Below are 57,414 nucleotides of genomic sequence, written 5' to 3' on the forward strand. Positions count from 1 at the left end.
CGGCGAATTGCTGCATGTTCCGCCCGAGCTTCTCCACTTTCTGCACATTTCAGATTGTCTGCCGGGCATTGCCGATACCCGGGAAGGCATGATCCAGCTGGCGCGCGATGCGCGGCTTTACCCCGGCGAGGGGTGGATCGATTTCACCGGCATTATCGAGCGCATTCCTCCAGTCGACTATTCCATCGAACTGCCCAATCAGAGCCGCCTGGCGGAACTCGGTTTCGAGGAGCATGCGCGCCGTTGCCTGAACCACGCCAAGAAAACATTCGGATCCGTCCGATCGAAACGACGCGAGATCAGCCAGATCGCGGCTTGATCACAACATTCAATTGAGGAAAAGCATGGCCAGAGAACTGACTGAGGAAGAACGCCAATTTGCCGCCGATATGCTGACACGCGCCCGCGCTGCAATGGCGGAAATCGAGGACTGGAGCCAGGAGAACCTGGACCGGCTGGCGCAGGCCATCGGCTGGTATGCCGGCAACGAAGCAACCTTCACCAGGCTGGCACAGATGGGTGTCGACGAAAGCGGAATTGGTGACCGGGAGGGCCGGCCAGCAAAGCGATTCAAGATTTACGGCGTGCTCCGGGACGCGCTGCGCCAGAAATCGACTGGCATCGTCGAGGTGAACGAGAACAAGGGCATCGTCAAATATGCCAAGCCGGCGGGCGTCATTGCTTCGCTGATCCCGATGACCAATCCGGCGCTGACGCCGCCGGTCACCGGAATCTATGCCGCCAAGGCCCGCGACGCCGTAATCTTTTCGCCGCATCCGCGTTCCGCGGCCACCACTTTCGAGATGGTTGAAGTCATGCGCGCGGCCTGCCGCGCCGTTGGAGCGCCTGAAGACCTGTTCCAGGCTGTCCGCAAACCGTCCATTCCTCTGACCCAGCATCTCATGGCAATCTGCGACCTGACGCTGGCCACCGGTGGCAAGCCGATGGTAAAGGCGGCCTATTCGTCTGGCCGGCCCGCCTATGGTGTCGGCGCCGGCAATTCCTCCATCGTCATTGACGAAACGGCCGACATCGAGATCGCCGCGGCCAACTCGCGCATGTCGAAGACGTCCGATTTCGGTTCGGGCTGTTCGGCGGACGGCAACATTATCATCCAGAAATCCGTGTACGATCAGATGGTGGCGGCGCTGCAAGCCGAGGGCGGCTATCTCTGCAGTGCTGAAGAAAAAGAGATGCTCAAGAACGCCATGTGGGACGAAAAGGGTAACCGGACCTTTCCAACCATCGCCTGTCGTCCCCAACAAACGGCCGAAGTTGCCGGATTCTCTATTCCCGATGATCGCAAGTTTCTGATGGTCGACAACCAGGGTCAGATCGGCCCCGAGCACCAGTTCTGCAAGGAAAAGCTGACGACACTGATGGCGCTTTATCACTTCGAGACTTTTGACGAGGCTCTCGACACGGTGCGGGCCATTTACAGTGTCGGCGGCAAGGGACACTCCTGCGGCATCTACAGCCACAATGACGATCACATCGATGCCCTCGCACGTGTCGCCCCGGTCAGCCGCATGATGGTGCGCCAGCCGCAATCGAAAGCCAATGCCGGCAGCTTCACCAACGGCATGCCCATGACATCCTCCCTGGGCTGCGGGATCTGGGGCGGCAACATCACCAACGAAAACGTCAATCTCAAGCATTTCATGAACTACACATGGGTCAGCAGGCCGATTCCCGAAGACCGGCCTTCCGATGAAGAACTCTTCGGCGAATTCTTCGGGCGGGAGGTTGCGTAATGAAGGACACAGCTGACAGGACCGTTGCCGAACACCTGGTCGATTATCTCGAACAGCGCGGTGTTGAGCACGTCTTCGGGCTTTGCGGCCACACCAACATTGCCGTTCTGGCGGCCATGGCAGACAGCCCGATCGACTTCGTGACGGTCCGTCACGAGCAGATCGCCAGCCACGCGGCAGATGCCTATGCACGCGTGCAGGGCAGGGCATCCGTCGTGCTGTCGCACCTGTCGCCAGGCCTTACGAACTGCGCCACGGGCGTTGCCAATGCCGCACTCGACTGTATCCCGATGGTGGTGATTGCCGGCGACATCCCTTCCCATTATTACGGCAAGCACCCGCATCAGGAGGTTAACCTGCATGCGGACGCCGCGCAGTGGGAGATTTATCGTCCCTTTGTCAAGCGCGCCTGGCGCGTGGACCGGGCCGATCTGATGGCGGAAATCCTCGAAAAGGCATTCCAGCTCGCCGAAAGCGGTCAGCCGGGACCGGTGTTGGTGAACGTTCCGATGGATATTTTTTCCGCGCGCATCCCGTCGGACAGTTTCGACCGGGTCGCCACCAACACGCGGGCACTGGTCAAGCCGTCGATCGATGATGAAACCGCAAGAAAGATCGTCACAGCGCTTGCCGAAGCCGAGCACCCGGTGGTCTACGCCGGCGGTGGCGTTCTGCTTGCCCGGGCGTCCGAGGAATTGCGTGCGTTCGCAGAACATATGGGATTACCGGTTGCCCATTCGCTCATGGGCAAGGGCTGTCTGCGCGACGACCATCCGCTGGTCCTCGGCATGACCGGTTTCTGGGGCACGGATCTCGTCAATCAAAGCTGTCTCGAAGCCGACTGGCTGTTTGCCGTCGGCACCCGTTTCAAGGAAGCGGACTGCTCGAGCTGGTATCCGGGCTACACCTTCAACATTCCCGGTACGAAGGTCATTCACCTCGACATCGAGCCGTCGGAAATCGGCCGCAACTATCCCACCGAGATCGGTGTTGTTGCCGACCTGAAGTCGGCCTTGCAGGTTCTGAATCGGGTGGCAAGGGAAGTTTACCCCGATGGGTTTCGGAAGCCGGCGCTGGAACAGAAGATTGCCGCCTTCCGTGAAGAGTTCAAATCAGGCAACCGCGAGATGGCGACATCTTCGGCCTTTCCGATGATGCCGGAACGCATTCTTGCCGATACCCGCAAGGCACTGCCGGATGACGCGATCATCACGACCGATGTCGGATGGAACAAGAATGGCGTCGGACAACAATTCGATGTCCTGACGCCGGGTTCGATCCTGACGCCGGGCGGATTTGCCACCATGGGTTTCGGCCCTCCGGGTGCGATCGGTGCCAAACTCGCAGCCCCTGACCGCGTTGTCATCAGCCTCGTCGGCGACGGCGGCTTCGGTCAGAATCCTTCGATGCTGGCAACCGCAGTGGAGCGCGGCCTCGCCATCGTCTGGCTGGTCATGAACAACAACGCGTTCGGGACGATCGCCGGCCTGCAGAAGGCCCATTACGGTCTTACCTACGGCACCACGTTTCCAGGTTCACCCGACGCGCCGACAAATGGTCCCGGCTATGCCGAGATAGCCCACGCCTACGGTGCCGAAGGCATCCGAATATCGTCCGCCGATGAGCTGCTGCCGGCCTTGCAGGCGGCGATCGCCGGCGGCAAGCCGACCGTGCTCGATGTGCCGATGATCAACAATCCGACACCGACCACCGGCCACTGGAATATTCTGGACATCTATTCACCGGACCGGGATGTATCGCATGTGTCTACCTGAAGCAGGCAAGGTGTGAGGAACAGGTAAGACCGGAATCGATGCTCAAGAAAAAAACTGCTTCATCTCCGGCCGAACGTCTGTTGGCGCACCTCGAAATTCAATCCTTCACAGGCAATAGGACTGGATTGCCAAAATGAGAGTGGCAAACGCCTTGTTCGGTTTGTTTGCGTGCCGAGTATCCTGATCCGGTGGTTGATCACTATTTTCTCAAATCGCTGATATTGTTGATTATTCAACGGCATTTCATTCATCGCTGTCCGTAACTGTTGTCCAGCAATCACAATTGACGGTACATTTTGATATGGCGAAACTGTCTGATGGATCAGGGTTTCACCTATTTTTTGTTTTCAAAAGACAAATATGCAAAATTCACCGTTTACCCGGCAACGATGCAGTACTGACGGTGCGCTGAGTGTCGAACGCAGGAAGATCGACGCATTGTTTCAGAGCAATCTGGCCTGAGTTAGCGCCCACCGTGGCCGGCAGAACCCGTAACATCCAAGCTGTGCGTGTAAATATATGTTCCCGGCAAATCGAACGGTTTCGAGGAATGCGTGCCTATCCGCTGCCATTTCCCAAGTCCACCGAACTACCAGTCAGGAAAAACGCGGCTAAATGCGCGGGGCAGGGAAAACGTTGCCACCTTGCAAAGCCAGGATTTGATCCGGATCTGCAGATTGAGTGAAGGGGAACCGCCGTCTTCCGGTTCAAATCCGATCAGCTGTTTTGTTTCGGAAATGTCCCACCGCATGCCGCGGTTGTTGGACATCAGATTCACGGCGGCGAAGTTGACGTCCCGGGCCGTGATGGCCGCCAGAACGCCTTTGAGGTAATCCCGGTCGCTCAACCACATTTCCTGGCCCCATTGACCCATCGCCATGTGGGGACCCGGTTGGTTGTCGTGCGTCCATTGTGTCCAGCCGATGCGCAGGCAAATGACCGAAAGGCCTCTGCATTTCGCAAAATATTCGCCGGTTCTTTCGCAAAACAGTTTTGACATTCCGTAGGCATTAACCGGCCCGGGCGGCGTTTGGCCGTTCAGTTGATCGTCGGTGAACCTTTTATCGCCATGAATCCAGTTCGAGCTCGCCAGTACGACGCGCGAAACGCCTCTTGCCGCTGCATGATGGTAGAGGGCAAGCGTGGCGTCCATGTTGTTCCGGATGCTTGACTCCCATGAGGCTGCGGGCTCCCGGTCTCCTGCGAGATGAACGATGACGTCAACATCCTCAAAATGCTCTGCCCAGGCGGGGGCGCCGCCAAAGTCGGCCATGTGAATTTGCGGGTGATCGACCGGGCGGATGTCCAGTCCGCTGACCGTGAATTCCGGCCGGGTTTCCAGAAAATCGAAAAGTTTTCGGCCGAGGTGCCCGCCTGCGCCGGTGACTAGGACATGCATCTCAGCAGCTCCTGTTCCGCGGGTGTAAAATCTTCTCCAGGGCGCCCATCTGATCCCGACCAGATTTTAAAGTTCTGCATGAATCCGGTGCTTTCACCGGGCTTCAGATCCTTCGCCGGCGCATGCCATTCGGCTTCGCAATAGAAATAATCACCGGAGTTGAAGACTTCGAATTCGTGACCATGTGCAAATCTATCACCTTTGGCGGGAGCCGGAGTTGTACACACGATCCAGGCCGGGTTTTCTGTGTGCGCGAGTGCCATGAACACTCTGCCGGCGGAATTGTTCATACCCACTTTGAACTCTTTTGCCTCGTTGCAGTTGAAGATCGCAAAGGGTGCGCGCTTTTTGCTGAATCCGTCAGCGTTCCCGAACACGGATCTGATGTCTGCATTCTGGCCGATTTCTAGACCAATCCGTGTCGGGTGGTTGAGCATCAGCACCGACCAAATTCCCGTCAGGCGCTCGGCGGTCCCGCAGTTGCGCACTTCGTGTTGCAGGTTCCAATTGGTTGAAGAGTTCAGGGTGATGCGTCTTTCGATCTCGAGCCCTGTCAGCGGGCAGACCTCACTTTGCATGGTCACTTGCCGCCCGTCTCTGGCGGTTATTCTGTAGGGGGCTGAATCCAGGACTGGAAAGGGCGCGCCATTGACCCATGCGCTGTCCGGCGCGATCCAGGTTTTCTCTCCGCCCCAGAGCGGGAACTTGAACTGCGGTGATTTCGTCGGCAGATCGGTCAGGCGTTTCAGTTTTGGGATCTGTTCGGCAAGATCCGGATTCTGGAATAGCAGTGAGCGACCGGAATAAACAACGTCCCAAAGCCTGCCGCCGATACCGGGCAAGACCACCAGTTTCAGATCGCCTAAGGACAGTTCAATGGTCTGCCAGATATCGTTCATGGGCATTTACAGCTTTCGCCCGGTGCGCGTTGCGGCGCACCGGGACAGCCAGATCAGTGTTTGAACTGAGAGACATTCGCCTGTGTGATCGGCATAACGCCGGTTTCAACGCGTTCAGGCAACGGATTGATGCCGGCTGCACGCCAGTCGGGAAGAACTTTCAGGCCGTCGGTGTTCTGCCAGTGCATCATGTGGAACGCCAGGAAGATCTCGAGATAAGATTTTTGGGCAACCGCACCGGTGATCGTTCCGTCCTCGATATAGGGCAGCATATCATCGTTTCGGTCCATTGCGACGATCTTGATATCACCGGCCCGGCCCGCCTCATGAACAGCGATTGCGGCACCCTTGCCACTATCCCCGTCCGTACCCCCAATGCCTACGACCTCTGGGTTTGCCTGAATGGCCTGAAGATAGGCAGTCGGTGCATAGGATGGATCCGCCTTGTCATTCACGACGTCGACCACTTCGATTTCGGGGTACTTTTCGGCAAATATCTGTTTGTAGCCTTCGACGCGTTCCAAAGTCGATGGAGCGGGGAAGGTGCCCAAAATGACCTTGCCTTTGCCGCCGATGGCCTGCGCCAGCATTTCTCCGCCAACACGACCCGCCTGAACGCCATTGATGCCCAGGAAACTGGACCGTGGACTGCCCGGTATGTCGCCGATGCATGTGGTGATGGGAATTCCGGCTTCGACGGCCCTTTCGACGCCCGGCGCCAGAGTGGCCGGATCGCCCGGGAAGATCAGGATGCCGGCGGGGCGGCGGGCAATCAGCTCATCGAGTTGACGGGCCTGTGCGGCAGTGTCGAAGTCAAGCGGACCGGTGAAAGTCGCCTTGATGCCCATGAGTTCTTCCAGGTCCTTCATGGCATTGCGGTAGTCAACCCAGAAGGGGACCTGGGTCACAATGGACAGGAACACGTACTCCTTGCCGGCTGCTTCTGCTCGGGCTTCATCCGTGAGCCCCGGCAATCCGAATGCGCTGGCAAGCCCAGCGGCGGTTCCCGCGGCAAGAAGATTGCGTCTGTTTATGTGTAATTCGGTCAATGTGACCTCCCTTTTGTGGTGGTTGATGGAAATATTTTCAGTCGCGCCGGCTGCGGATCAGCATGTCGAGCGCAACGGCGCTGACGAGGACGGCTCCGATGACGATCATCTGCCAGTAGATCGACACGGCAAGCATGGTCATGGAGTTGTTGATGAGGGCGACGAAGACGACGCCGAGGAATGCGCCGAGGATTGTGCCTTCTCCGCCACGAAGGGATGCGCCGCCGATGACCGCGGCCGCAAGCACCTGAAGTTCTATGCCGTTGCCGGCCGTGGGCGTTCCACTCATCAGGCGCGACGCCAGCAATATGCCGGCCAGCGCCGCCAATACACCGGTGAGCACATAAGCAATGATGCGGACACGGTTGACGTGAATGCCGGACAGCATGGCTGCTTTTTCATTGGCCCCGATGAAATAGACCTGGCGGAAGAAGCGTGTGTGTCGCACCGCAAGATCGAATATGATGACGAGTGCAAGAGTCAGGATGACAAGCACCGGGAAACCGCCAAGACTCGCCTTGCCGACCCAGGCAAATTCGGGCGGCAGACTTGAAAGCGAAAAACCTTCGGTCAGCACGAGTGCAATGCCGCGCGCGATGGACATTGTGCCAAGCGTGGCGATGAGCGGGTTTATGCCCAATCCGGTTACGAGCAGACCATTGGCAAGGCCGGCGACCGCGCCAAGCAGCAGCCCGCAAATGACTGCCATTGGTATGTCCATCCCTGACAGCATCAGCATTGCAACAACGGTGGACGAAAGCGCCATGACGGATCCGACCGACAGGTCGAAGCCGCCCGATGCCAGAAGGATTGCCATACCGATGACAATGACAGCCGTCGGCGCCATGCCGACCGACAGCGCCCGAAAATTCGACAATGACAGGAAGTACGGATTGAGATTCGCCATCACGATGATGATCACGGCGATCATGACGATCAAGGTCAGTTCGCGAACGTCGATGAACGCCCTCAAAATCCGTTGAACAGCGGATTTTCTTCCGGAATGTTCGGTACTGATAGCGATGGTCACGACAATATTCCTTTTTTGACCGGGTGTTCGGGTTCATGTGCCATCGGCAGACCGGCAGCCATCTGCAGGAGACTGTCCTCGGTGGCATCGCGCGCGGCGACCTCGCCGGACACCCGGCCTTCGTGAATCACCAGGATCCGACTGGACAAGGAAACGAGTTCGGGAAAGTCCGATGATACGACGATGATCGCCATGCCCTCGGCGGCCCGGCGTTGCAGTTCGGTGTGAATTTGGAATTTTGCACCGACATCCACGCCCTTTGTCGGCTCTTCAACGATCAGTAGATCCGGAACACGCTCGAGCCATTTGGCCAGCATAATCTTCTGCTGGTTACCACCTGAAAGTGCGCCAATCTTTTCCGCAGGCCCACGGGTTTTAACGCTGAAGGCGTCTATCGCTCCTTGGCTGGCTTTCAGAACGGATCCCTCGCGCACAATGCCAAGGGCTGTGTGCTTTTCGAGGCTCGCAGCAACAAGATTTGCGCTCAGCGCATCGTTCAGAAACAAGCCTTCGGTCTTGCGTTCTTCCGGTACAAAACCAATGCCGGCTCGCATGGCGCTGCGAATCGATGAAAACGCGACTTCGTTGCCATTCAACAGGACGCGCCCGCTGTGTCCGTGAGTCAAACCGACCAGGGCGCGCATGATTTCGCTGCGACGCGAACCCAACAGGCCCGCGATGCCGAGGATTTCCCCTTTGTGCACCGAAAACGATACGTCATTGAAATGATCTGCGTGGGTCAACCCTTGAACGCTCAGGATTTCTTCGCCCGACCGGTGTTCCGATCGATCGACATCACCCGGATGCGCCCCCCCGATCATTTCGCTGACGACTTGCGCCTGAGACGTGTCGCCGGTCGCCTTTGTGCTGATTTTCCTGCCGTCCCTTAAAACGGTTATCCGGTCGGAAATCTCGAAAATCTCGGACATGTGATGGCTGACATAGACAATGGCGATGCCTTTTTGCGTGAGCTTGCGCAAGACTGCGAACAGGGATTCGACTTCGTCCGGTGTGAGCGCCGAAGTGGGCTCATCAAGCAGGAGGATCTGCGAATTCATGGAAAGCGCCTTGGCGACTTCCACGATCTGCCTTGTGCTTATCGGCAGACTGTCCACGGGTCGGGAGACGTTGATGGAAATGTCGAATTCGGCGAGAAGCGCCTCGGCACGGAGCTTGAGTTCACGCCACTCGACCACACCAAAACGCGATGGTGCGCGGCCTGCAAAAATGTTCTCGGCAACTGAAAGTGAGCCTGCCAGGCTGAGTTCCTGAAAGACACAGCCGATCCCCAGCGACTGCGCATGGGATGGGCTGTCGATGCGAACCGGTTGGCCGTTTCTCAGGACAGACCCGTCTGTCGGTTGATGCAGCCCGTACAGAAGCCCCAGGCATGTCGACTTTCCGGCGCCGTTTTCGCCGACCAGCGCATGGATTTCGCCTGGTTGCAGTTCAAAGTCGATGTGTTCCAGCACGACGTTCGATCCGAAAGTCTTTTTGACATCGGACAGGCTGAGTACTGGTTCCGCGGAGATTGTTCCGGAACCTGTCTGAACAGATTCTAGCAGCATGTGGTTCCTCCCGGCGCTATATTGGTATCTGATATCTCAGATGTCAATAGCGAATAATTGCGCCTTTCGACCGGGATGTATTTTTGGCCGTTAGGGGGAGGGGACGCCTTGTCGTGGCTGAAACACAGATCACCGCCGCGTCACCGGCTTGGCGCCGGCGTCGCTCTAAAAGATCTGATCTTTCAGATTGTAGTTCTAGAAAGCGGCGGCTTGTTCGCTGCCCTTGGTCGCAATGGAATAGGCCTGCCTCGTCCGGTCGATATGTTCGACCAGCAGCTTTCGGATTTCCGGCATATTTCCGTTGCGCACCGCCTTGGCTAGCATCTTGTGCTCTTTGAACGAGAGCTGTGTGTGTTGCGGCAGGTTCGACAAATGTGTGCGCAATGCAGCGATCTTGCCGACAAATCTGGAGTAGCTTGCGGACAGGTAATCGTTTCCGCAGTGTTTGAATATCAATTGATGAAACAGAGTGTCGAGGGCGAGATACTCGTGCATGTCGCCTCGCTTGTGTGCGGCTGCCATATCTTTCACGACCTGGTCCATCTCTCGGGCCAGCGCATCGGGATTGCGTGCCAGCGCAAGTTCGAAAGCAGCCGTTTCGATCGCCTGCCGAAAGTCGCAAATCTGCGCAACTTCACTTTCGCTCAGGGAAAAAACCCGGGCGCTCTTCTGAGGCTCGATGATGACAAGACCCTCATCGTGAAGTTGTGCCAACGCCTCACGCACGGGCGACTTCGAGACGCCGAGTTCTTCGGAAATTCCGCGCTCCGACAGTGCCTGCCCCATCTTCAACGTGCCGTCGACGATGCTGTTGCGCAGATGCTCCAGAGCGAGCTCCTTGAGGGACTTCGGCCGGACAATAGACATTTTTGCTCCTGAAAATAACTGTTGCAAAACTCATAATATCTGATACACCAGATAATGCAATGTGGTATATCAGATACCAGTTGAGTTTATTTAGGAGGATATGCGTTGCGCGCTGCGCTCGTTCTTGACTGCAAAAACCAGCATGGTGAAGGGATCTTCTGGAACCCTGAGGACGGCCGTGTCTGGTGGACAGATATCGAGGGGCGCGCGATCTGGTCATTTGATCCGGCGCACAACACAAGCATGTCCTTTCCCATGCGGGACCGCGTGTGTTGTTTCGCTCCCAGACAAAATGGCGGGCTTATTGTTGCGTTTGCCGACCGTGTTTCGCTGTTTAATCTGGCAACCGATGAAGAAGTAACGATCGCCGAATACCAGCCTGAAAACCCGGAAACGAGGTTGAACGATGGCCGTACGGACCGACAGGGACGTTTTATCCTGGGCGGCATGAACGAAAAAACCGGCACCGCAGACGCCGATGTGCTTCGCATTGACCCGGATCTTTCAGTCACCAGGCTGTTCGGCGGCGTGTCCTGCGCAAACTCCACCTGTTTTTCACCCGATGGCTCGGTCATGTATTTTGCCGACACACCCGAACGCGAAATCGTCGCTTTTGACTATGACGCCGCTGCCGGCACCATATCGGAACGGCGCGTTCACAGTTCGTTTAAAGAAGAGCCCGGCCTTCCTGACGGATCGTGTGTCGATGCCGAAGGCGGCGTATGGAATGCCGAGTGGGAAGGGCACCGCGTCGTGCGTGTTGCACCGGATGGTCAAATTGACCGGGTCATAGAAGTGCCGGTCTGGAAGCCGACCTGTTGCGCCTTCGGCGGAGCCGAACTGGATACGCTTTTTATCACATCGTCCCGGCTCATGAGCGACGAGGATGCACTGGCCAGGGAACCGCAATCCGGCGGCCTCTTTGCCGTCAAACCTGGAGTGGTTGGAGTCTTGGACACACCATTCCGTGGCTAATATCCAATGATCAGGGAGGTAAACATGATCAAAGCACTACGCAACATTACTCTGGCAGTCGGTTTCGCAGCCGTCGCGGTTGGCGCACAAGCCGCCGACTATCCCGCACCGGTTCCGCTCAAGGAGGGAGCACAGGCTGACATCAGCGCGATCAAGCCGAAAAACGAAAAATTCCGCATTGCCTATATGCCTCCGGCAACCGAGTTCAACTACTACATTGCTATCGGTGAAGGCATCAAGTCGGTTGGCGCCGAGGCCGGTGTTGAAGTTTTCATGCTGGCGCCGCAGAGCGGTGCGGACATCAACGGCCAGATGGGCATGATCCAGGACGTTCTGACCCAGGATGTCGATGCGATCATATTCGGAACGCATGATGAGTTTGCAGCGGCACCGTTGCTGAAGCAAGCAGTCGACCAGGGCATTGCGGTTTTGATGATCAACTCCGACATTCCCAATTTCCCGACGCCTATTCATGGCGTGGTGGGCTATTCACAGCGCAATGGCACCCACGCAATTGCCGATTGGGCAATCGAAAACTACGGCGACAAACCGCTCAAGGTAGGGATTATCGAAGGGCAGCCCGGCTATCATTCGACCGAACGCGTCGGTGGTTTTCTGGACGGCATCAAAGGAAATGACAACTTTGACGTCGTTGTTTCGATTGATGGAAAGTGGAATGTCGAGGGCGGCAATACAGCCGGAATGGACATTCTGCAGTCGCATCCGGATCTGGATATCATCTTTGCAGCCAATGACTACATGATTATCGGCGCCTCGTACGCCGCCAAGGCGTTGGGTCGTTCGGATCTTGTATTGCTTGGCAATGATGGTGATACATCCGGGCTCGAGGAAATCGCTGCCGGCAACATCACCGCGACCGTCAATACCTCTCCCTATCTGATGGGCAAGGCTGCCATGCATGCAACCCTCGATGCGTTGGCAGGCTCCTATCCGGGCGGTTGGATCGAAACGCCGACGTCGATCGAAGACAAGGCCGGCGCCGTTGCGGTTTTGCAGGAGCCCGAAAAGCTCTTCCCGCAACCGTCCAAGAAGTACTGAGCTTCTCCCTGGTCTCCGGTGGCACATGTTTCGTGTCGCCGGGGAGCAGGAAGACAAAACTTCCAGCATTGCAAAGCAGTAGCAATCAGATGTCCAGCAAAGCCACACCTCTCTGGGAATTTGTCGATGTCAGCAAGGCCTATCCGGGCGTGCTGGCGAACGACAAGGTCTGCATCAAGCTCATGCCAGGTTCCATCCACGGTTTGCTGGGTGAAAATGGCTGTGGCAAATCCACGCTGATCAAAACACTATCGGGCGTGCAGCAGCCGGACAGCGGAAAGATCCTGCACAGCGGAAAAGAGGTTCAGATCGCAGACCCGCAAGATGCGCGGAACAGGGGTATTGCGACCGTTTTTCAAGAGTTTTCGATCGTTCCGACATTGTCGGTCGGCGAGAACATCTTTCTCGGCAATATGCCGAGATCCCGTCTTGGCATGATTGACTGGAACAAAGTCAATGCCGATGCGGCAGCCGTGCTTGAGGAAATGGAAGTCGAGATCTCGCCGGAAGCTATAACCGGCAGGCTGTCGGTCGGTGAGCAGCAACTGGTCGAAATCGCCAGCGCCGTGGCGATGGACGCGAAAATGATCATCCTGGATGAACCGACGGCGGCGCTTGGCGAAAGTGAAATCGAGCGCCTGCACCAGTTGCTTCGGAAAATGCGAACACGCGGAACGGCGATCCTCTATGTTTCGCACCGGCTGGATGAAGTCGAAAGGATCGTCGACGAGGTGACGATCCTGCGTGGCGGCCGCGTCGTACGTGCGAGCGGTGAAACCGAAATCAATGTCGGTCAGATTGTCAGTGCCATGGTCGGAGAAGACATCGCCGAACATTATCCCAAGGAAAGAAATTCCACCGATCAATTGGTTCTGTCCGCCAAGGATCTGAAAACCAAAGCCGGCGTTCACAATGTCAGTTTTGAACTCTTCAAGGGAGAAGTTCTGGGGCTTGGTGGTGTGCTCGGCAGCGGGCGGACCGAAATCGCCCGCGCGCTTTTCGGTGTCGATCCGCTGCTGCAGGGCGAGGTCATTCTCAACGGCAGACCATTGGAAGTCCGGCATGAAATGGATGCCATCAATGCCGGTCTGGCCCTGGTGCCGGAGAACCGCAAATTTGATGGCCTGTTTTTCAATTTCAGGGCGAGCGGCAACATTACGGCAGCATCGCTGGGGTCAATTTCCCGTTTCGGCGTGCTCGATTTGAGCGCCGAAGAAAAGGGAACCGAAAGACTGATCGACGAGCTCGAAATCTCGGCGCAGGCTGAAGAAAAAACAGTCAATTTCCTGTCCGGCGGCAATCAGCAGAAGATCGTCATCGCCCGCTGGCTCTTTTCCGAGGCGCAGGTGCTGATTCTCGATGAGCCGACGCAAGGCATTGATATAGGTGCAAAAATTGCCGTCTACAAACTTATCAATGCACTCACCAGAGCAGGCAAATCGATCATCCTGATCAGTTCCGATCATGACGAGCTGCTCGCGATGAGCGACCGGATCGCGGTTGTTCAGCACGGAACCGTGGAGCGTGTCGTCGCGGCAGCAGACCTGACCCACAACGATCTGGTTCGCGCATCCGCGGATTCACTTGAAAGCGCGACGATGGAGGCAGCGCAATGAAGCGAATTTTTGACTCCCAACTCATCGGTCCTTTTGCAGCGATGGTCATCGTCGCGGTGGTTGTCGCACTGACGACCGATCGCTTTCTCAACCCGGGTAATCTGTCGAACCTTTCTCTTCAGGTCAGCATCGTTGCGCTGATTGCCATAGGCTCGACCATTGTGATCTTTGCTGCCGGCATCGATCTGAGCTCGGGTTCGATGGTGGCGCTTTTAACGATGATCCTTGCGCAGATGCTGAAGTTCATGGGCATACCGCTTGCCGTCGCCCTGCCACTGATACTGGTCATAGGCGCTCTGTTTGGCCTGGCATTGGGTATGATCACCGCCTATGGACGCATACCTGCATTCATCACCACACTGGCGGCGCTGATCGCCTTTCGCGGCCTGGCGCTGACTTTCAATAACGGATCGCCGATATTCTCGCTCGATCCCGCGCTGGAACCGGTTTTTTACGGAAAACTCGTCGGCATACCGATGCCGTTTTTCTACCTGGTGTTCTTCTACGCCCTTGCTGCGTTCATGATGAATTTCACCAAGCTTGGCCGCGAGATTTACGCTGTTGGCGGCAATCCTGCTGCCGCTGTTCTGACCGGCATCAACGTGCGCAAGGTTCAGGCGATGACCTTTGTCATTGCCGGATTCATGACCGCCGTCGGCGCGGTTTTGATGTCGGCACGTTTGAATAGCGGCTCCCCCAACTATGGCCAGACGCTGGAATTGCAAGCCATCGCGGCAGCGGTGGTTGGCGGCGCGAGTCTTGCCGGCGGACGCGGCAACATCCTGGCGACCCTGATGGGCGCGATGACGATTGTGATCGTACAAAACGGCCTCAATCTGAACGCCGCTCCCTCTTCGGTGCAGAACATCGTGCTCGGTGTGATCATTCTGCTCGCCGTGGGTATCGACATGTGGCGAACCGAGATCTCAGCAGCACTTTCCAGAATATTCGGAAGATCGAAAGACGGCGCCGAAAGCACAGCGGCAAGCGGCGAGTCGGTAGCGAGCAAAGGACGCTAAAATGGATCTCGGACTGAAAGACAAGCTTGTCCTCGTTACCGGTTCCGGCTCGGGAATCGGCAAGGCCACGGCAAAGGTATTTCTGGAAGAAGGCGCTAGGGTGGTTATCCATGGCCTCACCGTTTCAGAAGTCGAAGCCTGTGTTGCCGACCTGTCGGCGATCGGGGAGGTCACGGGCAGTGCCGGCGATCTGACCAATCCGTCAGATGCAAACGATCTCTGCGCGTTCACACAGAATCTTGGTGCGGTGGATGTGCTTGTGAACAATGTCGGGATTTTTTCGGTCAAACCCTTCGAGGATCTGACCGACGAGGACTGGATGCGCTATTTTGACATCAACGTGCTCAGCGCCGTTCGCATCAGCCGTGTGATCCTTCCCGCCATGCTCAAACGAGGCACCGGCTCCATTGTCAACCTGGCAAGCGAGGCGGGGGTCAAGCCGCTGCCGCAAATGGTCCACTACTCGGTGACAAAAACCGCCATGTTGGGGCTCACGCGCGGCATGGCGGAACTGACCAAGGGCACAAAGGTCCGCGTCAATTCCGTGCTGCCCGGACCGACCTGGACCGAAGGCGTTAAAGCCTATTTCGACGGCCTGGCTGAGCAAAAGGGCGAGCCGCTGGACGGCATCGTTGAAAACTACTTCAAGCAAGATGAGCCGACGTCGCTGATTCAGCGCTTCGTTGATGCCAATGAAGTGGCGCGAACGATTGTGACCGTCGCGGCCAATCCGGCAGCCAATGGCGCTGCATATCGCATCGAAGGCGGAATTATCCGCAGCATTCTATAGTTCAAAAATACGCAGGAGTCTCCAATGGTTGCGCTGACATTCTCTCATATCGGTATCACTGTCCCGGATCTGGAAAAGGCCGTTGAGTTCTACTCCAAGGCCTTCGATCTCTATGTGATCATGGGGCCGACCGAAATCCGGCATGACGAAAGCGCAATCGGCCAGATGTGCGATGATGTATTCGGTGAAGGCTGGGGCTCATTCCGGATTGCCCATCTGTCCATGGGCGACGGAACGGGGATTGAGCTCTTTGAATTTCCCAACACGGTCGAGGAAGAACGGCCGTTTGAATACTGGCGTCGTGGGCTGTTTCACTTTTGCGTTCAGGACGCCGATGTGGAGGCCCGTGTCAAGCTGATCGAGGAACTGGGCGGCAAGCAGCGCATGAGCCAGGTGCGCAAATACTACCCGGATGAAAAGCCCTATCGCATGGTCTATTGCGAAGATCCGTTCGGCAATATTTTTGAGCTCTACAGCCATTCCTACGAACTGACTTATTCGGCGGGGGCCTATGTCTGATCCGGGGGCACTGCTCAGGCGGTCGGATCGACCCAAAGTCGTCATCACCGACTACGACTTTGGCGATGTCGATATCGAGCGCGAAATACTGGAAGGCGCTGGCGCACAGGTCGTCGCACTGCAGAGCAAGCAGGAATCAGACCTGTTCAGTGCGGCGCGGGATTGCGCCGCGATGATCAACCAATATGCGCGCATCGGCGGCGAGACGATCGCTCGGATGCAGAATTGTGAAGTGATCGCGCGCTATGGTGTTGGTGTTGATATCGTCGATGTCGAAGCGGCAACGAGCAGGGGAATTCTCGTTACCAATGTCCGCGACTACTGCACAGAAGAGGTCGCGGACCACGCGATCTCCCTGTGGCTTGCGCTGGCGCGCAAACTGCCCGACTACGATCGCGCCACCCATCAGGGCATCTGGCGCTGGCAAAGCGGCAAGCCAATCCATCGCTTGCGCGATCGCACCATGGGCATTGTTTCCTTCGGCAAAATCGGACAGGCCATTGCCATGCGCGCCAAACCCTTTGGCGTGAGGGTGATCGCTTTCGATCCCTATTTGCCGGCTGATGTCGCTGCAAGTCATGGTGCCGAACTGGTTTCGAAGGCAGAACTGCTGAGACGGTCAGACTATATTCTGATGCAGGCTCCGATGACGCCGGAGACCCGGCATTTCCTGTCGGATGCCGAATTTGCCGCCATGAAGCCCGGCGCGATTCTGGTGAACACGGGACGCGGTCCGACCGTCGACAACAAGGCTTTGTACCGCGCACTCACCGAAGGCCATATCGCCGCTGCGGGCCTGGATGATCCTGAGGAAGAGCCTGCAAAAAGGGCTAAGTGGTCACCCGATAACAACCCGATCTTCACGCTTCCGAATGTGATCGTCACGCCCCACGCCGCTTACTACTCCGAGGAATCCATAAAGACCGCGCGAGTGACCGCAGCAACGCAGGTTGCAAAAGTGCTCACCCGACAACAACCCGACTATCCAGTGAATGCAGAAGCACTGGTGCTGTCCGAACAACACCGGAAAGAAAACGATGCTGAAAGTATACAATGAGTTCGAACGCCGTCCCGACCTGCTGGCCAAATTCGATGATGTGTTGAATTGTTATTCGGCTGCGGCCGTATTTGCTGATGTCCAGTACCGGCTTGGCGTCATGGACAGCGGTATCAAGCCGGCTTTCCGCGCAAAGGTGACAGGACAGGCCATTACGGTTCAGCTTTCAAAGGGCGACCTTGTCGATCCGCTGAAGGCGCTTGAGATGGGTCAGTCGGGAGATGTGATTGTCGTCGATGCCGGCGGCGATCCGAATACATCGGTTTGCGGTGGTCTGATGGGCGGCCTGGCCCGGAACCGGGGTATTCGCGGCATGATCGTCGATGGTGCGGGCCGCGACACCGACGAGCTTGAAGACATCAACTGGCCGATCTGGACCCGGGCGATTACGCCGCGCGGCACCCACACCATGTTCTCGGGCCGCAAGGAAGAACTGTCGATCAACGTTCCAATCCATTGTGGAGGTGTTGTCGTCAATCCGGGAGACTTCATCGTGGCGGATCTGATGGGCGTTACCGTGATCCCGCTCGAGAATGCCGAAGAGGTCGTGAAACTTGCGCAGGAGCAGGCCGATCGCGAAGAAGAAACCCGCAAATGGGTCGCCCAGGGCAAAACTGTCGAGGACTTGCTGAATGAATTCGGCCGCATCTGAACCGGCCCTGATCGGTATCGATTGGGGGACTTCGTCGCTTCGGGCGTTTCTGATCGGATCGCGGGGCGAAGTGTTGGACAGCGTCTGCTCCGGGCAGGGGATCATGCATGTGGAAGACCGTGATTTTGACGCTGTCTTTCATGGATTGATCGAACCCTGGGCGGAAATGAAAAACCTTCCCGTGATCGCGTCAGGCATGATCACCAGCCGAAACGGATGGGTGGAAACGCCCTATGTCAACGTGCCTTCAGGTGCCGAGGATCTGGCTAACGCATTGGTGCCCTTCGAAACCACAGATGGCGTGACCGTTCGATTTGTGACCGGCATGACAACCGAACATGGCGGCGCTCCGGACGTGATGCGCGGAGAAGAAACCCAGATCGTGGGTGCATCGGCCATGGGCATGGGTGATGGTGTTTTTGTCATGCCGGGCACCCACAGCAAGTGGATCACCGTTTCGGATGGCCGGATCGAAGACTATGCCACATTCATGACGGGTGAAGTTTTTGGCGCGCTGCGCTCCCACACGATTTTGGGAACATTGATGGTCGATGCGCCTTTTAATGAAGATGGATTCCACCAGGGTGTCGAATCCGGCCTGGTGTCCGGTGCAAATCTGTTGCACGAGCTGTTCCACGTCAGGACCCTGCCGCTGTTCGGCAGGATTTCAGAGGAAATGGTCGCCGACTATCTTTCGGGCATGCTGATCGGAGCCGAGATCCGCGCTGCAACTGCCGGGCAAACCGCGAATGCAACGGTCACCATCGTCGGACGTGATGATCTGGCAGACCGCTACGGAATCGCGCTCGAGGTGGCTGGCCTCGAGAGCCGCCGGGCGCCGGACAATATTGTCGCGCGCGGACACTTCCTGATCGCAAAATCAGCCGGTCTGCTGTCATGAACCTTTGGCAGAAGGTTATAGCGGAAAATCCCCTGATCGCCATATTGCGAGGTCTTGAACCGGGTCGCGCCATCGATGTTGCGGATGTTCTGGTCGATTGCGGATTTCGCATCATCGAGGTGCCGCTCAACTCGCCCGACCCACTAAGTTCGATCGAACGAATTGCCAGGAAATATGGCGACCGGGTTGTCGTGGGGGCAGGAACAGTTCTGACAGCGAGTGATGTTTCAGATGTCGTCGAGGCTGGCGGCCGTATCATCGTTGCGCCCAATATGAACCCGGAAGTCGGCGCACGCGCCGTCTCGCTGGATGTAAAATGGTGTCCCGGCGTGTTGACGCCGACCGAAGCCTTTGAGGCGTTGCGACTTGGTGCGGAAGTGCTGAAATTCTTTCCCGCCGAGTTGGTGCCTCCACAGGCGATTGCAGCGCTTCGCGCCGTTCTTCCGCAAGGTGCGCTTGTGGCAGCCGTCGGCGGGATCACGCCTGAAACGATGCGATCATACTATTCCGCCGGTGCCAACAGCTTTGGCCTGGGTTCTGCTTTATTCAGACCGTCTTACGAGTTGGCCGACCTCAAGCAACGCGCAACAACCTTTGTTAAAACGTACGCTGAACTGAAAAGACGATGAAAAAGATCGTCGTTGTGACCGGTGGAACCCGGGGTATCGGTGCTGGAGTGGCGAAGAAACTTTCGCAGGCGGGATGGCAGGTAATCGCTGCCGGTGTTTCGCAAGCGGAAATCGATGCCTTCGACGGGCCGGAAGAGATTGAATTGCAGCTACTGGACGTTACAGATTCAGAATCTGTGAAGAATCTGTTTTCCACCTTGGACCGCTTGGATGGTTTGGTGAACTGCGCCGGAATTCTTCAGCGCGGGGTGGAGTACGACATAGATGTTTTCAGTCATGTCATCGACGTCAATCTGACCGGCACAATGCGCTGTTGCCTGGCTGCTCATCCGCTTCTCGTGAAAGCTGGCGGTGGGGCCATCGTCAACATGGCATCGATGTTGAGCACATTTGGCGGCCCTCTGGTGCCGGCATATTCGGCCTCGAAAGGCGGTGTTGCGCAACTGACCAAGGCCCTGGCCGGAAAATGGGCCGAAGAGCGTATTCGCGTCAACGCGGTTGCTCCTGGCTGGATCGAAACGGAAATGACGCAGGGTTTGCGGGATTTGCCTGAACGCGGCGATGCGATCCTGTCGCGGACCCCGATGAAACGTTGGGGGCAGGCCGTCGAGGTTGCAGCGCTTGTCAAATGGCTATTGTCTGATGAAGCCAGTTTTGTCACCGGAGCCGTCTATCCGGTCGATGGCGGTTATCTGGCGATGTAGGGAGATTGAGTGATGCCAGTAGAAAACGATACCGATCCCGGAACACCCTATCAACTGCCGTTTCCGCAACATGCACTTGATGAAATCGTCATTCCCGATGCTGTTCCTGAGGACGAGCGTCTTTGGGTGCCGCAAGCGGAAAACGTCTGGTTTCGCCCGTTATGCCTGAACCGGTCCCAGGGGTATTGGATGAATCTCCTCAAGGTCAGGAAATCCGGCGTTCTTTCACGACACCGTCATCCGCAGGCCGTTCACGGCTTCGTTCTTAAAGGCCGCTGGCACTACCTGGAACACGACTGGGTGGCTGAGGAGGGAGGATATGTTTTCGAGCCTCCCGGTGAAACACACACTCTTGTCGTACCTGACGGGGTGGAGGAAATGATCACCTATTTCCAGGTCAATGGCGTGATGTGTTACGTCGACCCATGGGGCAAGGTATTGGGATACGAAGACGTTTTTACCAAGATCGACCTGTGCAAAAAGCACTTCGCCGCCGTTGGCCTGGGTGAAGATTACGTTGACCGCTTCATAAGGTGAACCAGATCCGTACCTGATAGCTGGTCTGTAATTGTTATTTTTTCAAAAGCTTGAGAATCTGACAGTATGCGCGAATTACCGCAGATAAATCCGGCATGAAATCAAAACGTTAGCCGCATGATTGATCTTCGAACACCCCACGATCTGCGCTCGAAGAGCAGGGCTGCGAAACCACCATGCATTGCCAACGCCACAATAGCTGTCCACAATTCCCGGCGGCCTTCAGTTTTGAGTGCTACCGGCAGGGCAAGTGTTTTGTTTCGAAGCTACGACAATGAAGCATGGCATTAGGGCGGGCGCCAGCGCATCATGTCCGCATTCAAATCTGCTGATTGAGCCTTGGTTTCCAGAACGGGCGGAAGAGTTCGATTTTAGGGCAGCGGTTCATGACCACTTTCATGCCGGCGTCCTCGGCAAGGCGTGCCGCCTCGTCGTCACGCACGCCGATCTGGGCCCATAGCACCTTGGCGCCGATGTCTATGGCCTCCCTGGTGATTTCCATCAGCGCATCCGAGCTGCGGAAGACCTCGACCATGTCGACCGGCCTGTCGATGTCGGCCAGCGATCCGTACACCCTGATGCCGCGTATGTCGCCGCCGGCGATCCTCGGATTAACAGGCGCCATGTCATAGCCGGTTTCGTGCAGCACGCGCAAAACGCCGTAGCTGAATTTCGTCGGATCCGGACTTGCCCCGACCATGGCGATGGTTTTGACGCTTTTGAGGATGTCGGCCAGGTATTCGGCCGGATAATCCTCGTCGTGGTTAATGTGAGTCATGGCGTTTCCTTTTCAGGTGTCGCGATATCCGGCTTCAACTCGTCCGGCCGCAGCGGGCTGGCGAACGGATTGCGGTAGAGCGTGTCATGGCTTTCAACGCCGATATTCAAGGTGCAGTCGCTCAAGGGCCGGGCAACGCACAGCAAAATGTAGCCATCGCGAAGCTGGCGATTGTTGAGCGCAACGGCCGCCTTCTGATCGACTTCGCCGTCAATCAGCTTCGCGGCGCAACTGATGCAGCCGCCATATTTACATCCATAGGGCAGGGATACGCCCTGTGCTTCCAGCGATTTCAGCAATGTCTGCCGGCGATCGACGCGGAATGCCGCACCGCCACGATTGGCCAATGTGATCGTGAACTTGCCCATCAGATGAAAATGTCCGATGTGCAGTCGCCGCCCGGATAGCGCGTCTCGTGGCAACGGGCAGGACCGTTCGGCTCCTTGCCGAAATCGACAAAGAAGTCCGGGTCGATTTCCATGCCGCCGTTTTCCGTGTCGCAGTTGACCATCACCATGCAGCCGCCGTTCTGCCGGATCTCGGGGTAGAACTGGTTGTCCCAGGTCGAAAACAGCGAGGTGGTGACGTAGAGCCGCTTGCCGTCGAGCGACAGTTGGATCATCTGCGGCCCGCCGGTGATGGTGTGCCCGTTCACCTGTGGTGCTTTGTTCAAAAGGCCGCCCATCCACACCTGCCCGGTGAATTTGGGGTTTGACGGATCGGAGATATCGTATTGGCGGATATCGCCATGCAGCCAGTTGCAGAAATACAGGAACCGGTCATCCATCGACAAAAGGATCACGGTGATCATGCCGGGCAGCGGGATCGGCCATTCGGGGTGCTTTTCGTTCTCCACGTCGATGATCTTTTCCCAGGTCCATTCATCGTCCTTTTTGTACCAGTGGATGATGTTGGAGCTGAGCGCGGCGCCGACAAAGCCGTGACAGGAATCGGGATCGTGGTGAAAACGAACCTCCAGCGGAACAAGGCCGTCCTCGCCAAGATAGAAGGTCTGCTCGACCTTCCGGTTCTCGAAATCCCAGAAATGCAGTTCGCGGCCATATTTCAGATGACCGACCTCTTCCAGGTCAAATCCCGGCATGAAGGTGTTGGGGGCGGCCCATTCGGATGAGACCATGACATTGTGGCGCGGCTGGTACCAGAAATCATAGTTGAACTTCATGCCGCCGAGATCGTTCTCCCAGCGCCCGACGATCTCGAACTCCTCGTTGAGATGCAAAAAGCCGCCCGGCGCATTGCCCTGCGCATCGCCAAGCATTGAAATGATGATGTCCGGTCCAAGGCAATGAACCGTATGGGGCGCCGAGAGATTGGTTTTGGCCTTGATCTCGTCGCCTTCAATCACCTTGTGCAGGCGCGGCTGGCGCGGATCGGTAACGCAGTCGACGATGTGGATGTTTGAAGAACGCACCCCCGGCACGATCAGATAACGCCGTTCCTTGGTGGCATCGTGATGGCACGATGAGCAGGCATTCCAGCCCATATGATGCAGCTCGTCGCCAATGCCGGGCATCTCAAGACGGCTGATGACCTGGCTGTAGGTCGGGCTGTCGGGGTCGGCATCGACGGTTGCCAAATAATCGGGTTTCTGAATGCCCGTTCCGATGTAAAGCGCAACGGTGTAGAGCAGTTTTTCCCGCGGTGCTTTCATCGCCTCTGCGGGAGACGCGAAGCCGGGCCCGCAACACGCTTCGGCATTGTTACTTGCCATGGTTCCCTCTCTATCGTCAGCTTGTGCTGCCTGTTTTTCACCGGTTGGCCTTGGTCCAACGCAGGATAGATCGTGGATCTTATTTGATAATGATAATGTTGTAGGGCACTCATTTGGAAAGACTATGAATAGGGTGCCTGTGCATTGAGCGGCAGCGGATTTACTCACATCGTCCCTGATTGCCCTGGCGATCGGTTTTGCGTATCAATAGAATTTATGAATGATTGTGTGGTTTGCCACCAAAATTCAAATGATACTGTATGCGAGGTGAACCGTGAATTTGAGGCAGCTGGAAGCGTTTCGCGCCACGATGCGCAGCGGATCGATCACCGCCGCTGCTGAAATCCTGCATATCTCGCAGCCAAGCGTCAGCCGTCTTATTTCAGATCTGGAAGCCTCCGTCGGCTTTCCGCTCTTCCTGCGTGCCGGGCGTGGCTTGACTGCGACGGTCGAGGCGCGCCGGTTCTACCGCGCCGTCGAAGGCATGTTTGTCGGCATCGACCGGCTGCAGGATCTCGCCAACACCATACGAAACACCGCCGGCGGCGTTGTTTCGATGGGTATCATTCCGTCGCTTGCATCGATCGAAGCACCCAAGGTGGTCAATGAACTCTACCAAAAGCGCTCCGATATCCAGATCATGATCTACGAGCGCAACACGCCGTCGATTGTCGACGCTGTTCAGATGCAGCAATTCGATCTGGGAATTGTCGGGCGTCAACCGCCCTATGGCGGTGTGGAGACCCTGTTCCAGACCACCATCCCGTATGTATGTCTCATTCCCGAAACGCACGAGCTTGTTGGCGAGCCGGGTCCGGTGGATTTGAATGAGCTTGCGGATCAGGAGACATTTGTCACTTTTGGCGGCGTCTTTCCCGATGAAATGCTGGGTATGGATCAGGCATTGTCGCAGCGTCTTCAAAGCAGGTCGCGCTTGTCGGCTGCCAATATGCCCGTTGCGGCGTCGCTTGTGCGCGAGACCGGAGCCTTTGCCATTGTCGATCCGTTTTCGGCCGAAATGGCTGTCAGGCTGGGCGGTGTCGCGTTCCGGCCCCTTCGGCAGAAGCTCAATTACAATATCGCCGTCATCACCCGTGGGCGCGACACGCTTTCCCTCGAGGCGAGCGAGCTTGCGAAAATCGCCGCCGAGCGGCTGAGCGCGCGCGTCGAAGAGGTGAAGGCCTTTTCCGCGCACCGCTCATAAAGTGGCGCCATCTTCAGGAAAACGGCAGATCTGAAATCTGTCCGAGGTGGCGGTTTTCGTCGGCGGAGGTGACGATAACCTCGCGACCTGTATCCCAATAGGAACGGTCAATCATTGCCAGCCCCACATTGCATTTCAGCCGCGGTGACCATGCAGCGGAGGTCATCTGACCCACTCGAACACCGTCGGCGGTGACCGGCCAGGGCATTGTGCAGGAAGGGCAGGGCACGGTGCCGAACGCAACGCCGCGAATTATGCGCGTGACGCCTTCGGCTGCGATTTTCTGCAACGCCCCACGCCCGATAAAATCGATGGAGCCGTCCAGCGTGCAGTATTTCCCCAGACCGATCTCGAGCGGGTTGTTTTCCCGGGTCATTTCGTTGCCGTAGGAAAACAGCCCGCCTTCAATCCGCTCGATTAGGTTGGGGCAGCCGGGCCGGATATCAAATGGCCTGCCAGCCTCCCAGATCGTGTCCCAAAGCGCGGGTCCTAGCGCACTGTCATCGAGATAGATTTCGAAGCCACCCTGCCGGGAATAGCCTGACCTGGCGATGAGCTGTGGTGCGCCACGAAAATCGAAATGGTCGAACTTGAAAAATCCGACTTTGCTGATGGCGTCGCCAAATACCGATACCATTAGCGCCTCGGCTTTCGGGCCCTGCACAGCCAGCGGCGATACATCCGGTTCGCTGACAATCACATCCAGACCGGCGCCGACTGCCAGCCCGTCGGCATAAAGCAGAACATCGGAATCCGCGATCGATAGCCAGAACCTGTCGGCGGCCAATTTGAGCATGACCGGATCGTTGAGGATGCCTCCGTTGCGGTCGGTGATCGGGATATAGAAACAGTCGCCGATATCAGCCCCGCTGATGTCGCGAGGTGTCATCCACTGTACCAGTCTGGCTGCATCCGGGCCCTTGATTTCAACCTGCCGCTGGCAGGAGACGTCCCAGATCTGCGCATGTTGGCGCAGGTGCCAGTAGTCTTCCTCGAGGGACGGCTCGAATGCCTTCGGCAACAACATATGGTTGACAACGGAATAGCCGCGAACGCCTGCTGCCTCGACGCGGTCCGTATAGGGCGTCCGCCTGATCCGGCGGGACATGTTCAAGCCATCTGCCACGGCTGTCTCTCTTGATTAACTCGACCACCAGACGGAATAGCTGTTAGGCGAGATGATGATGGGAATATGATACCGCTTGTCCGGGTCCTGCATCTGCACCCGAATGACGATTTCGGAAACCAGCTGGGGACCATCGCGCGGCAGCTCGCGTTCGGCCCAGTATGGACCTGTCCTGAACGTCATTTCGTAAACGGTTTGGGGATCGGCCCAGCTTAATTCGATTTCCCGCACGAGCCGTCCGTCCGCCCCTGTTGATTGCGTGAACCATGTTTCACGCGATCCGTCGCTGTTCAGCCTGGACAAAGTGACTTCGATGCCACCGCAGTGGGATCCGTCGACACCGTTGAGGACATGCGTTGAGATGGTTGCCGTCATTCGATCGATGCCTTGTCGCGCTTGTCTGAGGTTGCCGCCACGATCGGACTGATGACACCACGGCATTTTACGTTCACGCAGGCCGTTTTGCCGCTGTTCATGGCGCGGCGCAGGGCCGGGACCAGTTCCGAGCGGTTGGTGACCAGTTCTCCATGCCCGCCAAGCCCCTCGAACATGGTGTGGAACGGAATGTCCCGAAAATCAGTGGCGAAGTGCTTGCCGTTCGCAAACAGGCGTTCCTGTTGCTGCGAAATGCAGTCGAGCCCGCCATTGTTGTCGATGACGACCGTAATGGGCAGGCCTTCCTGAAACGCCGCTTCTATGGAAAGACCGCCCGACAGGAACGCGCCGTCCCCGGATATCAGGACAACGTTCCGGTCTGGATGCGTGTTCTTTGCGGCCAGTGCAAATGATACACCGACGCCAAGCAGGCTGTAATTGCCGGGATGCATGATGCCGCCCAGCTTTCTGCCCTGCCAGCCGGCAAGATTGACCGCGATCTCCGACCAGAAATGCGTATTGCCGCCATCGAAGACCAGCCAGTCCTCATCGCCCATTTCCTCCTGCACATCCAGCGACAGTTGAAGGGGATGCATTTTGCCGTTCTTTGCGGCGTCGGCCTCCGTTTCTACGGCGAGATCGGCCAGTGTTTTTTCGACCCATTCGCCACGTTTTTGCCGGTTTGCCTCAAACCAGTCATTTGAAAGAGCCCAATTGCCGCTGGCTTCAATTTCCATCAGTGCGTCGAGGAATGCTCCCGGATCACTGAGCAGCACCGCATCCGCGGCGCGATTATACTCCAGCTCCTCATGGCTGCCGTTGACGCATATCAGCTTGGTTGTTTCGGGAAAAAACGGCGGGTTGCCGAAATTCATCTGATTGTCGAGACGTCCGCCGATCATCACCACGACATCGGCCTTGTGAATGGCAAATTTCGAGGGCTGATACTGGTGAAAATCGGCGAGCCCCATATAGGCCCCGCAATCCTCGCCCAGCAGCTTCTGGTGATAGGGTACATTGAATATCGGAATGTTCAGCGTTTCACCGACCGCCTGCAGTTTGTCTTCGTTCCGTGACCACCAGACGCCGTGTCCTCCGATGATGACCGGGTGTTTGGCGGAGCCGATGAGATTCAGAACATCTTCAAGCGCCTCAGGGTCTGGCCAGGCACGTGGAGGGCTGCGATCATTTCGCACAAACGGGCGTTCCTCACGTCCCGCATTCTCCTCAAATGAGGAGAACATGATGTCCACGGGCAGGCTCAAGTGTACCGGCCCGGGATAGCCCGTCGTTGCCGCCGTCCAGGCGCGATCGACAAATTCGCCGATCCGCTCTCCGTCGGTGATCTGGATGGAATATTTCGTCAGCGGAGCGGCGATTGCCACGTCGTCAATCTCCTTGAAACCGCCCGATCCCTGTCGCTTGAGGGTTGACGACCCGGTGACGAATATGACGGGAGACCGTTCGCCCCAGGCTTCCAGCATGGCCGGAACGGCATTGGCAAATCCTTCCGGCCCGACAAGGCAGACGGCGGGTTTTCGGGTGATGCGCGCATGCCCGTCAGCCAGATGGCCGGCAACCTGTTCGTGCGGGCTGTTTATCACCGGCATCTGACATTCCATAAAGCCTTCAAGCGCCGGGTTGCAGAACCCGCCGGCAAGGGTGAAGACGTGGTCCACGCCTTTTTCCTTGAGGGCCCGGGCAAGCAGCGCACCGCCGCGAATTCTGTTTGTACTGGTCATGTCGGGCTGCGTCTTCCTCAGGCTCTCTTGATGGACTTGGTGATGTGAAGTTGGGTGCTCTTTTCGGTCAGCGATGCCGGCGGGTTGATCAACACGTCCCGGCTGATTTCGCCGGGCCGCGTCAAACCAAGCTGGGCCAGCGTCAGGCTGATTTCCTCGGTAAATATGCTGAACAGCGAATTGAGGCCGCGTTCTCCCTCAGCGCCAATCGCGAACAACAGGGGACGGCCGAGCATGACGAAGTCGGCGCCGAAGGCAAGCGCCTTGACGACATCTTCGCCGCTGCGAATGCCGCTGTCGAAAATCAGCGGATAGTCCGGTCCGAGTGCTGTACGGATTGCGGGCAGGAGTTTGATGGCTGCAGGCGCACTGTCGAGCTGGCGGCCGCCATGGTTGGAAACATAAATCGCGTCTGCACCGCAGCTCTGGATCCGTTTCGCATCCGCCACGGATGTCACTCCCTTGATGACAAGCCTGCCGGGCCAAAGGTCGCGCAGGCGGTTGAGAAAAGCCCAGTCGGCACCGGCCCGGCTTGCACCCCTGTCAAAACCGCTGTTGCCGCGGTCCGTCGGAAAATTCTTTGCTGATGGCGCGCCGTTGACAAGGGTTGTCAGCGACCATTTCGGATGGGCGGCAAAGTCCAGAAACTGCCGCGGTCCAATCCGGAACGGCATTTCAAAGCCGTTCCTGAGATCGCGCACACGCCGCGATACCTGGGGAACATCGACAGTCAGGACCAGCGTTTCATATCCGGCTGTTTTTGCCCGCTCGACCATGTCGAGTGTGTGGTCCATGGATTGGCCGACATAGAGCTGGAACCAGGCCCTGCCTTCCGTCCAGCTAAGCATGTCCTCGATCAGGCAGGATGCGGCCGAAGACAGGCACAGCGGCGCGTTGAACCTGTTTGACGCACGCGCCAGCATCCGGTCTGCGCCGTGCCAGATCAGGTCGCACATGCCCATCGGCGCGATGCCCACTGGACAGTCATACTCCGAGCCGAGAAACGTCGTTCGCAGATTACGGCTGGAAACGTCCTGCATAACGCGGGGCTGCAGTTCGATTTCGTCAAAGGCTGAAATATTCTTCGCGGCAGCGATTTCGCGGCCTGCGGCACCGTCGACAAAGTCGAATACAAGCCTGGGCAGCCTGCGGCGGGCAAGCATCCGCGCGTCCTCCGCCGTGAAGATGCGGCGGCTCTGTTTCGTTGTCTTGTCGCCTGAAGGTGCTATCTTACTTCCCCCTCGAAATGGTCGGGCATTTGCTCGTTGCAGGATATGCCGGACCGAATTCAGCCCGCCAATCGAATGTTGTCGGGCACTCATTCGGATTTGCTATGAAATCCAAATGTTTTCCGGTGGTTGAAGCAATGAACAGATCGGGTGGTTGAGGCATTCGGGCGGCTCCTAGTTCAAAACACCCGGCAACCAGGTCGACGCGGCAGGAACCAGCGCCATGAGGACGCCGTAAACGATCCCGACGAGGACAAAGAGCGGTATCTCCCGGAAGGCCTTTTCGGGACTTGCCTTGACCACCCCGGCGGCCGTATAGACGCCGACGCAAACCGGCGGCGTGATCATCCCGATCCCGGCAAACGCGACGAAAACCACATAAAGATGCAGGATGTCGAGTTTCAGCGACAGTGCGATCGCGGCAAAGATCGGAACCGTCAGATAGAAGACCGGCACGATCTCGATGAATGTCCCTAAAATCAGGCAGATTGCGGCAACCGCGAACCAGAACATCATCTCGGTGCCGCCCATATCGGTGAAATAGGCAATGATCTTCTGCGGCGCCTGCGAATAGGTCAGCACAACGCTTAAGAAGGTCGCCATGGCGATGATCGCAAATATGACCGCGGTGACCTGTGCCGTTTGCTTCAGACAATCAAGAAGTGCCGAGGGCGTCAGTTCACGATAGACGAAAAAGCCCACCAGAATGGCCCACACACCAGCAACAGCAGCGGATTCGGAAGGTGTCAGGAGACCCGCATAGATGCCGCCGAGTATTATGACCGGTGTAAACAGGCCCGGTATGGCGGCCCACGCGGCGGAAAGTTTTTCGCGCCCGGTGGCGGCAACCGGGTTGCGGATCTCCCGGCATTTCCATACGACGACCGCAATCATCATCAAGAGCAGGACAAAACCCGGCACCACGCCCGCCGCAAATGTCTTCGAAACGGGCACATTGGTCAGGGCGCTGAAGAGGATGGCGGCGTTCGAGGGCGGGATCAGCGCTTCCAGCAGAGCTGCCGAGGCCGCAAGCACGATGACAAAGGGCCTGGGATATCCCTGCTCGATCATCTTTGGCATCATGATCGTGCCGACCGCGGTGATCGCAGCGAGGATGGAGCCGCAGAAAGCGGCGAAAAAACCCATGGCAATGACCATTGCAATGCCGAGACCGCCGGGCCAGTGGCCGACAAGCACGGTTGCAAAGGAAACGAGCCTTGACGCCGCGCCGCCGCGCAGCATGACCATGCCGGTGAAAATGAACAGCGGAACGGCGATCAGCACGTGTTTGGTCATTGAACCGAATGCCACCTGTATCAGGGTCGACCACGGTAGATTCAGCCCCCAGATCGCCGCCACGGAACTGCCGAGTCCGAAGACCAGAAAAACCGGAACGGAAAGGAGCAGAAGAAGAGCCGATAGAACAATCGCGATAAGGTTCATGTCAGAGATTTCTCCGCATCCCTCTGCCCGACAATCTCGTTCGCCGTTTCGAGAAACAGCTCAAGCGAGAATGAAGCGAGCATTGTGAACCCGACGGGAAATGCCAGATACATCCACCAGATGGGTACCTCGATTTCCAGTTCCATCAACTGGCCCAGACGCCGAAACAACGCCACGGCTTCGCCGCCTGCGATCAAAAAGATGATCGAAGCGCCAAAGGCGATTGCGTAGCAAACGAGCATCAAAACACGTTTTGCGTCGGGTCCGATAAGTGCGGGCAAAAGATCGACCTGAATGTGCTGCCCCGAGCGAAGCAGCGGTCCGAGCAAGGGAAAGACCAGCCAGGGCACCAGCGCCGGCGGCAGCTCTATCAGCCAGTCGTAGCCTTGCCCCGAAACAAAACGCGTTGCCGCGCTTGCCGTGAGTGCAACAACCATGATCCCCACAATCGTGAGTCCCACCGTCATCGCAAGCCTGGTGAGGCCCTCATTCAGGATGCGCAAAGCCTTCAAGATCGTTTTCATCTTGCTCACATTCCAACGGGCCCGCCGCCGCGGAAGCTGAAAAAGCTCCCGCCGTGACGGGCGATTTCTGGGCAGGTCGTCAATTAGACGAGAATTCCTGGGCGGCCTGCAGCGTAGATGATTCCACAAGATCAGCCATTCCCGGCATGACCTGTTCGGTCATCAGCGCATCGAACTCGGCCTTGGCATCACCATCCAGCATGGTGACGGTTCCGCCACGCTCCTTGAATTCGGAAAGCGTGTCTTCCCCGGTCTGCATGATCGTGGCGGTCGATTTGCCGCCAATCTCGGCGCCGACATCCATAATGATCTTTTGCAGGTCTTCGGGAAGATTGTTGAACCAGTCCGAGTTCGCCATGATGTAGGCGTCGGCGAAATACTGATAGGGGAGCTGCGCGTATTTGAGGTATTCCCACCAGCTATAGGCCTTGATGCTGCCGGGCGGGCTGTTGATCGTATCGATCATACCGGTCTGCAGAGCGGTATAGACCTCACGCGTCGGCAGCGACACCGTATTGGCACCGAAAGCCTCCCACATGGGACGTTCGCTCTTGATCAGCGCGCGCGCTTTCAATCCCTTCATTGCAGCGACGCCCGTCAGTTCCCGTGCGGCACTGAATGTCATCACCGGTCCTACCGGATCGAACATGACAAGCGTGGTATTGGATTTGGATGTTATGTCGTCCCAGATTTTTCGTCCGGCTTCCGATTCAAGAAAAAAAGCGCGTTGCTGATCGTAGGATGCGAAAGCACCCGGATAGGCGATGACATTGTAGTTCTTGTTGATCGGCGGAAAGCTGACGATGCCGACAATGCCGCCAAGCTCGACCGCGCCTGACGTGACGGCCCCGAGGATTTCACGGATGCCGAAAAGCTGTCCTGAAGGAAATGTATCGATGCGCAGCCGTCCCTTGGCACGCCGGTTCACCTCGTCGGCAAACATCTGGGCATGAACAGCTGAGTGGTGCGTAGGGCTCCAGTGATAGCCCAATCTGCCGACAATCTCCTCAGCAGAGAGCGGCAAAGTGCCCAGTCCAACGAATATACCGGCGGCTATTGCTGCGAAACGTCCAAGTTTCGACACACCGCTTCTGATCAGGCTGGTTGTCATATACATGTTTTCCTCCCTTCATCGCCACGCTGCCAGAAGCAGTTGCTCCTATGAATCAATGCGTTGGCGCCATCATGGCAAAGCAACGCCGATTTGGATCAAACGTGCCTGCTGCACGGATCCTGATCGAGCCTAGGGAGAATGAATGCATTCAACAAATAGCAATTGTTGGAGGATGTATCCGGATTTCCTATGGTTTTATTGAAGACGCCAATGGAAAGGGGACCGTTAAAGCGCGACGCATTTCAACGAAAATGGTTTGACGGGGATTTGCAGGCAATTAAAGCCTGAAAGCAGTGAAATTCACACGTGGCGACGGGCCTAAGCCCAGTCGCGGCACACATACTTGACCTCGGTAAAGGCTTCCAGCCCCAGGCGGGATCCTTCACGTTCCAGGCCGGATTGTTTCATGCCGCCAAAGGGTATCGGGGCCCCGGTCACCTTGGTACGGTTGACGGCAACCATCCCGAATTGCAGCGTCCTGCTTGCGCGGAAAATCCGCCGAGGGTCCTGCGTGTGCAGATAGGCCACCAGCCCGAATTCGGTATCGTTTGCCCGTCGCAAGACCTCTTCCTCGCTGTCGAACGGAGTGACAGCTGCGACCGGACCGAAAGTCTCCTCGTGCAAGATCAGCGCATCGTGCGGGACATCGCACAGAACCGTTGGCTGGAAGAACAATCTGCCGCTCTCGTGGCGCTTGCCTCCCGTGAGAACCCGTGCACCCCTGGCAACGGCGTCGGCAATATGTTCTTCCTGCTTGGCCACTGCCTTTTCGTTCATCAGCGGACCGATATCCGGATCGTCAAGCCCCGGGCCGACGGTCAATCGTGCGGCTTCGTCGGCAAAACGGCTGCAGAACGCCTCGTAGACAGGACGCTCCGCAAAATAACGGTTGGCTCCAAGGCAGTCCTGGCCGGATGTGGCAAACTTCGCCTTGACCGCTTCGCTGACCGCCAGGTCTAGATCAGCGTCGGAAAAAAGGATGAACGGTGCGTGTCCGCCCAATTCGAGAACCAGGCGTTTCACCGTGCTTGCGGCCTGCGAATAGAGCAGTTTGCCGATATCGGTCGAGCCGGTGAACGAGACCGCGCGGACCCGCGGGTCTGACATCCACGGCTCGACGACGGCCGGCGCACTGCCGGTCACGACGTTGAACACGCCGGCGGGAAAACCTGCGCGTTCCGCCAGTTCGGCGAGTGCCAGTGCGGAAAAGGGTGTCTCGGCGGAAGGGTGGGCAACGACCGTGCAGCCGGCGGCAAGCGCAGCGGCAGCCTTGCGTGTCAGCATCGCCGAAGGAAAATTCCACGGCGTGATGAGAGCCGCGACGCCGACCGGCTCGCGCCACACTTCAACCTCAGCATCGGGCAGGTGAGAGGTGACGCTTTCGATATTCGGGCGCTTTGCTTCTTCAGCGTAGAATTCGACGAAGGACGCGCCATAGTCGATTTCACCGCGCGCCTCGGAAATCGGCTTTCCCTGCTCGAGCGTCATGATCCTCGCCAGGTCTTCCCGATGCTCGATTATCAGTTCGAACCACCGCCGCAGCATCGATGAGCGATGCTGTGGCAGCAGCAAGGACCATTCGGGAAATGCGGCCTGCGCGCGGTCAACGGCCGCGGCGCTGTCCGTGCCCGACAGGCTGGCAACCTCGCCGAGATGACCGTCATCGGCCGGATTGGTGACCGCAGATGTTATGCCGCCGGTGCCGGCGGTCCAGCATCCGCCGACATAGGCAAGACTGCGCAGCAGGGATGGGTCGGACAGGCCCCAACAGGTCGTTTTGGGCGTGGATATAGCTAGGGACATGGCATCGCTCGATATTTGATGAGATGCCTGAGCGTAGCCCGGCCAGACCAGACGAAACGCGCTAAGCGCGCATGCTTCGCAGATGATTCCTCTTCATTTGAGCCGGTTGGCGGTCAGTCCTTCGCCGTTCGCTCGGAGAGCAAGGCGGAAAATGGCGGCGTTGCGGAAGCTTTCACCGGCTTGGTCACGATATAGGTGAAGTAGCGCGAAAGCCCGGTCCCGCATGCGAGCATTTCATCGATCAGGTTTTGATAGCTGTCGATGTCGCGGGTCACCACGTGAAGCAAGTAGTCGAATCCGCCCCCCAGTGCCCAGCACGCTGTGATTTCATCGTGGCGTAATATCGCCTTTTCAAAGGCCTGGAAGGTCGAGGCGCGATGGTTTTCAAGCTCAGCCATGACAAACACCGAAACATGCGGCGCAATAAGCCGGAGTTCTATCTCTGCGCTGTACCCTGAGATCACGCCGGCCTTTTCAAGGCGCTTCAGCCGTTCCCAACAGGGCGTTGCTGAAAGATTGACCTTCTCGGCCAACGCCGCTTTGGACATCCTGCCTTCGCGGGACAGAATGGCCAGCATCTTGATATCGCGGTCATCCAGTTTGATCATGGTCATGAATAGCATCAATGGGGCAGCAGATATAACTTGTCAATTGTCACGAAAAACGCCATCAATGTTTCATGACAAATTGGCCGCCTCGTCCTGAGGATCTGCAGCGTCCCGCCTATCGCTCGCTAGCCGAGGCGGTGATCCGTGCCGTCGATGCCGGCGAGTTGCGCGGTGGCGACCGGTTGCCGACCCACCGCAACCTGGCCTACGATCTGGGATTGAGTGTACAGACCGTCAGCCGCGCCTATGACGAGCTGATTCGGCGCGGCATCATTACCGGCGAAGTCGGCCGCGGGACATTCGTCAGATCCGGGCGCAACGACACCAAGACACCGTTCCTTCCCGACAGCAGACAGGGCGAGATCATCGATTGCTCGATGCTGAAACCGGTTTTTGAAGCGGTGCATGCCGATGCGATGCGTGAGGCCCTGGCGAAACTCAGCGTCGACATTCCGGCCTCGGTCATCTCCTCGTTCAGACCGTCGGGAGCGCTTCGAAGATATTCCGAGACCTCGTGGGACTGGCTGCGACGATGCGGGCTGGAGCCCCAGTCGCAGAGCCTGCTGCTGACGAACGGTAACACCTCGGCAATGACCATTGCCCTGATGACCGCCGCCAATCCGGGCGATCTCGTTGTGACCGAAGAACTGGGCCATCACACGTTAAAACCCCTGACCAGATATCTTGGCCTGCGCATCCGCGGCCTGACGATTGACGAGGAGGGCATTGTTCCGTCGGCGTTTGCCCAGATATGCGAGCGGGAAGCCGTGAAGGCGCTCTATGTCATGCCGTCCGGCCTCAATCCGACCGCTACCAACATGCCAGAAGACAGGCGCTCGGAGCTGATTTCCATCGCGCGCAAGCACGATGTCCTCATCATTGAAAACGATGCCTGGGGCCCGCTTCAGGCGAGCCGGCACCGGCCGATTGCGGCCATGGCTCCGGAGCGGACCTTCTATTTTACGAGCATGACAAAATGCATCATGCCCGGCATGAGGTTCGGGTTCCTTGTCGTGCCGGAAACCTTCGAAGCGGCTACCGCGAACCGGCATCTCGTCACCAACTGGATGGCGACCGCGCTGATGGCCGAAATCAGCACCCGGTGGATAGCCGACGGCACTGCCGAGCGCCTGCTGCAGTGGCAGATGAAGGCTCTCGGTGAGCGGAACCGACTGGCGAAACGGGTGCTTGCCGGCATTCCCTTCAACAGCAGTGAAAACGGAATGCACATCTGGCTGCCCTTGCCCGACGAGTGGACCGAAGATGCGTTTGACGCACACACGAAGCTCAACGGTGTCGCCATCGCACCCGGGTCATCCTTCGTGCTGTCCGATACCGTTCCCAGCAAAGGGGTGCGGATCTGTATCGGCGCTGAAAGTGTCCAGGCCCTGGAAAGGGGACTGTCGACAATCTCCCGTCTCGTGCGTAGCCAGCCGGAGCCCGTCCTGCTCACATACTGAGCGGGCGCCCGGTCCGCTGACAACAACTGCTTTACCCACCTGAGCCGCAAATCCGCAGGAAGCCGTCCGGATGTCGGCGCACGCTCAGTTAAATTGTCATGATATTATATTTGCATTGACTCTCGATTGTCATTGTTTCAGTTTTCGAAAATCATAACAATATGAGGAGAGAGGGATGCCTCGTCAGTCGCAACAGACAGGTCTGACATTGGGATCTTTCCGGCAAACCTCAAGAGCCGGTTGCGCCGTCCGAAAGGCGCCGTCGGCGGACAACAAAATGTCAAGAGAGGAGAATTCTCGAATGAAACCGAACATCCGGACAATTTTAAGCAGCGTCGCGGCTGCCGCCGTACTGGCCGCAGGTGTTGTTACCGCCCAGGCTGAAAACTGGAAATACGCTTTCGAAGAATCATTGACGGAAGTGCAAGGTGTATATGCGCAGAAATTCAAGGAGGAGATCGAGAAGAACTCCGACCACACGGTACAGCTCTTCCCCTATGGCACCCTTGGCGAATCCGCCGACATCATGGAGCAGGCGCAGGCCGGAATTCTGCAGTTTGTCGACCAGTCGCCGGGATTCACCGGTGCTCTGATCCCGGAGGCGCAGGTCTTCTTTGTGCCTTACCTGTTGCCGACGGACCAGGATCATCTGGCGCGGTTCTACAAGCAGAGCAAAGCAATCAACGAAGACTTCATGGGTCTTTACGCCGACAAGGGCCTGGAATTGCTTGTCATGTTCCCCGAAGGCGAGGTGGCAATGACCACCAAATCGCCGGTTACCGGATGCGAGGACCTCAACGAGGTCAAGTTCCGCGTCATGACCAACCCGCTGCTGGTCGAATCCTACAAGGCCTTTGGTGCCACGCCGACGCCGCTGCCGTGGGGCGAGGTCTATGGCGGTCTTCAGACCAACATCATCCAGGGGCAGGAAAACCCGACCTTCTTCCTCTATTCGACCAAGATCTACGAGGTGACCGATCACATCACCTATGCCGGGCACAACAATTTCACCACAGCGGTGATGGCCAACAAGGACTTCTATGACGGGCTCGGTGATGCCGACAAAAAAGTCGTCCAGAATGCGGCATCCGCGGCCTACGACTACATTGTCGACTATCAAAAAGGGTTGGCCGACCAGGAACTGCAGAAGATCAAGGAAGCCAAACCTGAAATGACGGTGACCGTGCTGACCGACGAGCAGCGTAGCTGCTTCAAGGACGCCGCCAAGGAAGTTGAAGCCAAGTTCATCGAGATGACCGGCGACAGCGGCAAGGCAATTCTTGAGCAGATGAAGGCGGATCTTGAAACCACCAAAAACTGACCGCGACCGTCAGGCGGTATGCGGCAAACCGGAGGCTGCGCCTGTGAGCGGCCTCCGGAGCGCCTGACAATAAAAGTTGGGAGGACATTGTGGACGACACCAAGGGCAGTAACCCTCACGCATCGTCGTTGCCCGGCGTTTTGGGCGCCATCGATTCTGCGGTCAGCCGCCTGGAATCCGTGTTGCTGGCGGTCGGCGTGCTGTTGATGGCGTTAAACACCGTCGCCAACGTCATCGGCCGGTTCGTCCTGCAGTACAGCCTGTTTTTTTCCGAGGAACTGAACCGGATCCTGATTATCCTGATCACCTTTGCAGGCATCAGCTATGCGGCGCGGCAGGGCCGGCACATCCGCATGTCCGCGGTCTATGACGCCCTGCCGCCACCGGCCCGCAAGGGTCTCATGATCCTGATCGCATGGATCACCGCGATGGCGATGTTCGCACTGTGTTACTTCTCGATAGGATACATACTCAAGGTCGCAAGTTCCGGGCGTGTACTGCCGGCTTTGCAGGTGCCGGTCTACTGGATATTTCTGTGGGTACCGGTCGGCTTTTTCATGACCGGACTGCAGTACCTGCTCACAGCCATCAAGAACCTCGTCGAAGACAACATCTATCTCTCCACGCAAGTGCTTGAGGGCTACGATGACGACGAGTTGGAAGTGTAGGGAGGCGGAACCATGGCCCTGACTATTTTCCTCATCATGATCGTCCTGCTTCTCCTCGGCTTCCCGATGATGATCCCGTTGATCGTCGCGACTTTTGTCGGGTTCATTATGATGTTCGGCGATATCAGCAAGATGGAATTCATGGTTCAGCAGATGATGGCCGGCATTCGCCCGGCATCTCTGATCGCGGTTCCCATGTTCATCCTGGCGGCCGACATCATGACCCGCGGTCACTCGGCAAACCGGCTGATCGATATGGTCATGAAGTTCGTCGGCCATATCAAAGGCGGTCTGGCCGTCAGTACGGCTGCGGCCTGCACCCTTTTCGGAGCGGTTTCCGGCTCCACCCAGGCGACCGTTGTTGCCGTCGGCTCGCCGCTGCGGCCGCGCATGCTCAAGGCCGGCTACAAGGATTCCTTTGTGCTTGCCCTGATCATCAATGCCTCCGACATCGCATTTCTCATTCCGCCGTCCATCGGCATGATTATCTACGGTGTCATTTCCAGCACGTCGATCGCCGAGCTGTTCATTGCGGGCATCGGACCCGGCCTGTTGCTGCTGGTTCTGTTTTCAGCCTACAGCATGGTCTATGCAGCCGTGAAAGGTGTTCCGACAGAACCGAAGGCCAGTTGGGGTGAGCGCCTGAGCGCCGTGCGCAGTGCAGTCTGGCCGCTCGGCTTTCCGGTGATCATAGTCGGCGGGATTTATGGTGGCGTGTTCAGCCCGACAGAGGCGGCGGCTGCCTGCGTGCTCTATGCGATCATCCTCGAATTTGTCGTATTTCGCTCGCTGCAACCGGCGGACATCTACCTGATCGCGAAATCGACCGGTCTGATCACGGCGGTCGTTTTCATCCTCGTGGGAGCAGGTGCGGCATTTTCCTGGGTCATCTCATTCGCCCAGGTGCCGCAGCAGATCCTTGCGGCGGTGGGCGTTGCCGATATGGGGCCGAAAGGGGTCCTGGCCGTGATATCGGTCGCCTTTTTCATCGGCTGCATGTTTGTCGATCCGATCGTTGTCATCCTGATCCTGGTGCCGATTTTCGCACCCGTCGTAAATGCAGTCGGGCTCGATCCCGTTCTGGTCGGAACCATCATTACGCTTCAGGTGGCGATCGGGTCGGCGACGCCACCCTTCGGCTGTGACATTTTCACCGCCATCGCGATCTTCAAGCGGCCCTATGTGGAAGTCATCCGCGGCATTTTTCCGTTCACGGTCATACTGCTGCTGGTTTCCGTGTCCCTTATCTTCTTTCCGCAGATAGCGCTGTTCCTGCGCGATCTGGCCTTCCGCTGAGGGATAGTAGTCATGTTCAAGAACATTGTTGTTGCATCGGACGGATCTGAAGGCTCAAGAAAAGCGCTCAAACTCGCTGCCGGACTTCAGGTGACCTGCAAGAGCGAACTGCTCATCCTCACCGTATTCAGGCACCATTCCCTGCTTGAGGCGTCCATGTCGATGGTGCGTCCTGACGATCCCGAAATCCTCGATGACGTAATGCGCGATCATGCAAAGCAGGTTGCCGAAGAGGCCAAGGAAATGGCGGTTGCCGACGGCGCACAGAAGGTCCGCGCCTTTGTGAAGGGCGGGCAGCCGGCACGAACAATCGTCAAATTCGCCGAAGACCACCATGCCGACCTGATTGTCCTCGGCAGCCGTGGGATCGGCGACAGGGAAGGGTTTCTGCTGGGCAGCGTTTCGCACAAGGTGACGAGCCTGGCTGATTGCCCTGTACTGGTGGTGTAGCGGTTCCGATCCGGTCCGCGCCGGTTCGAGTGTGTTGGAAACAAGCGTAAATGAATAAAAGTCCGGTCTCTCTGTCTCCACTATTGCCTGAATTTGAGGATCGCGGCCGCGCCATCCGCTTCGGGCTGATTGCGCTCGCAACGGATCTGACAAGCGAGCGGGACCTGTACCGCATGCTGCCGTCGGCGGATACGTCGATCCACGTGACGCGGGTGGCCTTTGAAAATCCGACGACACCGGAAAATCTGCGTAAGATGGCGCCACGCCTGACCGAGGCCGCCGACCTTCTGGTGCCGGGAGAGCCGTTGCGGGCGATCTGTTACAGCTGTACGGCCGCATCCGTCATGATCGGCGACCGGGAGATTGCGGACGCGATCAACCGGGCTCGTCCCGGCGTACCGGTCGTCACACCGACGGCGGCCGCCTGCATGGCGCTGACTTCCCTCGGAGCCCGGCGCATAGCGGTGCTCACGCCCTATCTTGAAGCGACCGCCCGGCCTATGGCGGCATATTTCTCGCGTAACGGATTTGCAGTTGAGCGCATGCATTGCTTCGGGCTTGAGGACGACCGTGAAATGGCGCGGATTTCGGTATCCTCCATTGTCGATGCGGCGCTTGCCGCCGACACCGGCGAAGCGGAAGCCCTGTTCATTTCCTGCACGGCGCTTCAGGCGGTCGGAGGAATATCGCAGATTGAAGAACGGATCGGCAAACCCGTCGTCACGTCCAACCAGGCCTCCGCATGGGCAATGGCCAGGCTTGCCGGATTGCCCAATCACAGGCCGCAGGGCTATGGTCGTCTGTTTGAACTGCCGATTGTTCAACAAAACAATGGAGAGGTTGCGTGAGCGAAGAACCTTTTGTCACGCCCGCCGGGATCGAAGCGGCGCGGGCCGCCATAACAGGCACGATACGTTCAACACCCGTCAACCCGTCTCCGTCTCTAGGAGAAACCGCTGGGTTTCCTGTGCATTTGAAGCTTGAGCACACGCAGGTCACCGGCAGCTTCAAATTGCGCGGTGCGACCAATGCAGTGGCAAAGCTCGACGCAGAACAAAAGGCCAGGGGTGTCGTCGGCGTATCGACGGGCAATCACGGCCGGGGCCTTGCCTATGCCGCCCGGGCAGCGGGCGTGCGCTGCATCATCTGCATGTCGGAACTGGTGCCGCAAACGAAAATCGACGGCATAAGGGCACATGGCGCCGAGGTGCGCATCATCGGGCGTTCACAGGACGCAGCGCAGGAGGAGGTCGACCGGCTGGTGATGGAAGCCGGCATGACCATGATCCCGCCCTTTGATCATCACGACGTCATCGCCGGCCAGGGAACCCTTGGATTGGAACTTCTGGAGCAGGTTCCGGATGCGGAAACTGTTTTGGTGCCTCTGTCCGGTGGCGGCCTGATATCCGGCGTCGCTGCGGCGATCAAGGCTGAGCGGCCCGAAACCCGCATCGTCGGCATTTCTATGGAGCGCGGTGCGGCGATGCATATGTGCCAGAAGGCGGGCCGGCCGATAGCGGTCGAGGAACTGCCGACGCTGGCGGATTCGCTTGGCGGCGGTATCGGCCTCGACAACCGTCTGACCTTTGCCATGACACGCGATCTCGTCGATGACCTTGTTCTAGTCAGTGAAACCGAGATTGCCGCTGCCATCCGCCACATCTACTGGCAGGAGCGCCAGATCGTCGAAGGCTCCGGTTCCGTCGGCGTTGCGGCACTGCTGGCCGGTAAGATCGAGGCTTCCGGCCCGGTCGTGGCCGTGCTCAGCGGCGGCAATATCGATATGAACCAGCATCACCGTATCATCTCCGGCGAAGATATTGATGTCACAAAGGAGGTCGCCTGACATGACGGACATAAAGATCCTTGCCGAAAACGACCTGCGCGCGGCCGTAGCGCTCGACATCCAGGCGGTAGAATGCATCGAACAGGCGTTTGCGGCGCTGGCGACCGGCGATGTCGTCATGCCGCCGATCCTGTCGCTTGCAATCGAAGCCCACAATGGCGAGGTCGACGTAAAAACCGCCTATGTGCCGGGTCTCGACAGTTTCGCGATCAAGATATCACCCGGTTTTTTCGACAATCCCAAGCTGGGCTTGCCCAGCACGTCCGGATTGATGGTCCTCTTTTCCGCAAAGACCGGAATGGTCGAGGCGTTGTTGCTGGACAATGGCTACCTGACCGACGTCAGGACGGCGGCCGCGGGCGCGGTGGCGGCAAAACATCTGGCCCGGTCCGACGCATCGTCCGCATGCATAATCGGCGCAGGCACACAGGCAGGCCTCCAGTTGCAGGCCCTTTGCCTCGTGCGGCCGATCGAACGGGCGACGATCTGGGCGCGCGACCAGGATAAAGCCGCTGCGACCGCTCGCCGGATGAGCGACCGGCTTGATATTCCGGTTTCCGCTGTCACTGACGCTGCCACTGCAGTTGCAGAGGCCGATGTGATCGTCACAACGACCCCGGCAACCGCCCCGGTGCTCAAGGCCGAATGGTTGCGGCCGGGCCAGCATGTGACGGCGATGGGATCCGATCAGCACAACAAGAACGAGCTGGAACCCGCCTGTCTGACGCGCGCCGATCTTTATGTGCCCGACAGGCTGTCGCAAACCCGCTCGCTTGGCGAATTGCGCGCCGCCATCGAGGCCGGCGTGGTCGCAACAGATGCCGAATTCACAGAGCTCGGCGCGATCGTTTCCGGCAGGATGACGGGGCGCCCTGACGGCCAGGCCGTCACCATCGCCGATCTGACGGGAACGGGCGTCCAGGATACAGCCATTGCCACCTTCGCCCGTCAGCGTGCCGTGGCGCTGAATGCCGGCACTGACTTTATCAACTAGATTACGCAACCAACTATGAAAGCGACCCGGATGACCGCGCCTGCATTGCCATTCAGCCGTGAAGAATATGCCCAGCGATTGATGAAGACCCGAAAGGCGATGGATGCCGCCGGCGTGGATGTCATTATTGTCTCGGACCCGTCCAATATGGCGTGGTTGACGGGTTACGACGCATGGTCGTTTTACGTCCATCAGTGTGTGCTGGTCGGTCCCGACGGCGACCCCGTCTGGTTCGGCCGCGGGCAGGATGCGAAGGGTGCCGGCCGAACCTCCTATCTGGAGGAGGCCGACATCATCGGATATCCGGACCACTATGTGCAATCGGCTGAACGCCATCCCATGGAATTTCTGGCCGCCCGGATAATCGAACGTGGTTGGCCGGATAAACGCATCGGCGTGGAAATGGACAATTACTGGTTTTCCGCGGCCGCTTTCGCATCCCTGCAGAAGCAACTGCCGAACGCGGCCTTTTCGGACACCACCGGTCTGGTGAACTGGCAGCGCGCGGTAAAATCGTGCCAGGAACTCGATTACATGCGAAAAGCGGCGCGGCTCGTCGAGCGCATGCATTCGGTGATCGTCGAAAAATGTGAGCCCGGTTACCGTAAATGCGATCTCGCCGCGGACATTTACGATGCCGGTCTGCGCCATGATGAGGAACTCGGTTTCGGCGGCGATTATCCGGCGATTGTCCCCCTGCTGCCGTCCGGCGAGGACGCGTCCGCGCCGCATCTGACCTGGGACGACCGGCCGATGAAACCGGGCGAGGGGACGTTCTTTGAAATCGCCGGGGTTTACAAGCGCTATCACTGTCCGTTGTCGCGCACGGTGTTCCTCGGCAGGCCGACACAGACATTCCTGGACGCCGAAAAAGCCGTTCTGGAGGGCATGGAGGCAGGGCTCGAGGCGGCCAGGGCCGGCAATGTGTGCGAAGACATTGCCAACGCGTTTTTCGGTGTTTTGAAAAAATATGGCATTCAAAAGGACAATCGCACCGGTTACCCGATCGGCCTTTCCTATCCGCCGGACTGGGGCGAACGCACCATGTCGCTGCGGTCCGGTGACAGAACCGTGCTTGAAAAGAACATGACTTTCCATTTCATGACCGGCCTTTGGATGGAAGATTGGGGGTTTGAAATAACTGAAAGCATCGTCATTGGCGAAAACGGTTCGGAATGCCTCGCCAACGTCCCGCGCAGACTTTTCGTGAAGGATTGACCTTTATGCCGACGAATCCCATTGCTCCGACAATCGCGCTGGATGCCGACGGAAAAAACCACGGATTTTTACGCCTTCCCTACAGCAGGGACGATTCCGCCTGGGGCTCGGTCATGATCCCCATCACGGTCATCAGGAACGGCGACGGTCCGACAGCACTGCTGACCGGCGCCAATCACGGCGACGAGTATGAAGGTCCGGTTGCCCTGCAGGATCTGGCCCTGAACCTCGAGGCTGAAGATATATGTGGGCGTGTGATCATCGTGCCGGCTTTCAACTATCCTGCTTTTAAAGCCGGATTGCGCACATCGCCCATTGACCGGGGCAATTTGAACCGGTCATTTCCGGGTCGGCCGGATGGCACGGTAACGGAAAAAATTGCCGACTATTTCAACGCCAGCCTCGTGCCTGAGGCCGACATTGTCATTGATTTTCATTCCGGAGGCAGGACACTCGATTTTGTGCCGTTTGCATGCGCCCATGTACTCGACAATAAGGAACAGCAGGCCGCCTGTTTCGCGGCCGTCGAAGCCTTCAACGCACCCTATACCGCGATGCTGCTGGAGATCGACAATGTCGGCATGTACGACACGGCGGTGGAAGAGCAGGGAAAGATCTTTGTCACAACCGAGCTCGGTGGCGGCGGAACGGCTACAGCCCGCTCCATCGCCATTGCCAAAAAAGGCGTGCGCAACGTACTCAAACACGCCGGTATCCTGGGAGGCGAACCGGAGATCGGACCGACGGTGATGCTGGATATGCCGGACGGCGATTGTTTTGTTTTCTGCGAGGATGACGGTCTGTTCGAACCGTTGTTTGATCTCGGCGATCCGGTGGCAAAGGGCGATGTCGTCGCCCGTGTCTGGCCCGCCGACCGCACAGGCCGGCCGCCGGTGGACTACAGGGCAGAACGAACCGGCATCATTGTCTCACGCCATTTTCCCGGGCTGATCAAATCCGGCGACTGCCTTGCCGTGGTGGCGGTGAAGGTTTGAGCCTTCTGTCGGATCAAACAATGCCACCGCTTGAGCCCGAAACCGCCGGTCTTTCGGCTGCGGCCGATTTGCGGTAGCCGGACTTTCGAAACGCTGCAATCGGGTTGATTGCAGCCCCTTTTTCCAGTCTTGCCATTGCAAGGATCGGCTCGACATCCGTTCGGAACGCCGATTTTAGTGTTGTCGTTGCCATGAGGGCGTCATTCGTGTCCTGATAGCCTTCCAGTGCCGCGCGATCGACGAGCAGAGCCTGCGTATAGGCACGCTGCACTTCCATGGCACTTGCCATCAGGCTTTCGACCGGATCGGTGACATTGTGCGACTGATCGAGCATGTGTGCCGGGTCGAAGTTTGCAACGCCACGGTGTTCGGCATCCACCAGTTCATTGAAGACGAGGAAGAGCCGGTAGGGATCGATCGATCCGGTATCGAGATCGTCGTCGCCGTATTTTGAATCGTTGAAATGGAAACCGCCGAGCCTGCCGAACTGGATGAGCCGCGCCACAATCATCTCAATGTTGACATTGGGAGCATGGTGACCGAGATCGACAAGGCAAAACGCCCTGGGCCCGAGCTCCTGAGCGATCAGATAATTGGTTCCCCAGTCCTGCACGACCGTTGAGTAAAATGCCGGCTCATGGATCTTATGCTCTGTAAAGAGCCGCCAATCCTCCGGAAGTGCCGCGTAAACCTGCCTCATCGCGTCCAGATAGCGCTCGAACTGGCGGGTGAAATTGGACTGGCCGGGAAAGTTTGACCCGTCACCGATCCAGACGGTCAGGGCCTTGGAGCCGATCGACCTGCCTATTTCGATGCATTCGATGTTGTGCTCGACGGCCTTTGCTCGCGTCGCTGGGTCGGTGTGCGAGAGGGAACCGAACTTGTAGGAATGGGTCTGGTCCGGCTGGTCCTGGAAAGTATTGGAGTTCATAGCATCGAAGCGAAGCCCGGTTTCCTCCGCCTTCGCTCTAAGGTCGGCCGGGTCCGCTTTGTCCCAAGGGATATGAAGCGACACGGATGGCGTCGCCCCGGTCAACTGGTGGATAACCGCACAATCGTCGAGTTTGTCAAAGATATCGCGCGGTTCGCCGGGGCTTGGAAACCGTGCGAAGCGCGTGCCACCCGTTCCGACGCCCCAGGAGGGTACGGCGACGCCGTATTTGGCCACCTTGTTTTTGATATCGTCAATCGCCACGCCGCGGCGCGCCAATTGTTCACCGAGCGCATCATAGTCGGTCTGCAGGGCGGCCAGGCCGGTTTCGTTGGTGTCTTCAATAACGGATGACGTGATCATGTTCTTCTCCCAACCGGTCAATTCGCGGACTCGCGCTGTCAGCGCGTGAACGACTGCACATTGCCGGCATCGACATTGATGATATTGCCCGTCGATTTGGAAGAGGCGTCGCTGGCCAGGAAATAGGTCGCCTCTGCAATATCCTCCGGCAGCACCGAAAGCTTGAGAAGCGAACGCTGCCGGTAGTGTTCTTCCAGTTCCGAGATGTCCTTGCCATAGGCATCGGCGCGCTCCTTGAGCCAGTCGCCAGACCAGATTTTCGATCCGCGCAACACGGCGTCGGGATTAACCACATTGACCCTTATGCCGTGCGGTGCGCCTTCCAGCGCCAGGCAGCGGGCAAGGTGAAGCTCCGATGCCTTGGCCGTGCAATAGGCGGCAGCCCCCGGAGAAGCTGCAAGGCCGTTCTTCGACCCTATAAAGATGATCGAGCCGCCGATAGCCTGTCGCGTCAGCACTTTAAACGCGCCACGCGACACTAGGAAATATCCCGTCGACAGAATGGAAAGGTTCCTGTTCCACAGATCGAGTGTCGTTTCTTCTATCGAGGCCGATGAGGCAATGCCGGCGTTCGAGACGACGATATCGATGCCGCCATATTCGACCGCAGCGGCGGCATAGGCATCGTCGACCGCGCTTTCATCCGTCACATTCATCAGCACGGAGCGCACCGTATCCTGCGAATAGCGATCGGCCAGGTTGTCTCTGCTCTTTTCCAGCCTGTCTGCATCGATGTCTGTCAGGACAACACAGGCACCTTCTGCAAGGAACCGCTCTGCCGTTGCCGAGCCAATACCGCCGGCGCCTCCGGTAATAAGCGCGATGCGCCCCGCAAGGCTCTTCGGTTTCGGCATCCTTTGAAGCTTGGCTTCCTCAAGGGCCCAGTATTCGATATCGAATGCTTCCTTTTCGGGCAGGCCGCGATATTTAGAAACGGTCGATGCGCCACGCATCACGTTGATGGCATTTGTGTAAAATTCCGCTGAGATGCGCGCCGTCGCCTTGTCCTTTGCGAAGGTGATCATGCCGACACCCGGAACAAGATAGACAACCGCATTCGGGTTCCGCATGGGCGGGCTGTCCGGGTGTTTGCAGCGCTCATAGTAGCCGGCGTAATCGGCGCGATAGCGAACAAGGGCGCCTTTGAGGCCCGTTACAGCCGCATCGATATCGGGGTTAGCCGGATCGAAATTCACCACCAGCGGCCGGATCTTGGTGCGCAGAAAGTGATCCGGACAACTGGTTCCGAGAGCAGCAAGCCGGTCCATATCGTGCGAACAGACAAACTCCAGCACGGCTTCGCTGTCATCAAAATGGCCGACCATGTGAGCCTTTTCCGACACCAGGCCGCGAATAGCGGGCATCAGGGCTGCTGCTGCGCTGCGGCGCTGGGCTTCGTCCAGCGTGTGGTGTTTGGGCCCTCCGAACGCAGGCTTTCCGGCCGACTCCCGTTCAAGCCATTCGATGGCGCGGTTAATGACGTCCAAGGTCGTTTCGTAGCACTGCTCAGCCGTATCAGCCCAGGTGAATAGGCCGTGGCTTTCAAGAATGACGCCCTTGGCATCCGGGTTTTCAGTGCAGAATTTTTCAAGCCACAATCCGAGTTCAAAGCCGGGGCGTTTCCACGGCAGCCAGCCGATTTCCTTGCCGAATATCCGCTCCGTCAGTTCCTTGCTGTTTTCCGAGGCGGCAATCGCAATAATGGCGTCGGGATGCATATGATCGACGTGCTTTTCGGGAATGTAGGCATGAAGCGGCGTATCGATTGAAGCGGCACGCGGATTGAGGTTGAACGTGCAGTGCGGCAGGTAACCGACCATTCCGTCTTCGAAATCGACGCCCCGGTAAATACCCTTCAAAGCTTTGAGCTTGTCCAGATAAAGCGTCGCAAACCCGTCCATCCTGATTGTTCCGACATCGCCGCCCGATCCCTTGACCCAAAGAACCTCCACCTTGTCGCCGGACAACGGATCTTCCTGCATCACCTTGGTGGAGGTGTTGCCGCCGCCGTAATTGGTGATGCGCTTGTCGGAACCGAGAAGGTTGGACCGGTACAGCAGGCGTTCCGGCTCGCTCATGGCTTGCGCGAGCGATTTGTCCCATAGGTTTTCGAGCCGAGTGCCTGCGGCTTTGTTGAGCATTTATTTCCTCCCAATTCGCGCTTCAGCGACTAAGTTGCCGCTATCGTTGCGTCTGCAGCCTTAAATGTCAATCACAAATGATCAAATTCAATCATGAAATAGCAATATCTGATCTTTTTTGATCAAATATGATTGACAATGCACGATTTTGATGGAAATGTTTTTGAAGGAGGAGCCCATGCACGAAAAAGAACGCCATCGCATCATCCTGTCCGCGGTTCAGGAAAAACCCGTTGTGACCGTGCAGGAAATGGTCGAGTTGACGGATTCATCCGAGGCGACGATCCGGCGCGATATAGCCGGTCTGCATGTGCAGAAGAAACTGCGCCGCGTGCGGGGCGGGGCGGAATCGATGCATCCGCCGCAGTTTGTCGGTCTTGCCGGGCGGCCCTTCAGTGTCAATGAAACAATCAACATCGCTCAAAAACGGGCAATTGCCATGAAGGCTGTTGAACTGTGCGACGACGGCGACGCCATTATCATCAATGGCGGGACAACGACTTTCCAGATGGTGCATCCGTTGGCGACCAAGCGCATGCAGGTGTTCACCAACTCATTCCCGATTGCCGAGCATCTGCTCAAGCACTCCAAGAATACGATCATGTTGTCGGGCGGAGCCATCTATCGCGAGCAGAACATCATCTTGAGTCCCTTCGACAACGATGTGACCCGGAATTTTTATGCAAAACGAATGTTTATGGGTGCGCAGGGTCTTGGGCCCCTCGGACTGATGGAGGCTGATCCGCTGCTCATTCAGGCGGAGCAGAAACTGATCGATCAGGCCGATGAACTGGTTGTTCTGGTGGACTCCTCGAAGTTCAGCAAACGCTCGAGCCTCATACTGTGCCCGCTGGAACGTATTTCTACCGTCATCACCGACGATGGCATCGATGACAAGTCCGCAAGGATGCTGGAGGCGGCAGGAGTGGATCTGATCGTTACCGCGCGGACGGCACAGGAGGAATCATCGGTTGCCGGCTAGGCGCCGCATCATCCCGAAACGAACGAAACCCAAGGGAGGAACACATGGGTATCTTAAAGACACTGCTTACGACAGCTGCGGTCACAGCTGCGCTGATGACGACCGCCGCACAGGCCGACGACAAACGCATCGCACTTGTCGTCAAGGCGCTCGGCATAGGCTTCTTCGAGGCGGCGGCCAAAGGGGCGGAAGAGGCTGCGGCTGAACTTGGTGACGTTGAGATCATCTACACCGGCCCGACTGACACGACGGCTGAAGGCCAGATCGAAGTCATCAATTCGCTTATCGCGCAGCGCGTCGATGCAATCGCCATCTCCGCCAACGACCGCGATGCGCTGGTGCCGGCGCTCAAGCGTGCCATGGATCGCGGCATTACTGTCATTTCCTGGGATTCAGGCGTTGCCCCGGAAGGCCGGCAGATGCACCTCAATCCGTCCTCCAACGCGCTTATAGGCAACATGATCATAAAACTCGCCGCGGATCATCTGCCCGAGGGCGGCGATGTCGCGGTCCTGTCGGCATCGGCCACCGCGACGAACCAGAACACCTGGATCGATGAGATGAACAAGGTCAAGGGAAACTACCCCGGCGTGAATGTCGTCGCCACGGTATACGGCGATGATCTGGCGGATAAATCCTATCGCGAAGCTCAAGGCCTGATGCAGTCTCATCCCGACCTGAAGGCGATCATTGCGCCGACATCGGTCGGCATTGTGGCTGCTGCCCAGGCCGTTACCGACGCCGGCAAGGCCGGTAAAGTCAATGTGACCGGCCTTGGCCTGCCGTCTGAAATGGCAGGACATGTCGCTTCCGGAGCCTCCCAGTCCTTTGCCATCTGGAACCCCATTGATCTCGGCTATGCGGCGACGATGATCGCCTACAATCTGGCGACCGGCAATGCCGAGGCAGGTGGCGGCAAATCGATCCCGATGGGCCGTATGGGCGAAGTGGCGCTGGATGAAAACAGCGAAGGTGCCATGGCCGACCCGTTTGTCTACGACGCCTCGAATGTGGACAAGTTCAAAGATATTTTCTGATCGCCGCAAATGATGGTCCGGCACCGGCGAAAGCCGGTGCCGGATTTGCTCACGCACTTTTCCCACTATGGAAGTTTCGTTATGCTCGCGAGATCGGAAAACGCCACCGCGGGGGGCGGGTCGGTTAATTCAATGGCACAACCCATCCTGTCGCTGCGCGGTATCTCCAAGTCATTTCCCGGTGTCAAAGCGCTGAGCGATGTGTCGCTGGACCTTTATCCGGGGCAGGTAACTGCACTGGTCGGAGAGAACGGCGCCGGAAAGTCGACGATTGTCAAAATCCTCACCGGAATATACCAGCCCGACGAAGGAGCAATGACAATTGACGGCAGTGATGTTGCGTTTCCCAATGCCTATGCTGCATCGGATGCCGGTGTTACGGCGATCCATCAGGAGACTGTTCTGTTTGACGAACTCTCGGTGGCGGAGAACATATTTATCGGTCACGCTCCGCGCGGACGGTTCGGCCTGATCGACAAGCGGCGAATGAACAGCAGTGCTGCTTCTCTGCTTGATCGGGTGGGTGCGCAGATCGATCCTTCGGTACGCTTGCGTGACCTCGGGATAGCTAACAAGCACCTGGTGGCGATTTCCCGGGCCCTGTCTGTCGACGCGCGTATCGTGATCATGGACGAACCGACAGCGGCGCTTTCCTACAAGGAAATCAACGAGCTCTATGAACTCGTTGAAAAACTGAAGGCGGACGGCAAGGCAATCCTGTTCATCAGCCACAAATTTGATGAGATCTTCCGCATTGCCGATCGCTTTACCGTATTTCGCGACGGTCAAATGGCTGGCAGCGGCGCGATTTCCGACGTCACAGAAGACGCTCTGGTAACGATGATGGTCGGCCGTACCGTGGACCACATATTTCCCAAACGGGAGGTCGAGCTTGGCGGGGAAATCCTCACGGTTTCCGGATACAGCCATCCGACCGAATTCGAGGATATCGGTTTCAGCCTGCGCAAGGGGGAGATACTGGGCTTCTACGGCTTGGTGGGTGCCGGCCGCAGTGAAATCATGCAGGCGTTATTCGGCATGACAAAACCATCAAGTGGCACCGTCAGGATCGATGGCGAAGTAGCAGTCATCCGCAATCCTGCCGAGGCCATAGACTGCGGCATCGTCTATGTTCCGGAGGACCGCGGCAAGCAGGGAGCCGTGCACGGCCTGCCGATATATCAGAACGTCACCTTGCCATCGCTCGCCAAAACCTCCCGCAATGGATTTTTGCGCCTTGCGGAAGAATTCAAACTGGCGCGCGAATATACGGAGCGTCTTGATTTGCGTGCCGCCGCACTCGACCAGGACATAGGCAACCTGTCCGGAGGCAACCAGCAGAAGGTGGTGATCGCGAAATGGCTGGCCACCGAACCACGCGTCATCATCCTCGACGAGCCGACAAAGGGCATCGACATCGGCTCCAAGGCTGCCGTGCATGAATTCATGGGCGAACTGGCGGCTGGCGGCCTTGCTGTCATCATGGTCTCATCGGAACTTCCGGAAATACTGGGCATGTCTGACCGTGCCATCGTCATGCGCGAAGGGCGAATGGCCGGTGAATACACCCGCGATGAAATGACGCCGGAGCTGCTTGTAAGGGCCGCCGCAGGATTGTCGGAGCGCACGGCATGATGATGCAGTTACTCAGATCTCGCGAAGCGTTGCTGGCGCTCGCAATCGTCGCGATGATCGTTGGAATATCAACCCGTTTCGGTGCATTTGCGGCGCCGGAAAACCTCACAAACGTGTTCAATGATACGGCCATATTGATCATGCTGGCACTGGCACAGATGGTCGTGATCCTGACGCGCTGTATCGACCTGTCAGTCGCCTCGAACCTGGCATTGACGGGAATGATCGTCGCGACGCTCAACACCATCGTGCCGGGCCTGCCGGTGCCGGCGCTGATAGCGGTGGCGCTTTTGTTCGGGGCGGCGTTTGGAGCGGTCAACGGTATCCTTGTGTGGAAGCTTGATATTCCGCCCATCGTCGTCACGCTTGGCACGCTGACTATTTTTCGCGGGATCATCTTCCTGATTTCCGACGGCCAGTGGATCAATGCGCACGAAATGAGCGATAGCTTCAAGGCACTGCCGCGTGTCGTATTTCTGGGCCTTCCGGTTCTGTCATGGGTCGCAATTGCGGTTGTCGGCCTGTTTGCAGTTCTTGTCACGCGCGCACCGCTTGGCCGTGCATTCTTTGCGGTCGGGGGTAATCCCGATGCGGCCGTTTACACGGGCATCGATGTCGGCTTCACGCGCTTCATGGCCTTTGTCATTGCCGGGGCGGTGTCCGGTCTGTGCGGCTACCTTTGGGTTGCGCGCTATGCGGTTGCCTATGTCGATATAGCCGCCGGTTTCGAACTGGAAGTGGTTGCAGCATGCGTGATCGGCGGTATTTCGATTGCCGGCGGCATTGGCTCGGTCGGAGGCGCTGTGCTGGGTGCGCTGTTCCTGGGTGTCATCAAGAATGCACTTCCGGTGATCAATATCTCACCCTTCTGGCAACTTGCCATATCCGGCTCCGCCATCATTATCGCGGTAGCCTTCAACGCACGCTCAGAGCGCAACAAAGGCCGGGTCATTCTTAAAAAGGCGGAGCATCTGGTATGACCATCGATACGGCTGCACGCCGCATACCTGACCGTCTCTCATCGCCCGGCGAGCGTATTCTCAAAAGCTGGGAGAGCCTGCTGTTTGCAGTTGCAATCGCTGTGTTCATTGTGAATTCACTGGCTTCGCCATATTTTCTCGATCCGTGGAACCTTTCGGACGCGACGTTCAATTTTACCGAAAAGGCAATGATCGCCTTTGCGATGGCGCTGCTCATCGTTTCCGGAGAAATCGATCTTTCGGTCGCCTCCGTCATTGCGCTTGCTTCGACGGCCATGGGCTTCGTTGTCCAGCTTGGGTTCGGAACGCCGGAGATCGTAATGACGGGTCTTCTGGTCGGTCTTGTGTGCGGAGCCTTCAACGGCTTTCTGGTGACACGCCTCGGATTGCCGTCCATTGTCGTGACCATAGGAACGATGAGCCTGTTTCGCGGCATCTCCTATATCGTGCTCGGAGATAAGGCCTACACCGGATATCCGCCGGATTTTGCATTTTTCGGACAGGGTTACGTCTGGTGGGTGTTCTCGTTCGAGCTGGCGCTGTTTGCCGTGCTGGCGATAGCCTACGGCGTCGTGCTGCACAGGACAAACTTCGGCCGGGCCGTCTACGCCATCGGCAACAACCGGATAGGCGCTCAGTTTTCCGGCATTCGCGTCGCACGGGTTAAATTCATCCTCTTTCTCCTGACCGGGCTGATGTCGGGTGTGGCCGCCGTGTGCCTGACATCACGGCTTGGATCCACGCGTCCGTCGATCGCTCTTGGATGGGAACTTGAAATCGTGACGATGGTGGTGCTCGGAGGCGTCAATATTCTTGGCGGTTCCGGCACGGTTCCCGGCGTGGTCATTGCCGCTCTCGTGATGGGCATGGTCACCTTCGGGTTTGGACTGCTGAATGTGCCGGGCATTGTCATGTCCATATTCATTGGCTTGCTTTTGATCACGGTGATCGCTCTGCCGCGGCTGTGGAGCAGGTTTGCGCGGAGCAGGGGATGAGCGATGGAGAAACTCGCATTCAAAATGGTGCTCAATCCCGGTTGTGAGGCCGAATACAGAAAGCGCCACGACCAAATATGGCCCGAACTCGTCGCCCTCCTGAAGGAAGCCGGTATCTCGGACTACTCCATTTATCTCGACCGCGAAACCAATATCCTTTTCGCCGTCCTGTGGCGCCGCGACGACCATGCGATGGACCGGTTGCCGCTGCAGCCGGTAATGCAGCGCTGGTGGGCACATATGGCCGATATCATGGAGACGGAAGCGGATAACGAGCCAAAATCAGTGCCGCTCGCAACCGTCTTCCACATGGATTGACAGATCATGGTAGCCAGCGGTCACATCGCGGTCATTGATATCGGCAAGACCAACATAAAACTTGCGATTGTCGATGCCGAAACTTTGGAGGAGCGTGCGGTCAGCACAATGCCGAACCGCGTCCTTCCGGGGCCGCCCTATCCGCATTTTGACACGGATGGCATCTGGGCCTTTTTGCTTGCGGAACTGGCCGGACACAATCGGGCGTGTCCGCTAGATGCCATTTCGGTCACTACGCACGGGGCTTCCGGCGCGCTGTTGGATGCGGGCGGCGAACTTGCCCTGCCGGTGCTTGATTATGAGTACGACGGACCGGAAATCGTTGCGCCGCTTTATGACGCGATACGTCCGCCATTTGCCGAGACCGGCTCGCCGCGCCTTGCAGGAGGCCTTAATCTGGGTGCCCAGATCTTCTGGCAATTTCAGACGTTTCCCGAAGCAGCCAACACGGTTGCCGCCATCGTGACCTATCCACAGTTTTGGGCGCATAAGCTCAGCGGGGTCCTTGCGACCGAAGTTACGTCCCTTGGCTGCCACACGGATTTATGGCGGCCGGAAACGGGGGCATTTTCTTCAATGGTTGCAAAGCAGGGGTGGGCCGGCCTGATGGCGCCGGTGCGGCGGGCCGACGACATGCTGGGGCACTTGCGACCGGATATTGCGGAAAAAACCGGCCTTTCTCCTCAAACACAGGTTCATTGCGGTATCCACGATTCCAACGCTTCCCTCTACCCGTATATCATCCGGCGACGAGCGCCATTCAGCGTTGTTTCGACGGGAACCTGGGTGGTTTGCATGACGATTGGCGGAAAGAAGGTAGAGCTCGACCCGGAGCGCGACACACTTGTCAACGTCAACGCACGCGGCGATCCAGTGCCGTCGGCACGCTTCATGGGCGGACGCGAATTCGATACGCTGATCAGTGGCGATGCATCCTGCTCCTCTAAGGACATCGAAACGGTGCTTGCGGAAAAAATCATGCTGCTGCCGGCCGTCGAGACGCAAACCGGCCCGTTTAAGGGCCGGCAGCACGTCTGGTCGCATCCGGAAGCCGAATTGAAGGCAGGCATCCGGTTCGCGGCAGCGTCGTTTTACCTTGCAATGATGACGGCGACCTGTCTTGAACTGACGGGCGCCGAGGGACCGGCGATCGTCGAAGGACCATTCGCGAAGAACGATGCCTATCTCTCTATGCTTCGTTCTGCTGTCGGCAGGCCCGTGAGCGTGTCGGAAACAGCCACGGGCACGAGTACGGGTGCGGCTATGCTTGTCACCGCAGGCCGGCACCTGGACGAGCAGCCGCCATGCGACGATCAGGCCGGAAATACTGCCATGCGGGACTATGCGCGGCGCTGGAGCGAACTTGCTGGCTGACCCGGCACGATTTCAATACACCTCAATCGATTGATTGGTCTTTGTGGGTTGAATCAACGCGGCTGTTCGAAAAAGCGCACCATCCAGCCGGCGAATTTGTCGCCCTCGGCCTTACCGTTCATAGAGCTGCGGGCCCTTGCAATTGTCTCCGGAGGCACGAATTCGGCAACGACATCGACAAGGTCGTTCATGTAGTCCGGAGTGATCTCCGGATGGTGCTGGGTGGTGAAAATATGCTCGCCGATGCTGAAAGCACCGACCGGTGCGATGGCATTGCTGCCGAGCACAATGGCGCCCTGGGGCAGCTCCAGCACCTGCTCGCTGTGGGCGGAATAGAGCGCCAGTTCTTCATGTGCCGGATCCATCCAGTCCACATGGCGCGTGAATCGAGTCGAAGTGATGCCCAGGCCCCAGCCGCCCGGATTCTTTCCGACCCGCCCGCCAAGGGCAGCAGCAATCGCCTGATGGCCGAAACAGGCACCAATCGTCGGCTTTCTTTTGACATCGAGCTCCCGGATGAAGTCTTTCAGATTTGCAATCCATGCATCCGGATCATTCACAGAAGAGGGGCTGCCGGTGATGACGTACCCGTCATAGTCGTCGACCGATTGCGGAAAGATATTGTCCTTGATCGAAATGGTTTCGTAGTACCAGCCTGGTCGGTGTTGCGACAGGAGCCTATGGAATTTCTGCCCGTCGTCGGGATGGTTCTGCGACAGGATCGTGTCGTCCGTGTCGGCAAGCAGTTTGGCGATGCGCATGAAAATCTACCCGGCCTGTTCCAGTACTATTCGTGTTGTCTTTCTTTGCCTTGTGTTTTGGCTTTCACATTCTAGTGTCCTGAATCTGAAGTTCGTCACATTATGCAGCGCACTCTGAACGAACTTCAGGTTCAAAAAGGACACTAGCAAGATGATGATTCTAGTGTGGTTTACGGATTTGAAGTTCCTCCAGGCGTTAGCTGCGACAATGATAGGAACTTCAAATCCACCACACTAGTGTCTATCTGCTGAAACAGGCATTGGAATAGCGTGAGATGGCGGAACTGCTCATTATTTATCATTCGAAGACGGGCGGCACCAGGCAGATGGCCGAAGCCGCGGCTACTGCGGCGCGCGATGAAACACCGACTGTTCTTATGAAAGCGGAGCAGGCCGGGCCCGGCGATCTTTTGCATGCCGACGGCTACATATTCTGTGCGCCGGAGAACCTTGCTGCCATTGCCGGTGTAATGAAGGATTTTTACGACCGGTGCTATTACCCGGTCCTCGGACGCATTGAAGGGCGACCGTACGCCCAGATAGTCTGTGCGGGCTCGGACGGTGAGAACGCGGCGCGTCAGACGGCGCGCATCGCCCGCGGTTGGCGGCTGAAGGAGGTGCAGGCGCCACTGATTGTCTGCACTCATGCCCAGACACCCGAGGAAATTCTCGCGGAAAAAACGATCCCGGAGGACCAGCTTGCCAGGTGTCGCGACCTCGGTAAGGCCTTCGCGGCGGGCCTGAGCATAGGCGTTTTCTGATCACAGTATAATAGCGGTTCATTCGGCGGTGCAGTATTTTGCCGCCGAAACCAACGACGAAATAGCCGAAAGCTGCGGCCGTTCGCTTCAAATGGATTGTGAGCGTTGTGTAACAATGCAAATGTTGTATGGACTGGGCGATTCTAATCTCTGGCGCAGATGTTTTGTGCCTCTGGTGAAATACACCGCAGGGTTCGGCTCGCCGCGCTGGTGAAAACTATTGCCTTTGCGGAATGTATCAATCTAAGCGTAACGGTCTGGACCTGTCAGGATCACCGTGCCGCGGGGAGGTGGCTTTCGATGAAGCTCTTTGGAATACGCAATTGCGACACGATGAAGAAGGCGAGGCGATGGCTGGAAGACAATAACATCGCCTATGAATTCCATGACTACAAGAAAGATGGCGTTGAT

56 protein-coding genes (2 of these 56 running past the window's edge) are annotated in these 57,414 nt (G+C 57.6%); 35 read left to right on the plus strand and 21 right to left on the minus strand.

The window, feature by feature from the left end:
• The 3 genes in view from ABVT35_RS03965 to ABVT35_RS03975 are tightly spaced (at most 25 nt apart) and all read left to right on the plus strand, a layout consistent with a single transcriptional unit that may run on beyond the window.
• Positions 1-319 carry the final stretch of a sugar phosphate isomerase/epimerase family protein gene (locus tag ABVT35_RS03965; RefSeq protein ID WP_368464978.1) on the plus strand. It extends 560 nt beyond the left edge of the window, so 319 of the gene's 879 nt are visible here — the last part of the coding sequence; its start codon lies beyond the left edge, outside the window; the stop codon is at positions 317-319.
• A gap of 25 nt (positions 320-344) precedes the next feature.
• Positions 345-1,754, plus strand: a complete 1,410-nt coding sequence (locus ABVT35_RS03970; RefSeq protein WP_368464979.1) for an aldehyde dehydrogenase family protein — start codon at positions 345-347, stop codon at positions 1,752-1,754.
• On the plus strand, positions 1,754-3,529 hold the full coding sequence (locus ABVT35_RS03975) for a thiamine pyrophosphate-binding protein (protein ID WP_368464980.1): 1,776 nt from the start codon (positions 1,754-1,756) through the stop codon (positions 3,527-3,529). The genes ABVT35_RS03970 and ABVT35_RS03975 overlap by 1 nt, the downstream gene beginning before the upstream one ends.
• A gap of 589 nt (positions 3,530-4,118) precedes the next feature.
• On the opposite strand, the gene ABVT35_RS03980 is transcribed toward ABVT35_RS03975, so the two are convergent.
• From ABVT35_RS03980 to ABVT35_RS04005, 6 genes are all read right to left on the minus strand, one after another.
• On the minus strand, positions 4,119-4,928 hold the full coding sequence (locus tag ABVT35_RS03980; protein WP_368464981.1) for an NAD-dependent epimerase/dehydratase family protein: 810 nt from the start codon (positions 4,926-4,928) through the stop codon (positions 4,119-4,121).
• Positions 4,916-5,833, minus strand: coding sequence for a hypothetical protein (locus ABVT35_RS03985; protein ID WP_368464982.1), 918 nt, complete (start codon positions 5,831-5,833; stop codon positions 4,916-4,918). Before ABVT35_RS03985 ends, ABVT35_RS03980 begins: the two co-directional genes overlap by 13 nt.
• Positions 5,834-5,880: 47 nt before the next feature.
• A complete protein-coding gene (locus ABVT35_RS03990) occupies positions 5,881-6,876 on the minus strand; it encodes a substrate-binding domain-containing protein (RefSeq protein ID WP_368464983.1) in 996 nt (331 codons plus the stop codon).
• Between the two features lie 37 nt (positions 6,877-6,913).
• Positions 6,914-7,906: an ABC transporter permease gene (locus ABVT35_RS03995; protein WP_368464984.1), complete on the minus strand. Its 993-nt coding sequence runs from the start codon at positions 7,904-7,906 to the stop codon at positions 6,914-6,916.
• Positions 7,903-9,474, minus strand: coding sequence for a sugar ABC transporter ATP-binding protein (locus ABVT35_RS04000; RefSeq protein ID WP_368464985.1), 1,572 nt, complete (start codon positions 9,472-9,474; stop codon positions 7,903-7,905). The genes ABVT35_RS03995 and ABVT35_RS04000 overlap by 4 nt, the downstream gene beginning before the upstream one ends.
• Positions 9,475-9,669: 195 nt before the next feature.
• Positions 9,670-10,341 (minus strand): GntR family transcriptional regulator, encoded by a 672-nt coding sequence (locus tag ABVT35_RS04005; RefSeq protein ID WP_368464986.1) that lies wholly within the window; start codon positions 10,339-10,341, stop codon positions 9,670-9,672.
• Positions 10,342-10,446: 105 nt separating this feature from the next.
• On the opposite strand from ABVT35_RS04005, the gene ABVT35_RS04010 reads away from it, so the two are divergent.
• From ABVT35_RS04010 to ABVT35_RS04065, 12 genes are all read left to right on the plus strand, one after another.
• Positions 10,447-11,316, plus strand: coding sequence for an SMP-30/gluconolactonase/LRE family protein (locus ABVT35_RS04010; RefSeq protein ID WP_368464987.1), 870 nt, complete (start codon positions 10,447-10,449; stop codon positions 11,314-11,316).
• Positions 11,317-11,340: 24 nt separating this feature from the next.
• A complete protein-coding gene (locus tag ABVT35_RS04015) occupies positions 11,341-12,375 on the plus strand; it encodes a sugar ABC transporter substrate-binding protein (protein WP_368464988.1) in 1,035 nt (344 codons plus the stop codon).
• An 89-nt stretch (positions 12,376-12,464) separates the two neighbouring features.
• Complete coding sequence (locus ABVT35_RS04020) at positions 12,465-13,991, plus strand: sugar ABC transporter ATP-binding protein (protein ID WP_368464989.1); 1,527 nt, start codon at positions 12,465-12,467, stop codon at positions 13,989-13,991.
• Positions 13,988-15,010 carry an ABC transporter permease gene (locus tag ABVT35_RS04025; protein ID WP_368464990.1) on the plus strand — a complete coding sequence of 341 codons (1,023 nt, stop codon included), beginning with the start codon at positions 13,988-13,990 and terminating at the stop codon, positions 15,008-15,010. Before ABVT35_RS04020 ends, ABVT35_RS04025 begins: the two co-directional genes overlap by 4 nt.
• Before the next feature lies 1 nt (position 15,011).
• Positions 15,012-15,800 carry an SDR family NAD(P)-dependent oxidoreductase gene (locus tag ABVT35_RS04030; protein ID WP_368464991.1) on the plus strand — a complete coding sequence of 263 codons (789 nt, stop codon included), beginning with the start codon at positions 15,012-15,014 and terminating at the stop codon, positions 15,798-15,800.
• Positions 15,801-15,824: 24 nt separating this feature from the next.
• Positions 15,825-16,319 (plus strand): lactoylglutathione lyase family protein, encoded by a 495-nt coding sequence (locus ABVT35_RS04035; protein ID WP_368464992.1) that lies wholly within the window; start codon positions 15,825-15,827, stop codon positions 16,317-16,319.
• The gene (locus ABVT35_RS04040) at positions 16,312-17,376 is read left to right on the plus strand and encodes a C-terminal binding protein (RefSeq protein WP_368464993.1); all 1,065 of its coding nucleotides are present in this window, start codon (positions 16,312-16,314) and stop codon (positions 17,374-17,376) included. Before ABVT35_RS04035 ends, ABVT35_RS04040 begins: the two co-directional genes overlap by 8 nt.
• Positions 17,357-18,028, plus strand: coding sequence for an RraA family protein (locus tag ABVT35_RS04045; protein ID WP_368464994.1), 672 nt, complete (start codon positions 17,357-17,359; stop codon positions 18,026-18,028). The genes ABVT35_RS04040 and ABVT35_RS04045 overlap by 20 nt, the downstream gene beginning before the upstream one ends.
• The gene (locus ABVT35_RS04050) at positions 18,009-18,929 is read left to right on the plus strand and encodes a 2-dehydro-3-deoxygalactonokinase (protein ID WP_368464995.1); all 921 of its coding nucleotides are present in this window, start codon (positions 18,009-18,011) and stop codon (positions 18,927-18,929) included. The genes ABVT35_RS04045 and ABVT35_RS04050 overlap by 20 nt, the downstream gene beginning before the upstream one ends.
• Entirely contained in the window at positions 18,926-19,558 is a 633-nt protein-coding gene (locus tag ABVT35_RS04055; RefSeq protein ID WP_368464996.1) for a 2-dehydro-3-deoxy-6-phosphogalactonate aldolase, read from the plus strand. Before ABVT35_RS04050 ends, ABVT35_RS04055 begins: the two co-directional genes overlap by 4 nt.
• Entirely contained in the window at positions 19,555-20,262 is a 708-nt protein-coding gene (locus tag ABVT35_RS04060; protein WP_368464997.1) for an SDR family NAD(P)-dependent oxidoreductase, read from the plus strand. The genes ABVT35_RS04055 and ABVT35_RS04060 overlap by 4 nt, the downstream gene beginning before the upstream one ends.
• A gap of 12 nt (positions 20,263-20,274) precedes the next feature.
• Complete coding sequence (locus ABVT35_RS04065; RefSeq protein WP_368464998.1) at positions 20,275-20,799, plus strand: 2,4'-dihydroxyacetophenone dioxygenase family protein; 525 nt, start codon at positions 20,275-20,277, stop codon at positions 20,797-20,799.
• Between the two features lie 319 nt (positions 20,800-21,118).
• Here ABVT35_RS04065 and ABVT35_RS04070 read toward each other — a convergent pair whose 3' ends face one another.
• From ABVT35_RS04070 to ABVT35_RS04080, 3 genes are read right to left on the minus strand one after another with little or no spacing between them, the layout of a single operon-like run.
• A complete protein-coding gene (locus tag ABVT35_RS04070) occupies positions 21,119-21,568 on the minus strand; it encodes a CoA-binding protein (protein WP_368466268.1) in 450 nt (149 codons plus the stop codon).
• A gap of 5 nt (positions 21,569-21,573) precedes the next feature.
• Entirely contained in the window at positions 21,574-21,945 is a 372-nt protein-coding gene (locus ABVT35_RS04075) for a 2Fe-2S iron-sulfur cluster-binding protein (RefSeq protein WP_368464999.1), read from the minus strand.
• Positions 21,945-23,309: a selenium-binding family protein gene (locus ABVT35_RS04080; protein ID WP_368465000.1), complete on the minus strand. Its 1,365-nt coding sequence runs from the start codon at positions 23,307-23,309 to the stop codon at positions 21,945-21,947. The genes ABVT35_RS04075 and ABVT35_RS04080 overlap by 1 nt, the downstream gene beginning before the upstream one ends.
• A gap of 274 nt (positions 23,310-23,583) precedes the next feature.
• Between ABVT35_RS04080 and ABVT35_RS04085 the strand changes: the two genes are divergently transcribed.
• Positions 23,584-24,513, plus strand: a complete 930-nt coding sequence (locus tag ABVT35_RS04085) for a LysR family transcriptional regulator (RefSeq protein WP_368465001.1) — start codon at positions 23,584-23,586, stop codon at positions 24,511-24,513.
• A 13-nt stretch (positions 24,514-24,526) separates the two neighbouring features.
• Here the strand turns inward: ABVT35_RS04085 and ABVT35_RS04090 are convergent, their stop codons facing one another.
• The 9 genes from ABVT35_RS04090 to ABVT35_RS04130 form a co-directional block, all read right to left on the minus strand.
• Positions 24,527-25,639, minus strand: a complete 1,113-nt coding sequence (locus ABVT35_RS04090) for a dimethylsulfoniopropionate demethylase (protein WP_368465002.1) — start codon at positions 25,637-25,639, stop codon at positions 24,527-24,529.
• Between the two features lie 15 nt (positions 25,640-25,654).
• Positions 25,655-26,014, minus strand: coding sequence for a hydroxyisourate hydrolase (locus ABVT35_RS04095; RefSeq protein ID WP_368465003.1), 360 nt, complete (start codon positions 26,012-26,014; stop codon positions 25,655-25,657).
• Entirely contained in the window at positions 26,011-27,756 is a 1,746-nt protein-coding gene (locus tag ABVT35_RS04100) for a thiamine pyrophosphate-binding protein (RefSeq protein WP_368465004.1), read from the minus strand. Before ABVT35_RS04100 ends, ABVT35_RS04095 begins: the two co-directional genes overlap by 4 nt.
• Before the next feature lie 17 nt (positions 27,757-27,773).
• Positions 27,774-29,078 carry an alpha-hydroxy acid oxidase gene (locus tag ABVT35_RS04105; RefSeq protein ID WP_368465005.1) on the minus strand — a complete coding sequence of 435 codons (1,305 nt, stop codon included), beginning with the start codon at positions 29,076-29,078 and terminating at the stop codon, positions 27,774-27,776.
• An 81-nt stretch (positions 29,079-29,159) separates the two neighbouring features.
• A complete protein-coding gene (locus ABVT35_RS04110; RefSeq protein WP_368465006.1) occupies positions 29,160-30,428 on the minus strand; it encodes a TRAP transporter large permease in 1,269 nt (422 codons plus the stop codon).
• Positions 30,425-30,952: a TRAP transporter small permease gene (locus tag ABVT35_RS04115; RefSeq protein WP_368465007.1), complete on the minus strand. Its 528-nt coding sequence runs from the start codon at positions 30,950-30,952 to the stop codon at positions 30,425-30,427. The genes ABVT35_RS04110 and ABVT35_RS04115 overlap by 4 nt, the downstream gene beginning before the upstream one ends.
• 79 nt (positions 30,953-31,031) lie before the next feature.
• Complete coding sequence (locus tag ABVT35_RS04120; RefSeq protein ID WP_368465008.1) at positions 31,032-32,069, minus strand: TRAP transporter substrate-binding protein; 1,038 nt, start codon at positions 32,067-32,069, stop codon at positions 31,032-31,034.
• A gap of 315 nt (positions 32,070-32,384) precedes the next feature.
• Complete coding sequence (locus ABVT35_RS04125) at positions 32,385-33,869, minus strand: NAD-dependent succinate-semialdehyde dehydrogenase (RefSeq protein ID WP_368465009.1); 1,485 nt, start codon at positions 33,867-33,869, stop codon at positions 32,385-32,387.
• A 113-nt stretch (positions 33,870-33,982) separates the two neighbouring features.
• A complete protein-coding gene (locus tag ABVT35_RS04130; RefSeq protein WP_368465010.1) occupies positions 33,983-34,483 on the minus strand; it encodes an Lrp/AsnC family transcriptional regulator in 501 nt (166 codons plus the stop codon).
• A 65-nt stretch (positions 34,484-34,548) separates the two neighbouring features.
• Here ABVT35_RS04130 and ABVT35_RS04135 point away from each other — a divergent pair, with 65 nt between their 5' ends.
• The 10 genes from ABVT35_RS04135 to doeB all read left to right on the plus strand — a co-directional run bounded on the left by ABVT35_RS04135 (position 34,549) and on the right by doeB (position 44,725).
• Positions 34,549-35,937 (plus strand): PLP-dependent aminotransferase family protein, encoded by a 1,389-nt coding sequence (locus ABVT35_RS04135; RefSeq protein ID WP_368465011.1) that lies wholly within the window; start codon positions 34,549-34,551, stop codon positions 35,935-35,937.
• Between the two features lie 301 nt (positions 35,938-36,238).
• Positions 36,239-37,258: a TRAP transporter substrate-binding protein DctP gene (gene dctP / locus ABVT35_RS04140; protein WP_368465012.1), complete on the plus strand. Its 1,020-nt coding sequence runs from the start codon at positions 36,239-36,241 to the stop codon at positions 37,256-37,258.
• Positions 37,259-37,347: 89 nt separating this feature from the next.
• Entirely contained in the window at positions 37,348-37,926 is a 579-nt protein-coding gene (locus tag ABVT35_RS04145) for a TRAP transporter small permease (protein ID WP_368465013.1), read from the plus strand.
• A 12-nt stretch (positions 37,927-37,938) separates the two neighbouring features.
• A complete protein-coding gene (locus ABVT35_RS04150) occupies positions 37,939-39,222 on the plus strand; it encodes a TRAP transporter large permease (protein ID WP_368465014.1) in 1,284 nt (427 codons plus the stop codon).
• Positions 39,223-39,234: 12 nt separating this feature from the next.
• Complete coding sequence (locus ABVT35_RS04155; RefSeq protein ID WP_368465015.1) at positions 39,235-39,672, plus strand: universal stress protein; 438 nt, start codon at positions 39,235-39,237, stop codon at positions 39,670-39,672.
• 50 nt (positions 39,673-39,722) lie between these two features.
• Positions 39,723-40,520 carry an ectoine utilization protein EutA gene (eutA, locus tag ABVT35_RS04160; protein ID WP_368465016.1) on the plus strand — a complete coding sequence of 266 codons (798 nt, stop codon included), beginning with the start codon at positions 39,723-39,725 and terminating at the stop codon, positions 40,518-40,520.
• Positions 40,517-41,518: a hydroxyectoine utilization dehydratase EutB gene (gene eutB / locus ABVT35_RS04165; protein ID WP_368465017.1), complete on the plus strand. Its 1,002-nt coding sequence runs from the start codon at positions 40,517-40,519 to the stop codon at positions 41,516-41,518. The genes eutA and eutB overlap by 4 nt, the downstream gene beginning before the upstream one ends.
• Before the next feature lies 1 nt (position 41,519).
• Positions 41,520-42,512, plus strand: a complete 993-nt coding sequence (locus ABVT35_RS04170; RefSeq protein ID WP_368465018.1) for a cyclodeaminase — start codon at positions 41,520-41,522, stop codon at positions 42,510-42,512.
• Positions 42,513-42,542: 30 nt separating this feature from the next.
• Positions 42,543-43,730 carry an ectoine hydrolase DoeA gene (gene doeA, locus ABVT35_RS04175; RefSeq protein ID WP_368465019.1) on the plus strand — a complete coding sequence of 396 codons (1,188 nt, stop codon included), beginning with the start codon at positions 42,543-42,545 and terminating at the stop codon, positions 43,728-43,730.
• 5 nt (positions 43,731-43,735) lie between these two features.
• Positions 43,736-44,725 carry a N(2)-acetyl-L-2,4-diaminobutanoate deacetylase DoeB gene (gene doeB / locus ABVT35_RS04180; RefSeq protein ID WP_368465020.1) on the plus strand — a complete coding sequence of 330 codons (990 nt, stop codon included), beginning with the start codon at positions 43,736-43,738 and terminating at the stop codon, positions 44,723-44,725.
• A 13-nt stretch (positions 44,726-44,738) separates the two neighbouring features.
• On the opposite strand, the gene rhaI is transcribed toward doeB, so the two are convergent.
• Together rhaI and ABVT35_RS04190 are read right to left on the minus strand one after the other, a co-directional pair.
• Complete coding sequence (gene rhaI / locus ABVT35_RS04185; RefSeq protein WP_368465021.1) at positions 44,739-46,019, minus strand: L-rhamnose catabolism isomerase; 1,281 nt, start codon at positions 46,017-46,019, stop codon at positions 44,739-44,741.
• A 38-nt stretch (positions 46,020-46,057) separates the two neighbouring features.
• Positions 46,058-48,160: a bifunctional rhamnulose-1-phosphate aldolase/short-chain dehydrogenase gene (locus ABVT35_RS04190; protein WP_368465022.1), complete on the minus strand. Its 2,103-nt coding sequence runs from the start codon at positions 48,158-48,160 to the stop codon at positions 46,058-46,060.
• 178 nt (positions 48,161-48,338) lie between these two features.
• On the opposite strand from ABVT35_RS04190, the gene ABVT35_RS04195 reads away from it, so the two are divergent.
• The 7 genes from ABVT35_RS04195 (at position 48,339) to ABVT35_RS04225 (ending at position 55,481) form a co-directional block, all read left to right on the plus strand.
• Positions 48,339-49,142: a DeoR/GlpR family DNA-binding transcription regulator gene (locus ABVT35_RS04195; protein WP_368465023.1), complete on the plus strand. Its 804-nt coding sequence runs from the start codon at positions 48,339-48,341 to the stop codon at positions 49,140-49,142.
• Positions 49,143-49,186: 44 nt separating this feature from the next.
• Positions 49,187-50,179 carry a rhamnose ABC transporter substrate-binding protein gene (gene rhaS / locus ABVT35_RS04200; protein ID WP_368465024.1) on the plus strand — a complete coding sequence of 331 codons (993 nt, stop codon included), beginning with the start codon at positions 49,187-49,189 and terminating at the stop codon, positions 50,177-50,179.
• Positions 50,180-50,311: 132 nt separating this feature from the next.
• A complete protein-coding gene (locus ABVT35_RS04205) occupies positions 50,312-51,814 on the plus strand; it encodes a sugar ABC transporter ATP-binding protein (protein WP_368465025.1) in 1,503 nt (500 codons plus the stop codon).
• On the plus strand, positions 51,811-52,794 hold the full coding sequence (locus tag ABVT35_RS04210; RefSeq protein WP_368465026.1) for an ABC transporter permease: 984 nt from the start codon (positions 51,811-51,813) through the stop codon (positions 52,792-52,794). The genes ABVT35_RS04205 and ABVT35_RS04210 overlap by 4 nt, the downstream gene beginning before the upstream one ends.
• Positions 52,791-53,789, plus strand: a complete 999-nt coding sequence (locus tag ABVT35_RS04215) for an ABC transporter permease (protein ID WP_368465027.1) — start codon at positions 52,791-52,793, stop codon at positions 53,787-53,789. Before ABVT35_RS04210 ends, ABVT35_RS04215 begins: the two co-directional genes overlap by 4 nt.
• A gap of 3 nt (positions 53,790-53,792) precedes the next feature.
• Positions 53,793-54,107, plus strand: a complete 315-nt coding sequence (gene rhaM, locus ABVT35_RS04220) for an L-rhamnose mutarotase (protein ID WP_368465028.1) — start codon at positions 53,793-53,795, stop codon at positions 54,105-54,107.
• Between the two features lie 6 nt (positions 54,108-54,113).
• Positions 54,114-55,481, plus strand: a complete 1,368-nt coding sequence (locus ABVT35_RS04225; protein WP_368465029.1) for an FGGY-family carbohydrate kinase — start codon at positions 54,114-54,116, stop codon at positions 55,479-55,481.
• A 53-nt stretch (positions 55,482-55,534) separates the two neighbouring features.
• Here the strand turns inward: ABVT35_RS04225 and ABVT35_RS04230 are convergent, their stop codons facing one another.
• Positions 55,535-56,242, minus strand: a complete 708-nt coding sequence (locus ABVT35_RS04230) for a type 1 glutamine amidotransferase (protein WP_368465030.1) — start codon at positions 56,240-56,242, stop codon at positions 55,535-55,537.
• A gap of 275 nt (positions 56,243-56,517) precedes the next feature.
• On the opposite strand from ABVT35_RS04230, the gene ABVT35_RS04235 reads away from it, so the two are divergent.
• The gene (locus ABVT35_RS04235) at positions 56,518-57,003 is read left to right on the plus strand and encodes a flavodoxin family protein (RefSeq protein WP_368465031.1); all 486 of its coding nucleotides are present in this window, start codon (positions 56,518-56,520) and stop codon (positions 57,001-57,003) included.
• 300 nt (positions 57,004-57,303) lie between these two features.
• A protein-coding gene (locus ABVT35_RS04240) for an ArsC family reductase (RefSeq protein ID WP_368465032.1) crosses the window boundary here: on the plus strand, positions 57,304-57,414 show its beginning. 234 nt of this gene lie beyond the right edge of the window; only the first 111 of its 345 coding nucleotides appear in the window; it begins with the start codon at positions 57,304-57,306; the stop codon falls past the right edge of the window.

It is taken from the genome of Hoeflea sp. TYP-13, from assembly GCF_040932035.1.
Lineage (GTDB): Bacteria > Pseudomonadota > Alphaproteobacteria > Rhizobiales > Rhizobiaceae > Hoeflea_A.

Coding starts and splice junctions, on each gene's coding strand:
- ABVT35_RS03975 (WP_368464980.1), top strand. CDS start 1,754: ATGAAGGACACAGCTGACAGGACCGTTGCCGAACACCTGGTCGATTAT.
- ABVT35_RS04055 (WP_368464996.1), top strand. CDS start 18,926: ATGAACCTTTGGCAGAAGGTTATAGCGGAAAATCCCCTGATCGCCATA.
- ABVT35_RS04005 (WP_368464986.1), bottom strand. CDS start 10,341: ATGTCTATTGTCCGGCCGAAGTCCCTCAAGGAGCTCGCTCTGGAGCAT.
- ABVT35_RS04095 (WP_368465003.1), bottom strand. CDS start 26,014: ATGACGGCAACCATCTCAACGCATGTCCTCAACGGTGTCGACGGATCC.
- ABVT35_RS03980 (WP_368464981.1), bottom strand. CDS start 4,928: ATGCATGTCCTAGTCACCGGCGCAGGCGGGCACCTCGGCCGAAAACTT.
- ABVT35_RS04100 (WP_368465004.1), bottom strand. CDS start 27,756: ATGACCAGTACAAACAGAATTCGCGGCGGTGCGCTGCTTGCCCGGGCC.
- ABVT35_RS04150 (WP_368465014.1), top strand. CDS start 37,939: ATGGCCCTGACTATTTTCCTCATCATGATCGTCCTGCTTCTCCTCGGC.
- ABVT35_RS04205 (WP_368465025.1), top strand. CDS start 50,312: ATGGCACAACCCATCCTGTCGCTGCGCGGTATCTCCAAGTCATTTCCC.
- doeB (WP_368465020.1), top strand. CDS start 43,736: ATGCCGACGAATCCCATTGCTCCGACAATCGCGCTGGATGCCGACGGA.
- ABVT35_RS04210 (WP_368465026.1), top strand. CDS start 51,811: ATGATGATGCAGTTACTCAGATCTCGCGAAGCGTTGCTGGCGCTCGCA.
- ABVT35_RS04110 (WP_368465006.1), bottom strand. CDS start 30,428: ATGAACCTTATCGCGATTGTTCTATCGGCTCTTCTTCTGCTCCTTTCC.
- ABVT35_RS04080 (WP_368465000.1), bottom strand. CDS start 23,309: ATGGCAAGTAACAATGCCGAAGCGTGTTGCGGGCCCGGCTTCGCGTCT.
- ABVT35_RS04120 (WP_368465008.1), bottom strand. CDS start 32,069: ATGTATATGACAACCAGCCTGATCAGAAGCGGTGTGTCGAAACTTGGA.
- ABVT35_RS04030 (WP_368464991.1), top strand. CDS start 15,012: ATGGATCTCGGACTGAAAGACAAGCTTGTCCTCGTTACCGGTTCCGGC.
- ABVT35_RS04075 (WP_368464999.1), bottom strand. CDS start 21,945: ATGGGCAAGTTCACGATCACATTGGCCAATCGTGGCGGTGCGGCATTC.
- ABVT35_RS04040 (WP_368464993.1), top strand. CDS start 16,312: ATGTCTGATCCGGGGGCACTGCTCAGGCGGTCGGATCGACCCAAAGTC.
- ABVT35_RS04025 (WP_368464990.1), top strand. CDS start 13,988: ATGAAGCGAATTTTTGACTCCCAACTCATCGGTCCTTTTGCAGCGATG.
- ABVT35_RS04045 (WP_368464994.1), top strand. CDS start 17,357: ATGCTGAAAGTATACAATGAGTTCGAACGCCGTCCCGACCTGCTGGCC.
- ABVT35_RS04230 (WP_368465030.1), bottom strand. CDS start 56,242: ATGCGCATCGCCAAACTGCTTGCCGACACGGACGACACGATCCTGTCG.
- ABVT35_RS04130 (WP_368465010.1), bottom strand. CDS start 34,483: ATGACCATGATCAAACTGGATGACCGCGATATCAAGATGCTGGCCATT.
- eutA (WP_368465016.1), top strand. CDS start 39,723: ATGAATAAAAGTCCGGTCTCTCTGTCTCCACTATTGCCTGAATTTGAG.
- ABVT35_RS04155 (WP_368465015.1), top strand. CDS start 39,235: ATGTTCAAGAACATTGTTGTTGCATCGGACGGATCTGAAGGCTCAAGA.
- rhaI (WP_368465021.1), bottom strand. CDS start 46,019: ATGATCACGTCATCCGTTATTGAAGACACCAACGAAACCGGCCTGGCC.
- ABVT35_RS04035 (WP_368464992.1), top strand. CDS start 15,825: ATGGTTGCGCTGACATTCTCTCATATCGGTATCACTGTCCCGGATCTG.
- ABVT35_RS04105 (WP_368465005.1), bottom strand. CDS start 29,078: ATGAGTGCCCGACAACATTCGATTGGCGGGCTGAATTCGGTCCGGCAT.
- rhaS (WP_368465024.1), top strand. CDS start 49,187: ATGGGTATCTTAAAGACACTGCTTACGACAGCTGCGGTCACAGCTGCG.
- ABVT35_RS04065 (WP_368464998.1), top strand. CDS start 20,275: ATGCCAGTAGAAAACGATACCGATCCCGGAACACCCTATCAACTGCCG.
- ABVT35_RS04225 (WP_368465029.1), top strand. CDS start 54,114: ATGGTAGCCAGCGGTCACATCGCGGTCATTGATATCGGCAAGACCAAC.
- ABVT35_RS03985 (WP_368464982.1), bottom strand. CDS start 5,833: ATGCCCATGAACGATATCTGGCAGACCATTGAACTGTCCTTAGGCGAT.
- ABVT35_RS04000 (WP_368464985.1), bottom strand. CDS start 9,474: ATGCTGCTAGAATCTGTTCAGACAGGTTCCGGAACAATCTCCGCGGAA.
- dctP (WP_368465012.1), top strand. CDS start 36,239: ATGAAACCGAACATCCGGACAATTTTAAGCAGCGTCGCGGCTGCCGCC.
- ABVT35_RS04020 (WP_368464989.1), top strand. CDS start 12,465: ATGTCCAGCAAAGCCACACCTCTCTGGGAATTTGTCGATGTCAGCAAG.
- ABVT35_RS04190 (WP_368465022.1), bottom strand. CDS start 48,160: ATGCTCAACAAAGCCGCAGGCACTCGGCTCGAAAACCTATGGGACAAA.
- ABVT35_RS04015 (WP_368464988.1), top strand. CDS start 11,341: ATGATCAAAGCACTACGCAACATTACTCTGGCAGTCGGTTTCGCAGCC.
- ABVT35_RS04235 (WP_368465031.1), top strand. CDS start 56,518: ATGGCGGAACTGCTCATTATTTATCATTCGAAGACGGGCGGCACCAGG.
- rhaM (WP_368465028.1), top strand. CDS start 53,793: ATGGAGAAACTCGCATTCAAAATGGTGCTCAATCCCGGTTGTGAGGCC.
- ABVT35_RS04135 (WP_368465011.1), top strand. CDS start 34,549: ATGACAAATTGGCCGCCTCGTCCTGAGGATCTGCAGCGTCCCGCCTAT.
- ABVT35_RS04195 (WP_368465023.1), top strand. CDS start 48,339: ATGCACGAAAAAGAACGCCATCGCATCATCCTGTCCGCGGTTCAGGAA.
- ABVT35_RS04125 (WP_368465009.1), bottom strand. CDS start 33,869: ATGTCCCTAGCTATATCCACGCCCAAAACGACCTGTTGGGGCCTGTCC.
- doeA (WP_368465019.1), top strand. CDS start 42,543: ATGACCGCGCCTGCATTGCCATTCAGCCGTGAAGAATATGCCCAGCGA.
- ABVT35_RS04050 (WP_368464995.1), top strand. CDS start 18,009: ATGAATTCGGCCGCATCTGAACCGGCCCTGATCGGTATCGATTGGGGG.
- ABVT35_RS03970 (WP_368464979.1), top strand. CDS start 345: ATGGCCAGAGAACTGACTGAGGAAGAACGCCAATTTGCCGCCGATATG.
- ABVT35_RS04115 (WP_368465007.1), bottom strand. CDS start 30,952: ATGAAAACGATCTTGAAGGCTTTGCGCATCCTGAATGAGGGCCTCACC.
- ABVT35_RS04170 (WP_368465018.1), top strand. CDS start 41,520: ATGACGGACATAAAGATCCTTGCCGAAAACGACCTGCGCGCGGCCGTA.
- ABVT35_RS04060 (WP_368464997.1), top strand. CDS start 19,555: ATGAAAAAGATCGTCGTTGTGACCGGTGGAACCCGGGGTATCGGTGCT.
- ABVT35_RS04215 (WP_368465027.1), top strand. CDS start 52,791: ATGACCATCGATACGGCTGCACGCCGCATACCTGACCGTCTCTCATCG.